The organism is Phenylobacterium sp. (assembly GCF_030646615.1).
Lineage (GTDB): Bacteria > Pseudomonadota > Alphaproteobacteria > Caulobacterales > Caulobacteraceae > Phenylobacterium.
On sequence record NZ_JAUSLG010000073.1, the window covers coordinates 113,121 to 168,726 of the forward strand.

Consider the following 55,606-nt stretch of genomic DNA (forward strand, 5'->3'; position numbering starts at 1 on the left):
TCTGACGCCGAAGGACCAGGTGCTCGACTATCTGATGGGCGCCTTCCCGGTGATGGCGATGGACGCCATCGAGGACGAGGACGGGGCGGTCACCATGGTCCCGGTGATGGTGGACGGCGTACCTGTGGTCAGCCAGGAGGCCCTGCGGCTGCGCGACGAGTTGGTCACGCACCTGGCCTGCCTGCCGGCGGTCCCGGGTGTGCTGGACGCCGTGCTCGATGCGCTCGGGACCGAACTGGTGGCGGAGATCACCGGCCGCAGCCGCCGGGTGGTCCGGCGTGACGGTCGCAGGGTGGTGGAGCGGCGTAGCGCCTCGGCCGCCAAGGCCGAGACCGACGCCTTCATGGCCGGTAAGAAGCGGGTGCTGGTGTTCTCCGACGCCGGCGGCACGGGCCGCAGCTACCACGCCGACCTGGGCGTCGCGAACCAGCAGCGCCGGGTCCACTATCTGGTCGAACCCGGATGGCGGGCCGATGCGGCGATCCAGGGCCTGGGCCGGTCGCATCGGACCAACCAAGCCGTGGCGCCGCTGTTCCGGCCGGTGACCACGGACATTCACGGCGAGAAGCGGTTCACTTCGACGATCGCGCGGCGCCTGGACAGCCTGGGCGCCCTGACCCGGGGCGAGCGGCGGACCGCCGGCAACGGCCTGTTTCGCGCCGAGGACAACCTGGAAAGCCCGTGGGCGCACCGGGCGCTGCAGGCCTTCTACATCGGCCTGCACTTCGGCAACGTCGAGGCGATGGACCGCGAGACCTTCGAGGCCAAGACCGGCCTGCGGCTGCTCGACCATGAAGGCAACCTCAAGAAGTCCGACGATATGCCGCCGATGAACACCTTCCTGAACCGGCTCCTGGCGCTGCGGATCGCCGACCAGAACAGCCTGTTCGCGGCGTTTGAGGCGATCCTGGGCTCGATCCTGGAGCGGGCTCAGGCGTCCGGCGCCCTGGACCGGGGCATGGAGGACATCGTCGCCGATGACGTGGTCATTTCGGACGAGGAGGTGATCCGCACCGACGCCGTCACCGGCGCGGAGACCCGGCTCACCCGCTTCCAGGTCCGGACGGTGCGCCAGCTGACCTCGGCCGTCGACGCCCTGGCGGGCCTCGACCGGGACGGGGTGATCTTCGCGGTCAACAGCAAGTCCGGCCGCGCCGCCCTCGTGGTCCAGGGCCTGACCACCACCAACGACGACGATCGGCTGATCCCCGCCGTGCGTCTGATCCGCCCGGAGAAGCGCTCGATCGCCTCGCTCAAAGGGTTCGAGGAATCGGCGTGGGAGGACGTCAGCGAGGCGGCCTGGCGCACGGCTTGGGACGCCGAGATCGTTCAGGCGGACCCGTGGGTCTCGCGCGATCTGGTATTGGTGTCGGGCCTCCTGCTGCCGATCTGGTCGAGCCTGCCCGACAAGGCGACCTCGGTCCGCCGGCTGAAGGCGCCGGACGGCCGGCGCTGGCTGGGCCGCGTGCTCGATCCCGGCCAGGTCCCGCAGCTGAAGGTGGCGCTGGGGTTGACCGACACGGCCAGCGCTTTCGCCGACGGCGCCGCGACCGCTCCGCTCGTCCTCGGGGAGGGCGCCGCCTTCTCCCTGGCGGGCGGCCTGTGGCTGCGGCGGGCCAAGGTGATGGACCGCTACCGGATGGAGGTGGTCGGGGCGGCCTCGCAGCGCGCGGCGTTCACAGCGCTGGGCTGCTTCGTCGAGATCATCGCATACACGCCGCGGGTGTTTGTGCCGATCGACCAGCCGCAGGTGCTGACCGCGGTCCTGGCGAAATGGCCGGTGCAGACGGTCTTGCCGGCGGCGGCGTAGGCCGGGTTTCAAACTTCCCTGCGACGAAGCGCCCCGCCCGGTTCGCCGGGCGGGGCTTTCTCGTCAGGCGGGTTCCGCCAGGGTTTGCTCGGGGCGATCCAGCGCTGTCAGGGTTTGGCCGGGTGCAGCCACGACGATCTTGGAGAAGAACCGCTCGACCCCGTCCTTGTCGGTGTAGCGATCGTGGCGGATTTCGCCCTGGACGAAGACCTTGGCCCCGGTCGGCAGGCCCTTGGAGGCCAGCCAGTTCACCGTCGCGGGGGACCAGATCTCCACCTGGTGCCAGGTGGGGTAGTCCTTCCGCTCGCCCTTGGTCTTGCTGTAGCGGCTGGTGCAGACCCGCAGCGTGGCGACCGTCTTGCCCGAGGTGGTGGTGCGGATATCCGGTTCGGCGCCCGTGAAGCCGATGAGTTGGACCTGGTTCAGCATCGTCGTTCTCCATCTTCCGCCCAGAGGGGCCTGGGCGGCCCGCGGTCCCTGCCGCGATCACGCCACCGTCCAGGCCGGGGTTCAGCGACGGGCGGAGGCCCGGCCGGTCTGGAAACCGGTCTGCAGCGCAAAGCGCGAAGACCGGAGGGTCCGGACCGGCCGCCTCGCTGGCGAGGTCGGCTTCCGCCCTGAGCGGCCCGGCCTAGGGTTGCGGAATTGATTGCGGGGGACCGTCTGCCGCCCCGGCGCCGTCTACGCGAAGACCTGATGACGCTGCCGAACTTGGCCACGTCCTCGGTGAGGGCGCTTGCCGCGAGACGCCCATAGGCGCCTGGGCGCCCGCGACGCCGCGAGCTGCTGGCCGCATCGAAGGGGAAAGGAAGGGGGGGGCGCCGGGCGAGCCGGCCGGGGAATGGGTCCCGGGCCGGCGCTGGACCTGGCCATGCTGTACCCCTTTCCGCCGACCGTCGGATCTTCCTCGCCCTGGGGACCGATCCAACACCTGACTCCCTTGGGCCCGGATGCCGTCGCCGTCTCGACCGCGTCGCACGGGGGCATCCGCATCTCGCTGACCGCGCTGGCCCGGCTTCCCGAACCGCTCCAGGCGACCGCCTACAGCGGCGCCGGCTGGTTCGAGGAGGATTGCGACTGGGCGATTCCGTACCTCGCCCTTGGCCTCGACGCCTTCGAGCCCGACGCCGCGCGGGCCTCCGAGGTGTGGGCCGCGGCCGTCCACACGGTTAAGCGCTACCATTCGCAGCACGCGGCGTTGCTCGGCGCGGATGGCGACCCGAAAGGGCGGCCCCATGGCTGAGCAGCGAGATCTGTTTGCGCCCGGCGTGGCGGAGGCCGCGCCGACCTTGGTCCTGACGGCCGGCGGAGGACGCGAGGACCTGCAGGAGCGGTTCGCGGCCTTCGGCGTCGCCAGCCTGGACGAGGGCGACACCCTGGCGCTCGTTCTCGACCGTTGCTTAGGGCCGGGCGCCGACACCGTGGCCGCCGCCGACGCGCTGATGGCGCGGTTCGGCGGGATCGGCCGCGTGCTCGGCGCCGCCGAGGGCGACCTGGCCCGGGTGATCGGCGCGGCAGCGGCCCGCCAGTTGGGTCTGCTTCACGCGCTCCTGTTGCGCGCGCTGGAATACCCCCTGCGTCAGCGCCCGGTCCTGACCTCGACCGAGGCGGTGCGGACCTATCTGCGCGCGCGGCTCGCCGCCTTGCCGCGTGAGGCCTTCCACGTGCTGTTCCTCGACAAGAATAACCAACTGATCGCCGATGAGCGGATGGCGGAGGGGACCGTCGACCACGCGCCGGTCTACCCGCGCGAGGTCGTGCGCCGGGCGCTCGAGCTGTCGGCCAGCGCCATCGTGCTCGCCCATAATCATCCGTCGGGCGACCCGGCCCCGTCGCGCGCCGACATCGACATGACCCAGCAGGTGGTGGCCGCCGCCCGCACGCTGCAGATTGTGGTCCACGACCATTTGGTGGTCGGGGGCGACCAAGTGGCGAGCCTGCGGGCCTTGGGGCTGATGTAGGCGGGCCGGGGCTTCAGGAGGGGGAGGAAGGGCCGGTCCGGGTGCGCTCGATGGGAGCGCATCTGGAGGAATTCCGATGTCTGAATCTGGCTGGTCCGAAACCCGCGTCACCACCCTGTCCCAGCTCTGGCTCGACGGCCTGTCGGCGTCACAGATCGCCCAGCAGTTGGGGGGCGTCACCCGCAACGCCGTTATCGGCAAGGTCCATCGCCTGGGGCTGAGCGGCCGGGCGGCTGCGTCCGCTCCGGCGCGTGCGCCGCGAACCGCGAGCCCTCGGCCCAAACGGCCGCACCGCGTCGCCGCGGCGGCCCCTCCTCCCGGCAAGTCGCCGGCCCGGTCGCCCGCCCAGGCCTTTGCGCTGACGCCCGAGGGCCCGGGGTTGATCGGGGACATGGCCCATTTGGGCGCTCACGCCTGTAAGTGGCCGATCGGTGACCCCAAGAGTCCTGATTTCAGCTTCTGCGGCCGGCAGGCCGATGGCCGCTACTGCGCGGCCCACGGGCAGCGGGGCGTGCGGCCTGGGACCGCCTGGCGCGCCGACCGCGATCCGGTCGTGAGGCGCGCCCTGGCCGGCTTGCTCTGAGCGTCCGTGTCCGGAGCAACGCCATGACGCCCTCCGTTCGCCTCACAGCCGATGTGGACTTTCGCTTCTACGTTGGCATCCACCATCCGCGACTGGCCTGGCCGCTGACCTTGCGGGGATTCCGCGTGTGCGTTTCGGCGAACGTGCTGCGGGACCGGCTTGGCGATGTGCCGTTTCTCGGGTGTGACGCACCCTGGTTTCTGGATTCGGGGGCTTTCACCCAGGTCGCGCTGAAGGGCAGGTTCGAGCAGTCCACGGACGACTACGCGGCGATGATCCGGCGTTTCGCGGGGACAGGCCTGATCGCGGCCTCGACGCAGGACTACATGTGCGAGCCCGTCGCCCTGCGGTCGACCGGTTTGACCCTCCGACGCCACCAGGCGCTCACCATCGCGCGGTTCGACGCCATCTGGGCGGCTGGCACGGCCGGCGTGCATCTCCTCCCCGTGCTGCAGGGACGGACGCCTGACGACTATCGACGCCACCTCGAGGGGTATGGCGTGCGGATAGGCTACGGCGCCTGGGTGGGCGTGGGTTCGCTCTGCAAGCGTCAGGGCGATCCGGGTGTGATCGCCGCCATCCTCGACGCCATACTCCTAGACCGGCCAGACCTGCGACTGCACGGGTTCGGCTGCAAGCGGACCTCGCTCTTTGAGCCGGCGGTGCGGTCCAGGTTGGCCACGGCCGACAGCATGGCCTGGTCCTATGCGGCCCGGTTCGAGGGGCGCGATCAGAACGCCTGGGACGAGGCTGGGCGTTTCGCCCTTGGGGTCGGCGGCTGCCCTGAAGCGATCGATTTCCTGGCCGCGCGCGCCGGGTGGCGGCGGGCGGCCAGGCGAGATGAGGCGACTCCCAAGCGGGGTCTCGGGACGGCCCTTTGGCTCCAGTGACCTCGCCACCATCCGTCGTCCCCCACAAGGGACGCTGCGCTCAAAGCCCTTGTGGGGGCCGCCGCCTGTCGGCGCGAGGCGGTCACGAGCCGACGGGCTCGACCCTCCAACCCCCACTCCAGGGATCACCCCATGCAGTTCTCGCCTTTCCCCCCCACCTCAGACCGGCTGACGCACTACGAAGCCCAGACTCTCCGTCTCGAAGACGCTCGAACCCATCCGCCCGAAGACGCCCTGCTCCAGCTCGGCCATGGCCTGATGAACGAAGTGCTCGATCTCGTCAGCGACTCCGCCCTGGAGGACTTCCAGACCCTGATCGGCGAGGCCCTGATCGGAGCCTTCCACTCCGCCGCCCAGCGCATCGAACGCGACGCCGACAAAGCCCGCGACACCTTGAACGGCCTGATCCGGGACTTCGATGGCTCGGAGATCCTTGACGTCGAGATCCAGGAGGCGACCCTGAAAGCCCGCACCGCGGACGTGGCGACCCTCGCCCTGGAGATCATCCGCGACGCGGCCGCCGCCAGCTACACCACCTCGACGGGTGATGTCTGGAGCCCCTGGAAGGGGTCGGGGAAGGCATCCCGCACCACAGCGGCGCAGATCGAGGCCCGCGATGCGATCCGGGCCAGTAAGGCCCGCAAGCATATGGCGGCGTTCCCGGGCGCGACGATCGTGGCGTTCCGCGCGGCCCCGCAGGCCGACACCGCCGACGACGCAGGGCGGATCTTCGACGCCCTGAACTGGGCGCTGGCTCAGTGGCCGGACATGGCTCTGGCCACCTCAGGCGCCAGGGGTGGTGAAAAGCTCGCCATCAAGTGGGCCAAGCAGAAGGGCGTGACCCTGGTGCTCGCCAAAGCCGATTTCGACCGCAATGGTCGGGCGGCGCCATTCCGGGCCAACGACGAGATGCTGGAGCTTGATCCGGTCTGCGTCCTGACCCTGGCCAACTCGATCAATCCGAGCCGTGGCGGCAGCTTGCAGCCCTTCGGACCGGCCCTGAACCTGGCGCAGAAGGCGGCGGAGAAGGGCATCCGGCACCATCCGGTGAAAGCCCGGGCCTGAGGGCCCGATGCGGCGGCCGCAAGGCCGCCGCAACTCCCGTTTTGCAATCATCGAGGGGGCCGCGAGGGGAAGCCGGCTTGGATCGACAAGGTGGGAGCCCCTCCCCTGCCCGTTCAGGCCGCGCGGGCTGACCGCGATCTTGAGGCGAACTTGGTCCGGGTCCGGCCGGGTCCAAGGCGACCTCGCACGCGAGGCGGGGTCGGCGGAGCCTCCGGTCTTCCGACGCTTCGCTCTGTGCAGACCGGTGTCCACCGCCCCCGGCCCTGGGCCCGTTCGTCTCCCCGGCCCTGCCGGTCGCACGATCGCGGGATGAGCCCGCCGGTCGAAACGAGGACAAGACGATGGCGAACATGGCGATGGCGCAGGCGGTTCTGGAGCACGCGCACCAATTCTACGATGTCGGCAGCTGGTACGTGGTGGCGGAATGCTGGGACGTCTTCTCGGTGCTCGAGGAACTCGACCAGCAGGAAGAGCGGACCAACACCCGCTTCGAGCTCGACGATGGCGCGATCTCGCATTTCGCGCAGATCATCGCGATTGATCCTACCCTCCACTGAGGCCGAAGGGCGCGGGGCCCCTACCCCGCGCCCCGGTTTTCGGCGCGAACAGGCGGCGAACGGAATCGCAGACCTAGGGGGCGTCGGCCGAGGCGCCCCTACGGCTTGGGGTTAGTGATTCGTTCCGATCCGCTGGCAGGAACGCCGGCGCTAAGTTGGCTCGGTGCTCGCTAGGGTTGGGTTTGATCGATCAAATACCCTAAATGTGGTCGATCATAATCATCCATCACGTTGCGTTATGGTCGATTATATGCAACCAGTCCGTCAAGGATGGTTCGCTATGATCGACCAAGCAGATCAAGCTGCTCTCGCGCGGAAACACCTGGACCGGCAGTTCACCGCGCTCGACCCGGCCCTGCTCGCGCCTCGGCCGCCGCGCGGCTGGGTGCGGGCGATCCGCGACGCCCTGGGGATGACCGTCCGGCAATTGGGCGCCCGCATGGGCAAGAGCCATTCCACGGTCGTCGCGCTGGAACAGGGCGAGGTCGCCGGCACGGTCACGCTGGCGGGCCTGCGCAAGGCCGCTGAGGCGTTGGACTGCACGCTGCATTACGTCCTGGTGCCCAACAAGCCCCTCGCCGCGCTGGTCCACGACCGGGCGCGTACCCTGGCCGAGGCGCAGCTGTCGCGGGTTCACCACACCATGCGCCTGGAGAACCAAGCTGTTGGCGGCGCCGATCTGGCCGCTGAACTCGATCGGTTGACCGACGACTACGCCAAGCGCGGCGGTCGGCGGCTATGGGATCAGCCATGAGCGATCCCCTTTTCGACGCAGAGGACGACGCCGCGACACCGCTGACGCCGGACGAGCGGCGCGACCTTCTGCCGACCTACATCACCACGCGCGCCCAGCTGAACGAAGTCGAGCAGATCGGCATCGCCAATGCCGATGTGTGGGCCTTCCGCCGGCGGCGCGATGTGCTCGACGAGGCATTCCTGCTCGCTCTGCACAAGCGGATGCTCGGCAAGGTCTGGCGCTGGGCCGGCGGCTTCCGGACCACGGAGCGCAATATCGGGGTCGAGGCCTACAAGATCGGCCTGGAACTGAGGATGTTGCTGGACGACGTGCGCTACTGGATCGCCAACGCCACCTATCCGGCCGATGAGATCGCCGTGCGCTTCCATCATCGGCTGGTCTGGGTCCATCCGTTTCCCAACGGCAATGGCCGCCACGCCCGCATGGCCGCAGACTTGCTCGCGGTCAGTCTTGGCCAGCCGCGCTTTACCTGGGGCAGCATCAACCTCGTGGAGCCGGCCGCCACCCGTGCGCAGTACGTGGCCGCGCTGAAGGCGGCGGACGGCCATGATCTGGCACCGCTTCTAACCTTCGCCCGGTCCTGACGACGAGCCATCCTCGAGCCGGCCGCTTCAGGGATCACCTGCTGGGGTGTTCTCGCGCCGTCCTAGATTTGCGATGTGCGACTTGGCGGGATCGACCTTTCCGTCCTCACCTGGGGCCCCGCGTCGGCTGATGAGGCCGTGTCGGCCTTTGAAATCGGTCACCAATACCCCGTGCAAACGTCCGGCGGGCTGCGGTCCCCCGCGATCAATCCCACGAACCCTAGGCCGGGCGGTCCCGAGTCAAAGCCAACCTCGCCGTCGCGAGGCGCGGGGTTTTTGCGGACCCTCCGGCCTTCCGCCGCTGCGCTCTGTGCAGGCCGGTTTCCACACCCGCGGGCTTTGGCCCGGTCCCTCTGCCCGACCCTGGAGGTCGCGTGATCGCGGCAGGGACCGCGAGCCACCGGGGCTCTTCCCGGCGGTCAATTGGAGAAACGTGATGCTCAACAAGGTCCAACTCATCGGCTTCACCGGCGCCGACGCTGAAATCCGCACGGTCTCGGGCGGCAAGAAGGTCGCTACGCTGCGGGTCGCCACCAACCGCTACACCAAGAAGGACGGCGACCGTAAGGATTACACGACCTGGCACCAGGTGGAGATCTGGAACCAAGGCACGGTCGGTTGGCTGGAAGGCCGCAGTCTTCCCAAGGGCTCCAAGGTGTTCGTCGAAGGCGAGATCCGTCACGACCGCTACACCGATCAGAGCGGCCAGGAACGCTTCTTCTCCAAGGTGGTGGTCGCTACCCCGCAGCATGAGCTGAAGTCTCTGGATCGGCCGGAAACCGACTCCGCCGAGGAGGAGTAGCCGCCCTGCCCCGCCCGGTTCGCCGGGCGGGGTTTCGGCTCGGCCGAAAATAGCGCAAGCGGCTGTAACGGCCGCTCGTGCTTGTCTGCCTTCCTCATTTTGATTTTGAAAAACGCCGCTGCGGCCAGCAGCGGGATTTCTAGATTCCTAGGATTCTAATTCAGGGCGGCATAAGCTCTGAAAAAACAGTCGGGTAGACCGATGTTCCTGACCTCCCGGGGGCGTCTTCCTGACCCGATGGGGGATCAATCCTGACCGGAGGGGGGCTCTAACCTGACCCGACGGGGTCATCCTGACCGCTTGGGGGAGGCGCCCCATTGCCGCGTTGTATCCTGACTTGCGAATTGATTCGAGGTCAGGAATGCTGACCCTGGTTTGGAGCATGGAGTTGCCGGCTGGTCGATGCGGCGCACATTGCGGGCCTTGAACAAGGCGTCGAGGAAACGCCGGGCCGCGCTATGCGCGTTGCGCACGCCCTGCAGGCGCGCGATGGCGACGAGTTCGCCAAGCCCGGCACCTTGGTCGAGGTCCGCTTCGTCAAGGGCCAGTCGCTCAGCCTGACCGCGGCGCGCCTGCTCGCGTTGATGATTCTGACCGCCGGCGGCGATGCCTGGGAGCCGGTCGCGCACCGGATGCGCAAGGCCGACATCCGGCGTGGCCACAAGGGCAACGAGCGGATCTCCGAAATGCTGGAGGAGTTGCACCGCACGCTCTTCGCCGTGGACGACCTGTCTTGGCGCGGGCGAAAGGCCACCAAGCGTTTCTCGCTGATCCAGTCGTCGCGCGAGGAAATCGACGAGCACGGCGCCGAGGCCGGTTGGATCGAGTGGGAGTTCACGCCGTATGCCCGGCGGCTGATCCGCGAGTCCGAGACCTATGCGGTGCTCAACCGCCAAGCCGTGCTAGGCTTCCGGTCGAGCTATGCACTCCGCCTCTACGAATTGGGCGCGCTTCGGCTGCATCGACGCCAATCCAATTGGCGCGCCGATATGACCGCCATCCGCGCGGCGTTCGGGATTGCGCCCGAACTCTACAAGGACTTTGCCCAGCTCCGCCGCAAGGTGCTCGAGAAGGCCAAGGCTGAGATCGACCATCTGGCGCACTTCACCGTCGATTGGCGCGAAATCCGCCGCGGCCGTGCGATCGTCGAGATCGAGTTCACGTTCCAGCCCAAGATGGCGCCAGCCCAACTGACGATGGCTGAAAGCGACGGCGAAGATGCCACCCCGGATGCGCGACGCGCTGACCAGGTGATGCCGATTGCGACGCCCCCTGCCCTCCCCGCGCCGGTCCGGGCGCCGACGAAGCGGCCGGGGTCCACTGAGACCGCTCTGCGGTTTCCTTCCGGAAGCCTACTCTACGGATCCGAGCCCTTTGGCGAGCTCGCAAAGGTCCACGGCGGGGGCTGGTCGCGCGATCTGATCGCCGACGCCTACCGCAGCGAGATGGGCGAGCGCCTGGCCAACCTCTCCGGCACCAAGCTGGTGAAGTCATGGACCGGGTTTTGCCAGGCGTTTGCGGCACGGCGTGGCCGCCCCTGAGCTGAAATTGCACCGGTGCAATTTCGCAGGCGCTGGGTTGATATCGAACTGGGTGAACTTGAGCCTCGATGAGCGCAGGGGCGGGGAGGCCCCGGAGCGGCCGGCAAGATTGTGACGACCTGGCCCCCAACCGGTCAGGATGGCTCAGGCTCTGCCGTACCGTCGGTTCCTGATGTGGCCAGCACAGGCCTCAACGGCGCGCGAATAGCCACCAGGCATAGGGAAGGGCGCCACCCAACTCGCATCGGATTAGCGGAATTGCACTGGTGCAATTCCGGCCCGCCGAGCCCCCCGGCGGGGAGAGCCACCCCCAATCGGTCAGGTTGGGTCTGGCCGAAAATCTGGAATCGGGATTTAGGTTGGTCACGTAGCGTTAATGCGCCCTTAACAAAGCGCTTATAGCGTCCAGGCGGTCCCGCTTTCGCTTTTTGGGCGGGCGGGGTCGGTTCTTCGAAACCTGCCGGAGGCTGTGAGGTCCCATGTCGAACGTCGCCGAAGAATCCGCCCCCTCGCTCGCCGGCCCGGTGTCGCAGCTGGCGCGCCGGGCCTCGGCCGTGGTCCAGAATCTGCGGGACAGCGCCAGGGCCGCGCGCGCGGGCGAGCGCCGCGAGCCGCTCTTTTCGATCAGCGAGGCGGCCGAGCTGGTCGGTCGCACGCCGGCGGCGATCCGCGATGCGGAGAAAGATGGTCGCCTGCCCGAGTCGCCACGCACGGAAACCAATCGCCGGGTCGGCTACACGCTGGCCCAGGTCAACGACATGCGCGGCGTGTTTGGTACGCGGCCATGGCGCAAGCCAGAGGATCCCTGCGCGGTCATCGCGGTGCAGAACTTCAAGGGTGGCGTCGGCAAGTCCACCCTGTCCGTTCACCTGGCGCAGTATCTGGCCATCCAGGGCTACCGGGTATGTCTGATCGACTGCGACAGTCAGGCCTCTAGCACTACCCTGTTCGGCTACGTCCCCGACCTCGACCTGACCGAAAATCAGACCCTTTACCCCTTCCTCCGCGAAGACGACATGCGGTCGCTCGACTACGCCTTGCTCGACACCCACTTCGACGGGTTAAAGCTGATCCCGGCCAACCTGAACCTATTCCAGTCCGAGTACGAGATCTCAGCGCGCATGGCCCGCGGAGGGAGCCGTTTGCTCGACCGTCTGGCTCAGGGGATCGCCTCGATCTCGGACCAATTTGACGTGATCGTCCTCGACCCGCCACCGGCGTTGGGCGCCATCTCCTTGTCTGTGCTTCGCGCCGCCAATGCGCTGATCATACCGGTCCCGCCGACGGTGATGGACTTCTCCTCGACCGCATCGTTTCTCACCATGCTTGACGAGACGCTCACCCAACTGGCGTCGCGCGACTTGGCTCCGGACCTTAATTTCGTGCGGGTCGTCGCCTCCAAGGTCGACGAGAACAAGTCGATGCAGAAGGAGCTGCTCGCGCTCATGCGGCAGGTGTTCGGGCTGGCGATGATCCGCACGCCCATGAAGGACTCCGCCGAAATCGACAACGTCACGGCGCGCCTCATGACCGTCTATGAGATGAACAGTCCGATGACGAGCAAGTCGGTGCGCGACCGCTGCCTGACCTACCTCAACGGGGTCAACGAAGAGATCCTCCTCGATGTGCGGCAGACCTGGCCGAGCCACGTCGAACGCCTCCGCAAGGAGGGCCACGCATGACCCAGAATATTGGAAATTGCACCGGTGCAATTCGTGCAGAAAGGGCGCGCTGATGAGCTCCAAGAACCGCACCTTCGCTGCCGACCTGATGGGCTCGCTTGACCAAGCGGCGCCTAAGCCGGAGGCCCCAACCCGCATGCCGGTCGGCATTCTGGCGACTCGCGAAAACCGGATGGCCGAACTGGCGTCCGGCGCAGTTGTGGGCCGGGCTGTCGAGCAGGTCGACCCGGCCCGCTGCCGGCTGTGGAGCGAGCACAATCGCGACTACGGCGCGCTGGACGAGACACGCTGCACGGACCTGATCGAGAGCTTCAAGGCTCAGGGGCGCCAGGAGGTCCCGGCGATCGTCCGGCGGGTGCGCAACGACCCCGACTTCGATTTCGAAGTCATCTGCGGCGCGCGCCGGCATTGGACCGTCACCTGGCTTCGCGCGCACAATTACGCCGACTTCCGCTTCCTCGTTGAGGTCCGTGAGCTCACCGACGAGGAGGCATTCCGGATCTCCGATCTGGAGAACCGCGCCCGTGAGGACCTCAGCGATATCGAGCGCGCGCGCGACTATCTGAAGGCCCTCGGACGTCACTATGGCGGGCGACAGAAGGCCATGGCCGAGCGCCTCAAGGTGTCGGAGGCCTGGCTCAGCCGCTACCTCGACCTCGCCCGATTGCCCGAGGATCTGGTGGCGGCGTTCGACGACCCGCACGAGCTGAAGATCAAGCACGTCACGCAGCTGAAGCCGCTGCTCAAGCCCGATGACCGCGAGCGGCGGGTGTTGGCGGAAGCCATCGCTATCGTCAAGGGACGAGGGGAGGGGGCTCCCCTCAAGCCTCAGGACGTCATCCGTCGCCTAGCGGCCGCGGCCGACCCCCCCAAGAAGTCAGGATCCCCCAAGAAGTCAGGCCAGGGGTCGGCCGAGGTCGTCTCGTCGCCGACCGGCCAGCCGCTGTTTCGGGTCGAGCCCAAGGGCAAGAAGGAGGTCAACGTCACCCTCCTCCTGCAGGCGGGTGGGAGCCGGGCGGACGCAGAACGGGCCTTCACCGAGCTTCTCGCGCGGTTCTGGCTAAAAACCTCTGGCGAGGAACCCACGTAGTTCACACTAGCGGAAGAAAGTTGCAGGTTATATATAGCTTTCTTCACGTTTGGCGAACTAGAAGCTTCCATGCCACGGCAACGCTCAGCCCCGTTCTTCAGCGACGCCCCGGTCTTTGACCGGGCCGACTACGCGCGCGCGATTGGCCGGGCGCCGAGCGACAAGGTCGTGAGCAGCATGCTGGCCCAACATCTGAAGGCCGGCAACATCCGCCGCATCGCCCGCGGCGTGTTCGCTTCCGTGCCCAAGCACGCCAACGCCGAAACTTGGTCGGTCGACCGCTTCCTCGCGGCCTCGCGGCTCCGACCCGGCGGCGTGATCGCCTACCACTCCGCGCTTGAACTCCAGGGCTACGCCTATTCGGAGAGCTTCGACCTTCAGGTGGTGGCGCCGGGACAGCCCGGCGTGCTGGCCGCCGAGGGATTCACCTGCCGGTTCATCAAGACGCCGGCGCCCTACGGCGACGCCGACCTCACGACAGTCGACCGCCTCGGCCAACAGGTTCGGGTAACCGCCCTCGAATGCACCATCGCGGACCTCTTTGACCGCCCCGATCTCGCTGGCGGGGCCGACGAACTAATCAACTCGCTCGACCTGATCGGCCGGCTCGATCCAGATCGGTTGATCGACCGCCTCGCAGCGCTAGGGAACGCCACGGCCGCCGGCGCGGCCGGCTGGTGGCTGGAGCGCCGCCAGGAGCAACTGGGGGCTCCTGCGGGCGTCCTGGATCGCCTGGAAGTCCTGGCGCCGAAGCAGAACCGCTACGCCCTGGGCGCCGCCCCTGGCGCCGGCCGCCTAGCGCCCAGGTGGCGGGTGATCCTTCCCGAGGCGGTCATCGACGCCAGGTTTGAAGGCTTGGCGTGAGCGCGCCATCAACCCAGACTCTCCAGCGCCTGGCCAACGAGACTGGCCTGCAGGCGGGGACGCTGGAGAAGGTCCTGCGGCTTCTCGACGTGCTGCAGGAGATCGCCCGCGACCCCATCCTCGCGAACCGCCTGGTCCTCAAGGGCGGCACGGCGCTGAACGTCTTCCATCTGGCGCTGGACCGGCTGTCGGTCGACATCGATCTCAACTATGTCGGCGCGCTGGACCGCGCCGCCATGGAGGCTGACCGGCCGGTGGTCGATGCCGCCTTGAACCGGCTTTTGCACGCCCAGGGCTACGCCATCCGGCGTCAGCCCGACGACCATGCCGGGGGCAAATGGATCGGTCGGTTCGCCTCGGCGATGGGCGGGGGCGGCTCGCTCGAGGTGGACATCAACTACATGTCCCGCCAGCCGCTCTTCGGGGCGGCCAAGATGGACTCCGTCGATCTAGGCGGCGTCCACGCCTCCGGCGTTGCGGTTCTGGACCTGCACGAAGTGGCGGCCGGCAAACTCGTCGCCCTGATCGACAGGAACGCCGCGCGGGATCTCTTCGACGCACGCCGGATTCTCGACATCGACGGGTTGGACTGGACGAAGATCAAAGCGGCGGTGCTCGCCTACGGCGCCGCCGGGCGGCGCGACTGGCGGCTGGCGTCCGTGGACGACATCGGCGGCGATCCGCGCGAACTGCGCCAGAAGCTCGCCATCTGCCTGCCCCAGAACCGCTTCGCCGCCGCCGGCGGTCCAGAGGCCTGGATCGCTCAAACCGTCGCCGAATGCCGGGCGCGCCTGGCGCCGCTCTTCGAGCTCAGCGCAGGGGAGGCGGCGTTTCTCGACGGTATCCTGGATCACGGCGAAATCGACCCCAGCGGGCTCGCAGTGGCGCCGGAGATCCAGGTCCGGATCGCGGCCATGCCCATGCTTGCCTGGAAGTGTCAGAATGTGCGGGCCCATCGCGGCAAGCCCGGCTAGCTCCACCCGCAGGACCTGCATGCCTGCCACGTGCCAGGGCTCTAGCAGTGACCGACTGACGCGGCTTCTCGCCGCCGCCATGCCTACAATCGCCGGGCATGAGCCACACCGTGGCCGCGAGCCTTACCGAGCCTTCGGCTCGTTTTGGCTGCGCCGGTCCGATCCATGCTCCTTTCCTCTTCTACCCAGCGTTGGACGCCGTTGGCCTGCGCGCTGGCGGCGAACGCTGCGCTCTTCGGCGGGCTGTCGTTGGCGACAGCCGGAGGGGCTCGGCCCCTGCTGCTGTGGAACCGCACGGCCAGTGAACCTGAGGGGCTCTATGTGCGCGGGGCCGGGCCAATTTCGGTCGGCGCGCTGATCGCATTTCGCGCGCCGTCAGCCGCCTATCCCTACGCCGATGGCCATATGGCCTACCTACGGCGCGTGCCGGTCCTGAAGCACGTCGCCGCCGTGTCCGGCGATCAGGTCTGCACCGCGAATGGCAGGCTGGAGATCAATGGTCGGGTGCGGGCGCCGATCCTCCGGCAGGACCGTCGAGGCGCGGCCTTGCCGCGCTGGAGAGGCTGCCGCCGGCTTCGCGACGGCGAGGTGTTCGTGTTCTCCGACCGCATCCCCAACAGCTTCGATAGCCGATACTTTGGGCCTGTCAGCCACGCCGAAATCGTCGGCGTCTTCCGGCCGTTGGCCATTCCTCATGCCAGCCCTGGAGACCGCTGATGGACCCGGCCGCCTTGGCGGGACTGTGCCTGCTGCTCGCGCGCGGACAGACCGCTCAACCCATACCCTCGGGTGTCAATTGCCCGCCGCCGGCGGCGCCTCGGGCGGCTGCGACCGTCCCGTTGGCACGCGGCGATTTTGCGCCTCTGGTCGCTCGTCAAGACGCGCGCGAGGCCATCACCCGCGTCGCCTTCGCCGAAGCCGGAAACCAGGGTGACAGCGGGCTTGCGGCGGTCGTCTACACGATCCTGAACCGCGTCCAGGATGGGCGCTGGGGCAGTAGCGTGGAGGCTGTCGTCAACGCTCGCGGCCAGTTCGAGCCGGTGATGCGCGCCGGCGGCGACTGGCGTCGTTTGCCAGCGCCCACCGTGGCGCAGCGGGCGCGGATCGAGACCATCCTCAACTTGGCCCTTGAGGGCCGGTTGCCCGACCTGACGAACGGCGCCCGCTACTTCCAGAACCCGCAGATCGTCGCCGATCGCGCCGCTCGCGGAGAGGTCTCACCAGGCCTGGTGAACTTCGGCGGGACCGGGCCGTCCGCTGTGATCGGCGCCCATAGCTTCTACGTCGATGCACGATCGACAGGGAGCGGCGGATCACGCTCGCCAGGCCCGTCCCCTTCCCCTCGTGGACCGTCGCCGGCCGCAGCCTGGTCGGCGGCCGGGGGCGCGATCTTCGTTGGCGACAACCGCGCCGAGACGGCGCCCGATCCATCGCAACCGGCTGATGGAAACGGGGCGGGGGAGGGCGCTTTGCGCGCCACCAAGGTCACGGATTCTGGCCGATCGATCTTCGTCGTCGGACCGGGTTTGGCGTCGGGGCCAGACCAATGATCAGGCCACGCGCCACTCTGGATCAAGGTCCGCGTCGTCAGGGTCGAGATCGCTCGGGACGAGGTCTTCCGTTTGGTCGGCGAGCGCCGTTTCGGCCATCAGGTCGAAGTCTGGAAGGCGTTCTCCGGCTGCGTGAAGCGCGCTCTCCACATCCTCATCCAGATCGCCGCCGGGCCGCAGAGGCAGAGGCACATTGCCTAGCAATTCGCGAACCGTCAGGCGGTCGCGGACCCGCTCGACCCTACGATCAAGGATATCGACCAGGCGGGCGAGCAACTCGTCATCCCCGGCAAAATGCGCGTCGCCAGCTTCAGCCAGCAGGGCGCCGCCGATGATGATTTTGCCGCGTGTTTCGCGTCTGCGCTTGTTGATGGACCACAGGGCTTCGAGCCGCTCGACGCGCGCCTTCAGCACGTGGAATCGCTTGGCGTCATCCTCGATATCTTCGAGCGGGGTGACGTGCCGCTGCTTGTGGATTCCGTCCTGGCCGGCCTCCCGCAGCGCCGTCTCCAACGCCTCCAGCCGGTCCAGGAGCGCGGCTTCTTCGTCGGTCCGTTTCGCTCGTTCGCGATCGCTGGAGCGCGCGGCCCAGAGCTCACGTTTGCGGGCCAGCTGGGCGGGCGAACGGGGCTTGTACTTGGAGGGACGGGCGTTCCTGCGGCGCTTGTCGACCTTGGCCATGATACGGCCTTTCGATTATGAAAAAGCACGAAACGGCGTAATGGTGCCATTAAAGTGCGGATCGGTCTATGCCGTGGTTTCTCGTATTTCGTCACAATGGCGCAGTTACGGGTTGGATGTGCTGCGCCCACCAACCCTGCGGTCAGGCCTCGCCCGACACCCTCAAGGCCCTTCCTCGCTTCGATCCGAAGGAAGCCTTGAGCCAAGGGCGCAGCCCTTAGCGATCCCGGCAGGGGCCGAGGTGACGGCGCAGCCAGGGGAGGGCGCATGGCCCAGTACCGACTAGAGGTTCAGACCATTCAGAGGTCGGCCGGACGTTCCGCCGTGGCGGCCGCCGCCTATCGCTCCGGCGACCGGCTCATCGACGAGCGCCTGGCGATGGAGTTCGACTTCGGCGCGAAGGGCGACATCGAGTTCGCGGCGATCATGGCGCCGGCCGATGCGCCGGCGGCGTTCGGTGTTCGGCAGACCCTATGGAACGCTGCTGAGGACGCCGAGAAACGCAAGGACGCCGTGCCCGCGAGGGAGCTGTTGGTGTCGCTGCCGCATGAGCTGGATTTCGCCCAGCGCCGGGCTCTGGTTAAGGCCTTTGTCGCCGAACAACTGGTGGCGCGCGGGATGATCGCCGACGTGGCGATGCACCGTCCCGGCAAGGAAGGTGATGAGCGTAATTTTCACGCCCACATCCTGGTCACGACGCGGTCGGTTGGGCCGGTCGGTTTCGGCAAAAAGCCGGCGGAGTGGTGGAGCCCAAAAGCGCTGCGGGAATGGCGCTCGGCTTGGGCGGACATCCAGAACCAACACCTACGGCGGCACCTTGGTCCGGACGCTCCCCAGGTCTCGCATCTGTCGCTGGCGGAGCAGGGTTCGGATCGCGAACCAGGGGTGCATCTGGGCCCGACGGCGAGCGCGCTGGAACGCAAGGACATCGCCTCGGAACGCGGTCAACAGAACCGCGACACGAATGCCCACAACGCCAAGCGCAAAGAGCTTCGGAGCGACTTTCAGGCGACCGCCGACCGGCTGGTGAGGGAGGCGCCGGTGATCGCGGTCCCGGTGTCGAAACTGACGACTGAGGCTGAGCAGATGCGCGCGCGGATGGTCACTGAGCGGGACCGGTGGGCCGAAGAACGCGCGGCGCTGACCCTGCCCAAGATCGACAGCGCGCGGGGTCTGGAGCGCGAACTCCTACAGCCGGCCCGCGCCGAATTGGCGGCCGCGAAACTTCGGCTTCGGCAGACCGAACAGCGGGTCACAAAGGTGCGGCAGAAGCGGCTCGCCCTGGTGCAGTGGATCCGCAATCCGGCGCGGATGATCTGGGCCAAACACGCAGAGCTGAACGCCATCGCTCGGGCGCGGAAAGCGATGAAACGAGCCGAGGTCGCGGTGCAGGTGCGGGTGGCGTGGATCGCCTCTCCGGCCGGCCAGACCTATGTCGCCAGCCGACGCGGCCCGCAGCTGGAACGGGCCGGCGACGTGGCCCGTCAGCGGCGCACGCTGGACCGAAAGATCAAGCGGATCGACAAGCGCATCGAGGGCGCCACGCGGGCCTACAATGACCTGCGCGTCGCCCAGGCGCTCGGCCAGAAGGAGCTGCAGGTTCCGTCCCGCCTGCCGGACGAAACGCGGTTCATCCGCGAGGTCGGCGGCCCGGCGCGCGCCGCCTTGATGCGCTACCCGGCGCAGGCCCGGGCGCTGGCCGTCGAGCGCGTCAACCGTTCCCTGGGCCAGACCATCGGCCGCGGCATCCTTCCGAGTCGGTGAGGTCCCCATGAGCACATCCCAACGCCTCGCCCTGGTGCTGCCGATCGCGCTGTTGGCGATCTTGCTGGGCCTCGGCTGGGCGACCCAGCAGGCGGCGCATGGCCTGCACTACGCCGCCGCCTTGGGGCCGGGCTGGGCCGATATCGGTCCAGTGCGCCTCTATCGGCCGTGGGCCTTCGCGCAGTGGTATCTGGCCCTGCAACCGCGCTATCCGCGCCTGTTCGACGGGGCGGGCCTGGTGGGGCTCGCCGTCGCCCTGGCGCCGATCCTTTTGGTGGCGCTGGCGACGCGCGGTTCGGCGCGCGCGCCCAAGGCGTTTGGCCGCGACGCGTGGGCGGATCTGGCGGACGTCGCGCGGGCCAAACTGTTCGGGCAAGGCGGCCAGGTCCGGGGCCGGGTGCTGGGGCGCTTCAAAGGCCGCTACCTGACCTATGGCGGACCTGAGCACGCGATCATCGTCGGCGCCTCGCGAAGCGGGAAGGGGGCCGGCCATGTGGTGCCAACCCTGGTGGCCTGGCCCGAGAGCGCCTTTGTCTACGACCGCAAGGGCGAGCTTTGGCACATCACCGCCGATCATCGGAAGACGTTCAGCCACGTCTTCTACTTCGCCCCGACCGACCCCAACACGGTGCGCTGGAATCCGCTGTTCGAAGTCCGCAAGGGCCCGATGGAAATCGCCGACATTCAGAACGTGGTCGGCATCCTGGTCGACCCGCTGGGCCGCAAGGCCGGCGACCTGAACTTCTGGGACCAGAGCGCTACCGACTTCTTCACGGCGGTGATCCTGCACGTCCTCTACAGCGAGCCCGACGAGCTCAAGAACCTCGCCCAGGTTCGCCGGCTGCTGATCGATATCGAGCCGACCCTGCACGCCATGCTGCACACCCATCACCGGCATCGGCCGGATTATCACGCGGCCGATGGCCTGGCGCGCGACGAGGGCGGCGCGCCGATCCCAGAGATCCATCCCGAGGTGAAGCTGGGGGCGACCGCGCTGGCCGGCATGGACGAGCGGGTGAAGTCCAATGTGCTGGCCACCTGCCGGGCGTCGCTGTCGCTGTGGGCCGATCCGCTGGTTGAGTACGCCACCAGCTGGTCCGACTTCTCGATCGGTGACCTGGTCTGCGCCGAGGCGCCGGTGACCTTCTACCTGATCACCCCGCAGGCCCATGCCGACCGCCTGGCGTTCCTGGTGCGGGTGTTCATCCGCCAGAGCGTGAACAGCCTGATGGAGCACGAGCACTATGATAGCCGGCGGCGGCGCAAACGTCATCGGCTTCTGCTGCTGCTCGACGAGTTTCCCAAGCTTGGCAGTTTGCCTTTTCTGGAAAATGCGATGGGCGAAATGGCCGGCTACGGGATCACCGCCCACCTGGTGTGCCAGAGCTTCAACGACGTGTTCTCCAGGTATGGTGACAAAACGCCGTTATTCGACAACATGCACATCACCGCGACCTTCGCGACGTCGGAGCCGACGAGCATCGAGAAGGTCACGCGCCGCGCCGGCAAGGCGCTGGAGATGCGGGAGAGCTACAGCGACCCGCGCAGCCTGTTCGGGCGGGCGCACCGGTCGACCTCGCAGTCCGAACAGCAGCGCTACATCCTGTCGGAGGAGGACGTGCGGGGCCTCGACGATCGCAAGCAGTTCCTGTTCGTCAACAACACCAAGCCGATCCTGGCCGACAAGATCCGCTACTACGAAGAGCCGTTCTTCAAGGCGCGCACCGGCGACTACTTCCATGGCGTGCCGGCGGCCTACGAGCAGCGGCCGGGCGCCGCGGACCTGCCAGGACCGGCCAGCATCGATTGGCGAGGCGTCAGGGCCGTCTGCGCGCCGCCTGAGCCCTTCGCCGGTGTTCGCGTGCCCAAACCCCGCTACAGCGGCGCTGAGGGGCCTGCAGAGGCCCCAGGCGAGCCCGAGGTGGTATCGACCGCCGATTACCTGACCATGGCCCCTATCGCGGCTCTACGGGCCGATGACGACGATGGCAGTCTTTGACCCCTCCCTTTGCGTGAGCGCCCCATGACCGAACGCCATCCCGTTGTTCTCGACCGCAAGGTCGCCGCCCTGCGCCAGGCCATGGGGCCGGTGATCGCGCAGGCTCTGGCCGACCGCCTAGTGGTCGAGGTGATGGTCAATCCCGACGGCAAGATCTGGATCGACCGGATCGGGGAGGGCCGCTCCTGGACGGGGCAACTGCTGGCGGCGGCCGACGCCGACCGGATTCTGCGGCTGCTCGCCGACCACGCGGGCGAAGTGGTCACCCGCGACCGGCCCCGGGTCAGCGCCACCCTGCCGGAGACGGGAGAACGGTTCCAGGGCGCGTTCATGCCGGTCGTGGCGCGGCCGGCCTTTGCGATCCGCAAGCGGCCCGAGGTGGTGTTCACCCTGGACGACTATGTCGAGGGCGGCATGATGAGCGCCGCCCAGGCCGAGATCATCCGGGCCGCGGCTGAGGCGCGCGAGAACCTTCTGATCGTCGGCGGCACGGGTTCGGGAAAGACCACGCTGGCAAACGCCATCTTGGCGGAGCCGGCCTTTGCCGCGGACCGGGTGGTGTTGATCGAAGATACGGCCGAGCTGCAGTGCTCGGCGGCCGACCAGATCCAGATGCTGACTAAACGCACCGAGCCCGCGGTGACCATGACCGACCTGGTGCGCGACACCCTGCGGCTTCGGCCCGACCGCATCGTCATCGGCGAGGTCCGGGACGGCTCGGCGCTCGATCTGTTGAAGGCCTGGAATACGGGCCATCCTGGGGGGCTGGCCACGTTGCACGCCAACAGCACCGCGGAGGGCCTTAGCCGGCTGGAGGATCTGATCGGCGAGGTGACCCAGCGCATCCCACACCGAGCCATTGGGCAGGCCATCGACCTGGTGATTCACATAGCGCGCACACCGGGCGGGCGTCGGGTGTCGGAGATCATGCGGGTGACGGGCTGGGGGGAGGGGGCTTACGCGCTGCAGACGGCATAGCCCACAGGCCGTGATCGAGATCAAAGCGGAACCGATACAATGGGGGTAGTCTTCTCTTAGACGAAGGACCCTTCTCCATGGCAAACCTGGCCGACACCCACGTGATCCGCGGCCGACTGCCGGTTTTCCGCTGCGCTGCCGCCGGCGCTATCGCGCTCGGCGCGCTGTATGTCCTTTGCTGGATCGCCGCTTCGCTTGGATGGGCGAACGCCAGCCATATGTACCTGTCGCTGTTCACCCTTGCCCCAGCCGGCTCGACGGCGGCCCTGGGGGCCGGCCTTTGCTGGTCGCTCGGCTTCGGCGCGCTTGGCGGCGCCTTGGTGGCCCTGGCGTTCAACGCCTTAGCCTTTCTCGAACGGTGATCCGCGCGGGGCCGCACGCGCCACAGCTTCGCACACGACGCGCCGCCGCCGGGCTGTTCGGCGCCTGCGCAGCCTATCAGCTTGGTCTCGGCGCCTATTTTGTGGTGGTGCGACCGCCCCTACTTCCCGAAGATCTGCGCTTTCTGGGCGCGACCGCGTCGCGACTGACCGAGGTTCTGCCTCGCCTCGAGGGGTGGCTGGGCCTGGTGTTCGCAGTCGTGGGCGGGCAGATGGCGGCCCTTGGCGTGCTTGTCGCCGGGGTGGCGGTGCGTCTCGCCCAGGGGAAAGCCATGGCGAGGTATGAGCTTCTGCTTCTCGGTCTGGCCGGGCTCATGTCCGTGGCGGGAATGAGCGCCGTGAACTTCGCCCTCGGGTCGGACTTCCGTTGGCTCTTGATTTTGCCGGTTCTGGCGTGGGCGCTGGGCCTGGCCTTGGCCGCCCTGGGGGGCGGCGAAGCGCCAGTCGACACGAAGGGGCGGGCATGACCGACGACCCGCCAATCTTGAGCGACCGCGACGCGGCCCTCAACAGCGGGTGCTTCTGCGTCACCTTGGACAGCGATCGCTTGGTCACCGCGATCCAGGCGGAAGCGCCCGAGCCGGATCTCGCGGTCGCTCTGCTCGCGGCTCGTCCGCATCTGTTCGCGGCCATGCCGGTCTTTTTGGCCGCCCATGACCTCAAGGCCATGCTCGCCGTCGTCGATGCGGTTGAAGCCGCAGCCGAGGATCCAGCCTACCAAGCCGCGGTGCTCGCGTGGGCGCCGGACATCGCGCGCCACGACTTCGGACCGCGTGGAGTCTTTATGGGCTACGACTTTCATCTCGGCGCCGCCGGGCCCAAGCTGATCGAGGTCAACACCAACGCGGGCGGCGCCTTCCTGAACGCCTTCCTGGCCCGTGCTCAGGGCGCGTGCTGCCGCGAAGCAGAGGACGCGATCAGAGCCGCCCCGATGGAGGCGTTTGACGCTGCGGTCTGGGCGATGTTCCTGGCCGAATGGGCGTTGCAGGGGCGGACGGACCAGCCGCGCACGATCGCCATCGTCGATGACCGGCCGCGCGAGCAGTATCTGTTTCCTGAATTCCTGCTGGCGCAGCGGTTCTTTGAGCGCCAAGGCGCCAAGGTCTGGATCGTCGACCCGGGCGAGCTTCGCTTTACCGGAGGGGTGTTGCAGCACGACGGGGAGGTGATCGACCTCGTTTACAATCGCCTTGTGGACTTCTCATTGGAAGCTGCCGGCCATGAAGCCTTGCGAGACGCCTACGTTGGCGGCGCCGTCGTCCTAACGCCGAGCCCCCGCAACCACGCGCTCTTCGCTGACAAGCGGAACCTGACGCTGCTATCCGATTCTGTCGCCGCCAAAGCTTTCGGGCTGACGCCCGATCAGCGGCAGAGCCTTTTGGCGGTTCCCCACACGGTAATGGTGACCGCCGCGAACGCCGATGAGCTCTGGTCGGCCCGGAAGCGCTACTTCTTCAAACCGGCCGGCGGCCATGGGGGTAAGGCGGTCTACCGCGGCGATAAGATGACGCGCGGCGTCTGGGAGGCCGTTCGACAGGGCGGTTACATTGCCCAGGAGCTGGCCGTTCCAAGCGAGCGTCGGATCAGGATCGACGGGGAGATCAAGGCGCTAAAGCTCGACGTTCGCCTCTACACCTACGGGGGGTCGCCGCTTCTGACCGCGGCGCGGGTCTATCAGGGCCAAACCACCAATTTCAGGACCCCCGGCGGCGGGTTTGCACCGGTTTTTGTCACCTGAGGCGCTTGTTCCCGCCCGCTGCGGATCCGGTCTAGTCGCGCCCTTAGATCGCAATCTTCGTGGCGCGGCCCCCAGCTGATTTTCCGTGGTCGGCGTAAAGGGCCTCAATGAGCGGGCAGCACGAAGCCTGCTCGGCGTCACAGGCTTGAACTGACTGGTTTAGCACCCGCTCCATCCGCCGTAGGTCGGCGATCCTGGCCCGGATATCGAGCAGGTGCGACGCAGCGAGAGTGCGAGCCTCAAGGCATGCGGCAGCTCCCCCGGCGGCCAGGTCCAGAAGGGTCCGCACCTCATCCAGGGTGAAGCCCAGTTCGCGGGCCCTTCGCACGAAGCCAAGTCGACCCACGTGGTCGGCGTCGTAGCTGCGGTAGCGGCCGCGCCGCGGCGGGGCTGGCATGAGGCCAATCCTTTCGTAGTACCGGATCGTCTCGATGTTGCAGCCCGTGCGGCGTGAGAGCTCGCCAATCTGGATCGCATGTTCGGCCATGGGGGTGTGGCTTTCAATTAGGACTTGAGTCTGTAGTCGCTACAGATGGCATCATCATCGGGCTTGCACCAGGAGTGGGCGCCATGACGGCATCTAACGGGCTTCGCGCCCAACGAGACGGACCAGGGCGCAGGCCCGCCGAGACGGCCTTGAGTTGGGCGGCGTTCGCCGCCGCAGCGGGCGCCGTCTTCGCCTGGGCCGCTTGCTGCGTCCTGCCGATGTCACTGGCCTTGGCCGGTCTAGGCCTTGGAGGCTTTAGCTGGATCGCCGGTCAGCGGACCTGGATCACGCTCGCCGCGCTGGTCGTGATCGGTGTCGGCTGGGTGCTCACTTGGCGGCGCGCACGGATGTGCAAGGTGGACAACGCCTGCGCCGCACCCTCGCACCTGGGCATTGGCTTGTTGAGCGCGGCCACCTTGCTCACCCTATTGGCTCTGGCTTGGCAGCCGTTCGTCGAGCCGTGGGCCCTGGCCCTGATCCGAAACGCCCGCGGATGAGCGATGTCGCTGCTCGGGACGATGCCGCGGCGCCGTCGCTTTGACGCAGTTAGACCGTCCCTCCTGGCCGAGTGGGGTCGCGACAATGGACCCCGGGACGTCTTGGGCCTGAGGCGTCGTGCCCGCCCGCCTCTCTGAGATGATCACGCCGCTTGGAAGCGCTAGGGCGGAGCATCCCTGCGCTTAATCGCCTGGATTTATCGTTATCTTCCGGCGCGCCCTGTCCGTCGTCCGCAAAGCTTCATCCCGCACAGCAGGAAAGCTGCGTCACATCCTTGGTGAAGGTCTGGGCCGCGAGCTTCAGGCCTTCCACCATGGTCAGGTAGGGGAACAACTGGTCGCCGAGTTCGCCCACGGTCATGCGCGCCCGGATGGCGAGCGCCGCCGTCTGGATAATCTCGCCCGCCTCCGGCGTCACCGCCTGCACACCGATCAACCGGCCGCTGCCGGCTTCCGCGACCAGCTTGATGAAGCCGCGGGTGTCGAAGTTGACGAGCGCCCGCGGGACGTTGTCCAAGGTTAGCAGCCGGCTGTCGGTCTCGATCCCGGCCTGCTGAGCCTCCGTCTCGCTCAGCCCGACCGTGGCGACCTGCGGGTCGCTGAAGACGACCGCCGGCATCGTGGCCAGATCCAGGGAGGCCTCGCCGCCGGTCATGTTGATCGCCGCTCGGGTTCCGGCCGCGGCCGCGACATAGACGAACTGCGGCTGGTCGGTGCAGTCGCCTGCGGCGTAGATGTGCGGGGCGCTGGTGCGCATGGCCTTATCGATGACCACGCCGCCGTGGGCGTCGACGGCGATACCGGCCGTCTCCAGGGCGAGGGTTTGGGTGTTGGGCGTGCGGCCCGTGGCGATGAGCAGACGGTCCACGCGCACCTCGCCCTGGCCGGTGGCGAGGACGAATTCGCCGTCGGCGAAGGCAACGTGGCTTGCCTGGGTGTGCTCCAGCACCTCGATGCCCTCGGCGCGGAAGGCGGCCGTGACCGCTTCGCCGATAGCCGGGTCCTCAGTAGAGAACAGGGTGCTGCGCGCCAGTATCGTGACCTTGCTGCCGAGCCGGGCGAAGGCTTGCGCCAGCTCGACGGCGACGACCGACGAGCCGATCACCGCAAGGCGCTCTGGGAGGGACTCGCTCTCGAGGGCCTCCGTCGAGGTCCAGTACGGCGTATCCGACAACCCGGGAACGGGCGGTATGGCCGGGCTGGCGCCGGTGGCGACCAGGCAACGGTCGAAGGTGAGATGATGCTCGGCGCCGTCGGCGTGGCGCACGAAGAGGCTGTGGGCGTCCCGGAAGCGCGCCTCGCCCCGCAACACCGTGATGGACGGGGTGTCGGCCAGGATGTTCTCGTATTTCGCGTGACGGAGTTCATCGACGCGGGCCTGCTGCTGGGCCAACAACCGGTCGCGCCGGATGGCGGGGGAGAACGCCTCGATCCCATCGTCGAACGGGCTTTTGCGGCGCAGATGGGCGATATGCGCGGCGCGGATCATGATCTTCGACGGCACGCAGCCAACGTTGACGCAGGTTCCGCCGATGACGCCGCGCTCGACGAGGGTGACTTTGGCGCCCTGGTCGACGGCCTTCAGGGCCGCCGCCATCGCCGCGCCGCCGCTGCCGATGACCGCGATGTGCAGTGGGATGCCGCCGCCGCTCCGTTGCACGTCGTTCGCCTGGACGCCCGGAGCCTTGTCGACGACCCCCGCGGGCGCGCTGACCGCGGCAGCGACCGCGGCGCTGTATCCGAGGGTCGCGACCGTCGCCGTCAGGGCCTCGGCGCTCACCCCCGCATCGGCCGCGATGTCCGCGCGGGCCTTCGAATAGGAGACGGCGGCCGAGCGCACACCAGGGACGCGCTCTAAGGCCTCCCGGACGTGCGTGGCGCACGAGTCGCAGGTCATTCCGTCGATACTCAGGCTGATTGCGGCGGTCACAGGTGCAGACTCCTCAGGGGTTGCCGGTGGATACATAGCCCGCGCCGGCGGGAGCATTTCGGGGCGGCGCCAGGAGATCCCAGATCGCGACGACCACCATCAAGGTCAGCCCGGGATAGAGGAGCCACGCTGTCGGCCAACCGCGGGTCGACATGAGCACAGCCGCCGCAAGGACCAAGATCGGCCCGACGACGCTCAACGCCATTCGCCCCCAGCGGCGATGTCGAAGCCCGCCGACGGTGTTGGCGATGAGCGCGATTATCGCGAAGAGCGGCAGGAGATAGCGGATGAAAACGCCCTCGTACTGGCTCAGAAAACCCAAACCCAGCGCGGCGGCAAGGCTGGCAAGTGCGGGGAAACAGGCCACGCACCCCATGGCGGTGACGATCGAGCCGATGACGCCGGCCTTGTCCGCCGCGCGGGTGAGCGGATTCTGGATATTCATCGGCATGGCCTCGGCAGCTTCGCTGGAACCTTCAGAGCGACGCTGCAGGCAAGACGCAGCATGGCGATGAGGCTCATGACGGTTAGATACGGTCTGTAGCGACTACAGACTCAAGCCCAAAATTAAGAGGCGCAGACTCGCATTGCGGATAAGCGGGACCGCGACGGTCAAATCGCCCAATGCCTTGGCCTTCGGCGAGCGTCGTCGGTCCGACCGCGGCGATGGTCCGCTGACCTACAGTTTGGGCGCCCACTTGGCGATTTTAGCCAGGATGTCGTCGAAGGCCGGCTGGCCGCGAAAATAGAGCGCGCTCGACGCGGCGTAGGCCTTCTGCAGCGTGGCGCGGGTCTCGGGGTCGCTCAGCACGAAGGCCTCGTTCTCGGCGATGATCGGATTATCGGCCTTTGGGAAGCGCTTGGCCTTGTGGTCGAGATAGTTTTGCGTGCCGACAAACACCTGCACGGTCGGATCCTTGAGCAAGGAATAGACGTCGTAGTAGTGGCGCATGAAGTTGGGCGGGAACGCCCCCGTCTCCTGCTGCAGGCGAAACTTGGTGGAGATCGCCTGCAGCTTTTCGACCAGCGTATGGCCCGGATGGTAGCAGGCGACGCCCAGGGCGCGGTTGTCGAGGATCTCGACCCGGCTGGCGGCGAAGTCATAGGCCCACGAGGAGATGTCGCGGGCTTCGTTGGGTGCGACATCGTCGAAGCCCACCTCCAGCAGCACGCCGTCTTTTAGGCCTTCGACAGATCCATTGATGCTGGCGTAGGTCAGGCGGATGCCGGCGCTGCGATATTGGCGAGGGTCATCAAACGCCGTGTCGCGCTCGACCGAGGTGATGCCGTCGATGACGATGGTCTGCGCAAGCCGATCGTAGAAGTCCTTGCGGCTTTGGACGTGCGCCGCCTTGTCGTGATTGCGGCCGATCATCACTGGCGGATCGGCTGGCGGCGCGATGCGGATGTCGATGTCTTCCGAGAAACGACTGATCAGTCCGTAGCCCTTGGAGAGCGATGTGCCACCCTTCAGCTCGAAGGTCAGGCCCAGCTGCTGCAGGCCGTAGAGGCTCTGCATGATCCAATAGTCCTTCTCGACCAGCGCCGGGGCGATACCCTGCGCCTCGGCGACGATGCGGATCAGATCGGCAAACTGACGATGGTTGTGCAGGAGGTCAGGCGGCATCCTGCATCCCGACCTCGGCAAGGGCGCGGGCGAAGAACTTCTTGGCCCGTTCCGAGCCATAGCTCTGGACCGCCTTCTTCACCCGCGCCGTATCGCTGGCGGCCAGGCGCGCCTTGACGCGCTCGAGCACCTCGTCGGCGCTCTCGCCTAGCTGGTCGAGGTTGTTGACCAGATCGACCAGCAGGAATTCCCGGCTGAGCTTCTTGGGGAAGGCGGGTTTCATGCGGAAGTCGTAGGTGCGGCCGCCCAGGGCGAACTTGCCGTGGCGCTTGTGGTTATAAACCACGGTCTTGTTGTGCAGCTGGGTCGTGCCGACCCCCAGCGCATTGTAGGCGTTGGGCGAGGCCAGCAGGAACGGGCCGCCCTTGAGGAAGGTCGACACCAGGGTGTTGTCCTCGGGCGGGGCCTTCCCGAACACCGTCTGTTTGGGCGCATAGTAGAGGCCGCCGGCCAGCTTGGTCAGCACGCCGGCCTGCACCGCTTCCTTGAGGTGGCGATCGACGGCCGTCGACCATTGGGCCAGGTCCGCCCGCCGGTAGGTCTGTCCGGGGCGGAGCTTAGCCTTGAACTGGTCGAACTTGCTCATGGCTCCAATCTAGGCCTCCGAAGCGATTTTGCAAGGAATGTCATTAAGAATCCATGCAAATTGAACGGTGGAGGCACCGCGTGACCCGGCCTTGGCGTGCCGGGCTGCATCGCGTCTAATGGCTCGATGATCCAGTCGACCAATCGTCTTAGCCGGGGGGGCGCGCCTGCGCCGCGGGCGGCCCTTGTGGATCTATGGCGTGATCGCCGTGGCGGGCGTCGCCTTTTGCGGTCTGCTGCTGATCTTGAAGCATTAGCGCTCTTTGGGGAAAGCGTTCCCCTGCGGCCGAGCCATGGTCTCGGCCGACCCCATCTGCGGGGACACCCCGCAACGCCCCGGAAACCGAGAGCGGCCGGCGGGCGTGCTCGGCCCCGCCATTGTCGCGGCTCCTAGCTGACCTGCAGGTCGCGGCAGACATCGACATCCCAGGCGAGCTTGACCCACATGTCGCCCGCGTTCGCGATGATCGCAGTATGTAGCGTGGCAGGCTTTTCGGAGGAGCTTGGCGATCTACGCATTGGGCGACAATAGCGGACCTTGCGCGCTTTGGCGGCGCCCCCCTCCTTTGCCAAGGCACTACAGCGATTTGAGCTCGTCCAGCATCGTCGGGATCAGTTCCGAGACCGTCGGGTGAAGGTGAACGGCCCGCTGGATCGTGGTGTAGGGCGCCCTGGCGTACATGACGTCGATGATACCGTGGATGGCCTCGTCGCCAGTCAGGCCGAGGATCGCCGCGCCGAGGATCTGTTTGCTCTCGGCGTCGACCAGAACCTTCATGAAGCCCTGGGTCTCGCCCTTTTCGACGGCGCGACCGACGCGGGTCATGGCGCGCTTGCCGACTAGCACCGGCCGACCCGTCGCCCTGGCTTCCGCCTCGTTCATCCCGACCCGGCCGAGCGGCGGATCGATGAACAGGCCGTAGCAGGTGATCCGGTCGCTGGCCTTGCGCGGGTCGTTGTCCAGCAGGTTGGCGGCGATGATCTCGAAGTCGTTGTAGGCGGTGTGGGTGAAGGCGCCTTTGCCGTTGCAGTCGCCCATTGCCCAGACGCCGTCGACATTGGTGCGCAGCTGGTCATCGACGACGATGTAGCCGCGTGGGTCGACCTGCACTCCGGCCTTGTCCAGGCCAAGGTCGTCGGTGTTCGGACGCCGGCCGATGGCCAGCAGCACGTGCGAGCCCTTCACCTGGGGCTCCTCGGGATTGTCGCAGACAACATTGGTGCAGACGCCTTCATCGCAGGGCGAGAAGCTGATGCACTCGGCCCGCAGGCGGAACTTCACGCCTTCGGCCTGGAGAATCTCCAGCACGGCTTGGGAGATATCGGGATCTTCCCGGCCGATCAGGCGGTCGCCCATCTCGATGACCGTCACCTCGGCGCCGAACCGCCGATACATCTGGGCGAACTCAAGCCCAATGTAGCTGCCGCCGACGATGATCAGGTGCTTGGGGAGGGTGGAGACCTCCATCATCTCGACGTTGGTCAGGTACGGCACGCCGGCGAGGCCGGGCATGTCGGGGACGTTGGCGCGTCCGCCGACGTTCAGGAAGATCTTGGGCGCGGTGAGCAGGGCCTGGCCGACGCGGACCGAGTGGGCGCCCTCGAAGCGGGCGTGGCCACGGAACAAGGTGCAGCCCTCCATGTCGGCGAGCCAGCTTTCGAGGTTGCCGCGCGAGTTGAGGGTCACGGTCTTGGAGCGCTGCTGAACGCGCTTCATGTCTACCCCAACGTCGCCAACCGTGACGCCGTAGTCAGCCGCGCGCCGCGCCATGTGCGCGGCATAGGCGCTGGCCACCATGGCCTTGGTCGGCATGCAGCCGGTGTTGACGCAGGTCCCGCCGAGATGTTCACGCTCGATCAGCGCGACCGTCTGGCCGGCTGCAGTGAGCCGCCCCGCCAGAGAAGGGCCAGCTTGGCCGGCTCCGATGATGATGGCGTCAAAGGTCTGGTTCAAAATCGGCACTCTCTCCACTAGGCGCTATGCCCGCGCAGGGACGTAGTTGTCTTAGGCACTGTCCATAGCGACGCGCGCGTGCACGACGTCGCCTACATGATGCACAGGCGCTACGATCAGTATGGGCCGGCGAGCCGAATGTCTTTCAGACGCGCACGGCGCGCGAGAACAGATACATCTTTGGAGATCATCCTGACGAAATCGGTAAATCCCGCTGCCATTGGTGACGCGGTCTTGCTGGAAGCGGCCGAGCAAGCCACGGCTCGCGCGGCTCGTGGATGGCTTCTGCGCATGTTGCGATGGGGAGGAGGCGCGAGTAACGCCGATCTGGTCGTTGAACTGCTCGACAGAATTGGCATGCGTCATAGCCGCCGATTTGTGGTGGAGCAGGGAGATTGGTTGGCGTCCCGCGGTTATCTCATCACCAGGCAATTCGAGATGGTCATCGTCTACGAACTGACGCGGATAGGCGACGAGGTGGCCCGGGCGGTAGTTGTCGACGAGGGCGTCGGACCGATTCAGCTAGCTGACGTTTCCGCCGATGAGGTGGTGATCAAGTCTTCTAGATCCCACTAATCCTTCGCCGAAGCAGCATTCCAACGAGACCCGCCATGGCCGCCGCCGCCCAGAAGAGCCTCGACGCCCTGACGAACGACCTGCTGTGGATCCTGATCGGGACATACGTCTATCACCGCCGAACTCAGCTAGAAGGTCTCGCGACCTGGTCGGCGGAACATCTGGCCGAAGAGTTCTTTCTGATCGAGGCCGTTCAGCGGGACCTGATCTTGCGCCTGACAGCGCTCGACGATCGCGGCCGCGGCCAGCGGTCTTTCCCCGCGGTGGCGAAGTGCTTGAAGGACGCCGGCGCTTTCTCGGCGAAGGCTCAGGCGGAGGCGGACGCCGCCATCAAAAACTACCGCGACTTGATCAACGAGATGAAGGTCAAGCATCGAAACGCCTATATCGGCCATGTCCTGGATGAGGAATCTTCCACCCCTCGATTGCCCCAGGCGCCTGCGGCGCTGGGCAAGGCCACCGCTGCCGCGGTCGCGTTGGGCGACCACTTGACTGGCCAACGTCAGAGTTACTCATTCCGCCTTACCGGCGGCCGATGCATCGACCTGCGAAAAGCGCTCGGTATGTGACTAGCTCACGTCGCTGGGGGAGTATGGGGCGCGGTTACGATCGGGAGGACTGGGCGCCAACTCTATTTTAATGTAAGACTTCTACGACATTAAAACCCGATAACGTCATCACAAGATAACATTATGCCCGCCGCACACCGCCCTTCCGTCGCTACTCGCCGTGCGCTTCGTAAGCTGGGCGAGGATATCGGCAATGCGCGCCGCCGTCGCCAGCTGACCATGGAGATCCTGGCCGAGCGAGCGTTTACGACGCGCCAGACCCTGCAGAAGGTCGAGGCGGGCGACCCCATGGTGGCCATGGGGATCTATGCGGCCGTGCTGCAGGCGCTGGGCCTGCTTGAGGGCCTTGGCGATCTCGCCGCGCCGGGCCAGGACGAGGTTGGATTGTCCCTGGCTGACGAGGCGCTGCCCAAGCGGGTGCGTCTGCGGGTTCGGAGCGCGCGCCATGCCTGACATCGAGGTCCACATCGACCGGCCTGGCGGCGTTCAGCGCGTCGGAACCCTGCACCGGCAGGCCCGGCGCGGCGGCGAGGCCGTGGCCTTTGAATACCATCCCGACTGGCTGACCGACCCTGACCGGTTCTCGCTGGAGCCGGCCCTGACCCTGAACCGCGGCGCCTTTGCGCCGGCGGCGGGCCTGGCCATGTTCGGATCCTTAGGTGACTCGGCGCCCGACACCTGGGGCCGGCGGCTGATGCAGCGCGCCGAGCGGCGCCTGGCCGAGCGGGAGGGCAGGGCGGTGCGCACCCTGGCCGAGGCCGACTATCTGATCGGGGTCGCCGATGTGTCGCGCCTGGGAGCGCTGCGCTTCCGCTATGCCGGCGGCGAGGTGTTCGAGACGCCGACGGCCCAGGGTGTTCCCGGCCTGGTCGAGCTTGGCCGGCTGATGGCGGTGACCGACCGGATCCTGCGCGATGAGGAGACCGACGCGGATCTGCAGATGATCTTCGCGCCGGGGTCCTCGCTCGGCGGCGCCCGGCCCAAGGCCTCGGTGATCGACCAGCACGGCCGGCTATCGATCGCCAAGTTCCCCAAGCCCGATGACGACTACAGCGTCGAGCGCTGGGAATCGGTGGCCCTGACCCTGGCCGGGATGGCCGGCGTCCGCGTGGCCGCCCATGAACTGATCGAGGTGGCCGGCCAGGCGATCCTGCTATCGCGTCGGTTCGACCGCGAGGGAGAGGGACGCATCCCGTTCCTGTCGGCGCTGTCGATGATGGGCCTGAAGGATGGGGAACGGGGGAGCTATCCCGAGCTGGTCGACGTGCTGGTGCAGACCGGGGCCCAGGCGCAGCGCGACGCCGCCGAACTCTATCGCCGGATGGTGCTGAACGTCCTGATCTCCAATGTCGACGATCACCTGCGCAACCACGGCTTCCTGTGGCTGGGGCAGGGCGGTTGGACCTTGTCGCCGGCCTACGATCTCAACCCGACGCCGGTGGACGTGAAGGCGCGGATCCTGACCACGACCATCGATCTTGATGATGGCACCTGTGACCTGGACCTGGTGCTGTCGGTGGCCGGGTTGTTCTCGCTCAGCGATGCGGAGGCCCGTGACCTCGTCGGAGGGGTGGCTCAGGTGACCCGTGGGTGGCGAGACGTGGCCGCCGCGGCCGGCGCGCGGCCGGCGGAGATCCGGCGCATGGAGAGCGCGTTTGAGCATGACGATCTGGCGCGGGCGTTGGCGCTGTAGCGTAGGGATGGTGAGGCAGAACGACATCTGGCCTCAGGCGCCGAGGCTGCTCCGGCGCCGCCACAAGGACAATTAAGCGATGCGGAAAGACGGCTCGAGGCGGAGGACCTCCCTCAAGACGGTCACTTCGCCATCTGTTCGATGAAAGCTTTCTCCTGGCCGACCTTCTGCTGCTGCTCGGCCTCCTTCGTGAGGATGCCCTGATGCTTCTCAGCGACTTCCGCGAGTTCCATTCGCCGAAGGCTGATAGAGTCCCGGTCGCCGCCGATGCCGCCCACAGTGATCTCCATTGGGATGCCCAGCTTCACGTAGGTCCGGTACGACCTCCATTCAGAGAATTTCCAGCCGTCGTCGATCAGCTTGCGCTCAACAGCTGGGATGCCCCGCTCGGGGTTCTCGACGCAGGCCGTCGGATCGCCGGGGGTGTCCGCCTCGCACGGGTACTTGTGGCGCGTCTCCTCGAAGTAGAATGACACGTCATCATACCGAAGGTCGTCGGGCGTGGGCTTCGGGGGATCCAGGTTCTGTGCCGTGACCTGGAAGCGTTCGGGCGGCTTCAGCCAGGCCGCCGCCTTCAGAGCAGGCACGCCGAGTAAGGCCGCCTGGGAAGTTTTCTCACAGGTGAACCCGCTCATGCTGCCGTCGCAGTGTATCAGGCCGGAAGCCTTGGCGTCGGCTGGGCCGCCGGGGAAGGTGACGCCGTCGAACGTCACCTTCTCGGGCGGCGCTGGTTTCGGGGGAGCGGCGGGTTCGGGAGACCCGCAGCCGGCCAGGCACAACACTAACAGGACCGTCCGCTTCATCACCTCAGCGACCGCCTCTCGCGCGGTTGCAATGCCGATGCGTCAATCTGGCGTTTTCTGGGATCGTCGCGCCGCCACGCCAATAGTGTTTGATGTGATCGACTTCCGCGTCCTGCGGGGCATGGACGTGTTGGCTGCAGATCGCGCACGTCGGATCGGCGGCGTGCAGATCTTCCTTGAGCTTGCGGCTGAAAGCCCGGACTTCCCCTGCTGGAACCACCACTGCGGCTTCAAGGCGCTGCCGCCAAGTGTCGGCCCGGTAGCGAACCCTGTCGGGCTTGTCGGTTGTCCGCCCGATGTAATCGACAAAGGTGTCGTCGTTGGACATCAGATCCAAGAATTCCTCCCGGATCGCGTCGGCGACGGGGACGATCTGACGTTTCTCAAAGAAAGCGAAGGTGTAGAGGATGGTGTCCCAGAGGGCGACGTTGAGCTTGCTCTCCCAGTGGCCTTCCGGGCCGCGGTCATCACCGGCGGACCAACGCCGGAAGGCATTGGGTCCGAACACCGCCCAGGCGCATTCGATCGCGCTCTCGAACATGGCCTTCAGCGCCGAAATCTCGGTTGGCGAGGCATGGCGATGGGCGATCATCTCCCGGTTCATGAACTGCTTCATCCCACCCTTGAAGTTGAGGTGGGAGTTTCGCTTCATCGCGAAGAACCGCAGGATGAGTTGGCGATCCTCCATCCGCTTGTGCGTGGCCTCGGCATGGCGGATTTTGAGCAGGAATGGATTTTCCGCGAGCTCATTGAGCATGTCGTTGTAGGCGCCGCGGTACATGCAGTTGCGGAGTTCTGCGTCCTTCAGCTGAACCGACCCGCAATTTAGCCGCTCAAACACCTCAAACTTCAGGTCCGGATGGGACTCGTTTTGCAGGATGACCGCTCGTAGCGTGTAGTTGAGGATGGCGTTCTGATCCGCCTTGGGGAGGTCTTTGAACGCCTTGCCCTTCAGGTCGCTGCGGACGTTCATCTGGCCAAGCCGGAAGGCCGTTCCATCGGGAAACCGCCCAACGACATAGCTGTGGAGCGATGTCAGGCGCTGCTGGCCGTCAACGACCTCCCAGTCTCCCTCCATAGTTTCCGCGAGGTAGACGACGGGCAGTGGGATCCGCATCAGGACAGATTCGACCAAGGCGCTGGCCTTGCCGGCGGACCAGACATAATTGTAGCGGCGCGCAATAGTGAACGGCTCGACGCGAGATACAAGGCGTGTTTCGACGCATATTAGCTGAGACGTCTGTGCCTACTCGGCGCACATTGTGTGAGACTGAAACCACAATGGTTGAGACCGACGCGCGCTATTTGAGACCGACGCACGGTCGATGAGACGCTTCAGAGCGGCAGGCCCGCGGCGCGCATCTCCTCCATCAACTCCGTCGAGCGGGCGGGATCGAGCCCGCCGCGGAACAACTGCCGGATCTCTGCCGGCTTGGCGTCGAACAATTCCGCGAGAGACTTGAGATCGTAGCCGTGCCGCGTCAACTGCGGCTCTAGATCGTCGGCGCGGCGCGACAAGACGGTCTCGACGATCGCCTTGTCGATCGGCTTCACGCCAGCCTCGAAACCGGCCTCGAACACCCGCACCAGCGAACTGCTGAGCTGCAACGGCGTCTTCAGACGCACCGCAAGCAAAGTGGCGGCTTCCTCTGTGATGACGTCTTCAGGTTGGGCGTCGGAGTGGAGGGAACTCTTGAGGGTCCAGTCGAGAAAGTCACGCTGCCGTTCGCGCAACCCTCCGAACTCGAAAACAGTCGTCCGGTCGCCGACCTCTTCCATGCTGGGCCGCCGCAGGTCATTTTTGAGCTTGGGGTGGCCGACCAGAACGACGGAGAGTTGTCCGCCGCCTTCCACGACGAGTTCGATGAGACGTTTGAGCGCGGTCAGCGTCTTGGGGTGCAAGGCGTGGGCGTCGTCGATGAATAGGGCCACTGGCTTCTTGGCCTTGCGAAACAGTTCCTGAAGGTCGCGCTCACGTCGTTCACTCTGGCGGGAAATGACGACGGCCTTGTCCGACGACAGATCGTAGAACAGTGCGGAGATCAGCAGGGGAACCGTGATCTTCACCTTGTCCACCGTCAGGGACCTGGAGACGATGACCCGCCCTTCACGCTCAAGTTCGGTCCGAAGCTGACGCGATAGCACCGTCTTGCCGGACCCGATGACGGCGGTGAGCGCGATCAGCCGACCGCTCATGATCGCTGTGCGCAGGTCGCGCGAGATCTGAGCGTGGTGATCAGTCTCGAAGAATTCGACATCGACCGGCGATCGTTCGAGGCCGTAATATTCCATCACTTCGGTCAGCATCCGTAGAGCCCTCCTCGGCGCCCTTGGGGAAATCGCTCGCGTATCGCCGCCAAAATCTCCGGCCTAGCCAGCGTCCGGCGAAGCAGGTCATCGACAAAGCGGCGGTCGTCATCGGACAGCTTGGCCAGCGGGAAGCGCACTTCGTCAGCGATGGCCCGCCGGGCCGCCAGAACGCTCGGAAAGGCCAACTCGTGGAAGGGGTCGGGGTCGCGGAACGGTCTGGATGGAAGCGCGGCCGAATCCTGTTGAACGCCGATCATCACCACATCGTCTTCGCCGCTCAGCGCCGAACGCGGGAGCTTGAGCTGCGCCGCCAGCTCTCCGACCTTGTCGGCGCGAACCTCGCGACGACCCTTGCGATGTTTTCGATAGCGATGAAGGGGGATCGGGCCACCGACCGGGGTGTAGGGTCCGAAGCGCTCCTCGCCCTGTTCGACGAATAGCTCCTGATCGAAGAGGCCCCACCAGACGACAACGGTCTCGCCCGCCAGCTCAGGATCGACCTCATAGGTGACGCCGGCCACCGTGATCCGGCAGTCGATGCCGACCGCGCGTCGTTCGGGTTCACGGGCGAAGGTGCAAAACCGCTCCCAAGCGCACATCTGGCGCACGCCATCGGGCGGCAGATTGCCGAGCCAGTCATGAAGGCGGCTGTGCGGCTCGGATCGATGATCGCCGCTGTTGTAGGTGGCGATATAGCGGGCGAGCCAGCGGTTGGCCTCTTCCTCGGTTTCGGGCTGATGGAAGTGATAAAGCGTTTCGTGGGCGTCCTTCACGGTCCTGAACGGCCGCTCGACCTTGCCCTTGGCCCGGGCTGTGGTCCGCCGGCCATCGCTACCGGCTGGCATGTGGATTATCGCCTCGATGTTGAGGCTCTCCATCACGCGCTGAAACACCCCGGATTTCGCGACCGGGCCATTGTCGAGATAGAGCGTCGTGGGGACGCCCTGGAATGGATTGGCCTCGTCCGGCTTGGCCGACATGGCGTTGAACAAGAAACGCAGCGCCGATTCAGCGTCCTCGCCATAGACACAACGATATTCCTGATAGGCGACGCCGGAGCGGTCATCGACCACGCTGAACAACATCAGCGTCGGCGCGCCGTTCCGATCAGGATCGATCCAGGGCGGGACGGCGAGTTGCTTCAGCTCCGAAGGGCTCATGTCGAAATGCCACAACGCGTTCGACTGCTCGGCTTGAAACCGCACTGCTGGCGGCGGCCGGGTCATCCGCTCGTTGTCGTAGCCGAGGCGACGCATGTGACGGTTGATGGTCGAAGCGGTCAGCTTGCCAGGTGGAAGCTTCTGCAGGCCGTCCGGGGTCTCGACCCCATGCTTCTCTAGTAATTCGAGAATGCGGACCGTTGAGAGATGTCGCCCTTTTCGGTTGGTGGTTCGCACCTTCATCGCCGCGATGATCTCGCACCAACCTTCGACTTCGGCGCCCGACAAGACCCGCGGCCGGCCACGGTCGGCGCGATGTGCATGGCGGGGATGGCCGCCCCCACGGAGCAGACGATACAGCGTAGCCCGGCTGACGCCGTAGAGCGTGCCGGTGGAGAGCAAGAGTTGCTGACGATCAGGGTGTTTGGCCGGCAAGGCGGCCAGACGCCGACGGAGCATCACCAGCGCCTCAACGGGGACGCTGGTGCTCGGCGCCATCAGCCAGCCACTTGAAGCTGGCGCGGCCGAACTGCCGCTGGCGCATCGAGTAGGGCCTGGCCCGCCGCCTTGGGCGTTCCATCGCCGTTGACGTAAACATAGAGGGTCGTGGTGGTCAGACCCAGGCGGCGGGCCACCTCCGTGGCTTTGGCCTCGCGGTCAGCCATCGCCGCCATGGCCATCATCAACGTCGCCCGGTCCATCTTGCGAGGTCGGCCGCCCATACGTCCCCTGGCCCGCGCTGCGGCCAGGCCTGCGTTGGTCCGTTCTGAGATCAGCTCGCGCTCAAACTCGGCGAAGGCCGCAAAGATGCCGAACGCCAAGCGGCCGTTGGCCGTCGTCGTATCGATCTGCGCGCCAGCTCCGGCGATGACCTTCAGGCCCACCCCGCGCGTCCGCAACTCATCGACAGTGTTGACCAGGTGGCGGAGATCTCGGCCGAGCCGGTCGAGTTTCCAGAGCACCAAGGTATTGCCAGGCTGGAGCGCCTTGAGGCAGGCCGCCAGTCCCGGCCGATCATCACGCCGGCCGGAGGCCAAATCCTCATAGATGCGGTCAGGTTCGACGCCGGCTGCGGCCATGGCGTCACGCTGCGGCGCCAACGTCTGGCTCCCGTCGGCTTTGGACACGCGAACGTAACCCACCAGCACCCGGCCGCTCCGTCAGAAAAGACAGATCGGAGGGTGCAAGCTTGCGATCATTTCCGCAACGGGTTTTCTGGTGGCGCAGGATCACTCCTGGGCCAATTGCGGCGACCGTCAGGAAACCGGCCGTTTTCCTGGGGGGTGACGCGGGCGAGCCCATTGGCGTGATTAGCGTCTCAATGACGTCTCTGGTTTCGCGCGGCGCTGAAAGGCCAGGGCAATTGTTGCTGCGATTTCGTTGAGCTGCGCGAGGAACTGTTCGCCTGGAACTCCATGGTCCTGCACGAGGTGCATTTCGAAGGCTCGGCGAACGTGGCGCGCCGGTCGCACCGCTCGCGAGCGCCATCGAACGTGACTTCGGAAGCCACGATAGCTGGGCGGCGGAGTTCGCCGGCATGGGCAAGGCGCTCGGCGGCGGTTCCGGCTGGGTTCTGCTGGCCTGGAGCGAGCGCGACCAGCGGCTTGTCCATCAGTGGGCCTCCGACCACACCCAAATCGCCGATGGCCGGCCGCTGCTTGCTTTGGACATGTACGAGCACGCCTATCACATGGACTACGGGGAGCTCACGTCGACGCCTACATGAAGGCGTTCTCCTGGGGAGGCGACAACGCGCGCTTCGCCCGCGCCGTCGCCTGATACGCATCGATGTCGAATCGTGAGCGGCTGTGGCCCTGACGGGCTGCGCGGCGCCAATTGGACGAGCAGGCCCTTCCAATCGCGCTTGCAAGGCGGTAGCTATCGCCCACCGGGCCATCGCGGATCGCCCGGTTAGACGGCCCGGTCGTCCAAGATCCGCTCCTTGGAGCGTGCGCGTAAGGCGCGCGCAGGGGAGCGTGTGCCTTGGATTTCGGTTTGTGCGTCGAGCCCGCGTGGGCTTCTTTTTTCCTAGCAAGCGAACGTCACCGCGAAAGCCGGGTCGGTCCGCCTTGCTTGGGCGATTTCGCGAGCCATCCTTCAGCGCGGCCACGCAATCGCGCGTGCGATCTGAGCCACAGCGGAGTGATGGCATGACCGCGTCTGCCGAACTCGATATGGCTGCCGAGCCGCAGCCGCCGGCGCTGAGCTATCCGCAGCTGTTCTTACGCTTCCTGCGATTCGGGCTGATGGCCTGGGGCGGGCCGGTGGCCCAGATCGCGATGCTACGGAAGGAACTGGTCGAGGAGGAACGCTGGATTTCCAGCGCGCGCTTCAATCGCCTGCTCGCTGTCATGCAGGTTCTCCCTGGGCCAGAGGCCCATGAGCTCTGTGTTCACCTTGGCATGCGCGCCAAGGGCCGGCTCGGAGGCATGCTCGCGGGGCTGGCGTTCATGCTTCCCGGCTTCCTGCTGATGTTCGCCTTGTCCTGGCTCTACTTCGCGATGGACATCCAGTCGTCTGCGCTCGGCGCCGCCTTCCTCGGCGTGCAGGTGGGCGTCGTCGCCATGATCGTGCGAGCGGTGCACCGGATCGGCGAACATGTGCTGAACGACCGGTGGCTCTGGGGCCTGGCCCTCGGCGTCGGGTTGGCATCGCTCCTAGGCGCGAGCTTTTGGGTCGTGCTGCCCATCGCCGGGGTGGTCTATGCGCTTGCTGCATCGGGTCGGCAATCTCTGGCGCTCGTGTGCGCGTTCATCGGGGTCGCCCTAGCGACCGCCGTCATCTGGTGGTCGCCGGGCGTTCAACCGGGCGATGTGCAAGCCGTCGGCGCATCGGCTGGTCCGGTGGCTCTCTTCCTCTCCGGTCTCAAAGCCGGGTTGCTGACGTTCGGCGGAGCGTACACGGCCATCCCGTTTCTCCGGAACGACGCGGTGGGGCGGGGTTGGATGACCGACGGTCAGTTCCTCGACGGTCTGGCGCTCTCGGGCATCCTGCCGGCGCCGTTGATCATCTTCTCCACCTTCGTGGGCTACGTCGGCGGCGGCCCGATTGGCGCCCTAGCCATGACCGCCGGGATTTTCCTGCCCGCCTTTGCGTTCTCGCTGATCCTCTACGATCGTCTGGAAGCCGTCCTGGAGGTCAAGCAGCTGCACGCGCTCCTGGAGGGCGTCGCTGCCGGCGTGGTGGGCCTGATCGCCGCAACGACGCTGCAGCTCGGGCAGGCGACGGCGGAACGGGTCCCGGTGCTCTGGCCAGCCCTGGTCATCTTTGCTGGCGCGCTTGCCATCCTTTATCTTTGGAAGAGCAAGCTCAACATCGTGGCCGTGATCTTCGCCGCCGGGGCGGCGGGCTGGTTCGCCTATGGGTGAGCAAAGCCCCCCCGCGGGGTCAGACGCCAGTCTGGACGCCCACGTCCCCATAGCCGGCCCAACAAGTTGTTGACTGTCGAAACCGTGTTGATGAGCCGCAGCGCACGGGCGCTGCGGCGAACGAGGAGAATATCTATGAAGCGAATTACGCTGACGCTGACGCTCGTCGCCGGCGCCTTTTTTGGCCAAGCCGCGAGCGCGGCCCCTGACTGGGCCGCCGTGGGCCGCGCACTGGGCAAAGAGGGCGCTGTGCAGCCCGGCGGAGTCTATCGAGTCGGGATGCCGCGGACCGATCTCAAGGTGACCCTGGACGGGGTGCCGATCAGGCCTGCGCTGGCGCTCGGATCCTGGCTTGCGTTCCAGGACATGGGCGACCACGCCATGGTCATGGGCGACCTGGTTCTCACGCACGAGGAGGTGAACCCGGTCATGAAGGTTCTCGTCGAAAACGGCCTCGAAGTGACCGCGCTCCACAACCACCTTCTGCGGTCCTCGCCGGCCACGATGTACATGCACGTAGGTGGTCACGGAGATCCGGTGAAGCTTGCCGCGGCGCTGCAGAAGGCGATCACGCAAAGCAAGACCCCGATGGGGGCGGCATCCACGGTCGCGCCCGCTACGCCCGCTCCCGCGATCGACACGGCCGGCCTTGACCGCACGCTGGGCTACAAGGGCAAGGCCACGGGCGGCATCTACCAGTTCAGTGTTCCGCGCGCGGAGCCGGTTCGGGAAGCCGGCGCTGTGGTGCCCGAAGCCATGGGCTCGGCCACGGTCATCAACTTCCAGCCCACCGGCGGCGGCAAGGCCGCCATCACCGGTGACTTCGTCCTGACGTCCGACGAAGTGAACCCGGTGATCCGGGCGCTTCGGGCGAACGGCATAGAGGTCACCGCGCTCCACAACCACATGCTGGACGACGAGCCGCGACTGTTCTTCATGCATTTCTGGGCGAACGACGACGCGCTGATGCTCGGGCGCGGGCTTCGGTCGGCGCTGGATCACGTCAAGGCCGCCAAGCCATGAGGACCTGGGCCGGCATGGCGGCGACGGCGGTCTTGGCCGCCGCGCTCTCCAGCGGAGTGACTTGGGCCGTGGCGGGCAAGGATCGTGAGCCGACAGCGTTGCAGGGGGTAGGCCCGAACGGGCCACCGCTCACCATGACTGTGGCGGGGCTCCAGGCCGTTTGCGAGGTCAATGGCTCAGACCCTCGGAGCTGGTGCGCCGGCTACCTCATGGCCGCCGCCGACACGCTGCAGGCTTTCGGCGCAGGAGGGCACAAGGCCGGGACCTGTGCTGTCTCCTACCGGGTGGAGGATCTGGCGCCCCTCTACACGGGATGGGCGCGCCGATCCCCGCAGGCTGCGGATCTGCCGATGCTCGCCGGGGTCAGTCTGGCATTCCGCGAAGCCTGGCCCTGCCCCTAAGGCTTCACGGGGACACTCGGACAAGGCGCTAGGTCTCTTGCAAAGGCGCTCGCCCCGGCGTTTACGTGCGTTTCGAGGTGATACTCGTTCCGACCGATCCAGTTCAGATATCCGGCGCGCAGCGGTCGTCGGATTGCGGAGGATCGTCGCACACGCCATGGCGATCACCCGCAATGCCTCCCGCTCTGAGACGCGTCTCACCGACCGTGGGTCGGTCTCAAATAGTGCGCGTCGGTCTCAATCATTGTGATCTCAGTCTCACACAATGTGCGCCCCGGAGCGGCGAACGTCTCAGCTAATGTGCGTCGAAAGGCGTCATGAATCTCGCGTCGAGCCGTTCACTATTGCGCGTCCCTACACATAATCGCGTTGAAACTCGGGTTGCAGGATAAGGCCGTTGCGGCTGATACGGGCGACAAGTGCCTCGATCGAGAGGTCCAGCGACTGCGTCGCCAGGCGCCGTTCGCTGCTTTCGAGTTCAAGCGGCGCCTCTTCCGCACCGCTCATGTCCTCAAGTTCAGCATCCGCTTCAGTCAAATCGCTCAATTCAGCCTCTCCCCCAACGAGATCCGTCAGCAAGTTCAATAACAAAGTAAATTCGTGGTCCGCGGACGCATAGGTGAACCAGGTTGGTCCGGCCTTAATCGGCGCCGAGCAGTTTGAATTCTTCGGTGGTGTACCTGGTTCTAGCTCAAGCGTTGCAGCCAGGTTGATCCGAGCGGTCGCCGCGATGCCGCCACCGGCAATCCAAACGGTCGCTGTTCTCCGCCCCTCTCGATGGACGTTGACACAGAGGCCCTGGCGCTCCCAACGCCACATCTTCTTGGTGGAAGCGGGATTGGCTGGGCCGAGAGCGGCCGAAACCGCCGAGACAGCCTTCCGAACCACAGCGCTATCGCCGGGCGCGGTCTCTGCGGCGCCATCAGACATTTCAATCGCAACCACCCGACTTCCCTAACTCACCCAGCTACAGCTTCACCAGCGCCCAAGCGTCGGGGTCTCTCCACTCCGTGACTGCCGGGAGGGAATTTCAGGGTCCAGTCGCGCCCAGCTGGCGCCACGGCTGTGCGCTCCGCGTCGGCGGCGTAACCACGTCGCCGCTTGGCTGCCGTAATTTTCTCGAACGCCGCGAGGGCGGCCTGTCTGGTTGCAAACCAATAGGACCGTTCTTGGCCGCGAGAGCCGATACGACCCCAGGCACGCACCAGGAGCACTTCTTCAAACAAGCTGGGCTGGAGGCGAGCTGACCAGAACCGCGACATGTTGCGGCTGGGATCAACGCGGCGAAGCATCATCACCGGCCAATCGTTAGCCAGTGCGTGTTGGGCGGCAGTCGTGCTCATCCTTGATCCTCCGGATTTGGAGCAGATTCCGTGCGCCCGACGATGCTCAGGCGGCTTTCCGGCCTATCGAGGCCCCAACGGCGCATGGCGTAGAATTCTAGGGCCCGCCGGACCGTGACCGACAGGACGCCGTCAATGCCGTAGTCCCAGCACACCGCGCGCTTTTGGTTTTCCTCAAGGTGTGCGGCCGGCGCCAGCTTGAGGGTAACCCAGGAGCACCAATCGGAATCGAGCGGCAGGTCGGCGGCTGAGGACCCGGCCTCCACCTGATTGGGCGCCATCGCGATCCTGGAGAGGACAAAATCTCTGAAGTCATGCCGGAGGTGGCAGTAGGCCCGAACGTGCCAGCGCTGCCCGTCCGAGACGAACGCCGTGGGCGTGATCGAACGATCCTCAGCCGAAGCGCGGCGCATGGTCTGATAGGCGACGTGAACCGTTTTGCGATCCCGGATCGCCCGGTAAAGACGCGCCATCAGCCCGACATCGAGCGGCCGGTCCAAGGTCGGCAGCACCTCGACCGCCAGACCCGCTTGCCTGGAGCGTTCGAGCCAGGAGTCGACGCTGGGCGCCCCGAACAGCGGCTCGAAGGTCGGCGATGCCTCATAACGTCGCTGGCGGGTGTCGTAGGTGATCTGTCCCGGGGGCAGGGCGGAGAGGTAGGCCTTGAGGTCCAGCGCCGCCTGCGGCTGCGACACACGGAAGGTGTCGATGAGGTCACGGCGGTTGACCCGACCTTCCCAGAAGAGAAGCCCGTCGAGAAACCGCTGCCTGGCTTCATGCGCGTATCGCGGCGAGGGGGACGACATGGGGAGAGTCTAGTTGACGGCCAAGCTCTGGTCCATATAGAAACTATATAGACGGGAGGTTGGGCTTAGATGCGGATCTTGCACACATCGGATTGGCATCTTGGCCGCACCTTGGCGCAGGAGAGCCTCCTCGACGACCAGGCCGAACTCCTCGACCAGATCTTTGCGGTGATCGTCGAACACAACGTCGACGTGCTGATTATCGCCGGCGACCTCTTCGACAGAGCGGTGCCGCGCAAGGAAGCGGTGCAGCTCTTCAACGATTTCCTCGCCCGCGTTTACGCCGACACCGGCGCGGCGATCGTGGCGATCGCAGGCAATCACGACGCTCCTGATCGTGTCAGCTTCAACTCGGCGCTGCAGGATCCGCGGCGCGTGTTGATCCGGGGGCCTCTGAGAGACCGCCCGCACGCCTTGGTCCTTAGCGACGAGCACGGCCAAGTGGCGTTCTCAGCCTTGCCTTACTGCGAGATCTTTGCGGCGAGGGAGGCGTTCGACGAAGTCGGCATCGCCAGCCCCGCCCACGCTCTCGCCGCGCAACTGGCGCAAGCCCGCCAGCATGTTCCGCCTGGCGCGCGATGGGTTGTGACGGCCCACGCCTTTGTCGAGGGCGGGCGGATCACGGAGACGGAGCGGCCCTTGGCTCAGGTGGGCGGTATCGAGACGGTGCCGTCAGCGATGTTTGACGGCGCGGCCTACGTCGCCCTGGGTCACCTGCATCGCGCGCAGGAGGCCGGTGCGTCCCACATCCGATACTGCGGCTCATGGATGGGCTTCGGCTTCGACGAGGCTGACGAGGTGAAGACCCTGAGTCTGGTGGAGCTGGACGCTGGCGGCGTCGCCCAGGTGACGGAAATTCCGTTGGCCAGCCCCCGCCCGCTGCGGGTCGTGACGGGGAAGTTGGCGGACTTGGTCGCGGCGGGTCGAGCGCCCGACGCGATAGGCGCCAGCGCTCTGATCAAGGCGGTGTTGACCGACGAGGGCGCTCTTATCGATGCAATCGGCCAGTTGCGCGCTGTCTACCCTCATGTGCTGCAGTTGGAACGTCTGAACAGGCTCGCCGCTGTCGGCCCTGGCGCGGCGGCCGCGGCAGTTGATCGGCAAGACCCGGTCAAGCTGGTGGCCAGCTTTCTCGATGCGGTGCGCGGGAAGGGGCCTGACGATGACGAGACGGGCATGATCGATGAGGCGCTGACCGACCTCCAGAGCGAGGAGGGCTGACATGCGACCCATCAAGATGACCCTGACGGCCTTCGGGCCGTTTGCCGACACTCAAACCGTCGATTTCCGGCCGGCGTTGGGCAGCCGGCTCTTCGGCATCTACGGGTCGACGGGAGCGGGGAAGACTTCGATTCTCGATGGCATTTGCTTCTCCCTATTCGGAGAATCGTCAGGCCAGGAGCGGCAGGGCGATGACCTCCGCTCGCACCATGCCACGCCCGATGTCGAGACTGAGGTGAGGTTGATCTTCGAGGTCGGGGCCAAGCGATATCACGTCGTGCGGCGTCCACGTCAGACGGTCCGAGGCAAACGTGGCGACGCCCTTGTCGAGCGCCAGCACTGGGCCGCGCTGTACGACGCGACGGACATCGAGGTCGATGACATCGACGCCGACAACCCTGGCGTCGTGATGGAAGAGCGCAAGGTCGAGGTCGTGGCTGATCGGATGCGCTCGATCTTAAATTATAGCGCCGCCCAGTTTCGTCAGGTGGTCCTGCTCCCCCAAGGACAATTCCGTCAGCTGCTGACGGCTTCGAGCGACCAGCGCTCCGCTGTGCTCCGCGGGCTGTTCGACGTCTCGCTTTACGAGCGCTTCGTCGAGCGGCTGAAGTCAGAGGCCTCTGACCTACGGGATGAAGTTGAGACGGGCAGGTCGGTGATCAATGGCCACCTGCAGGCCCACGCAGTGTCTGACGCCGATGCGCTGACGACGCTGATCGAAGCCCTTAAGACCGACGTTGGCGTCCAGACGGCTGGCCGCGACGCCGCGCGCGGCGTCCGGGATGCGGCTCGTGTGACGCTGCAAGCGGCCCAGCAAATCCAGGATCGATTTTCGGAACACGACGCGGCGCTGGAGGGGCTCAACGTGGTGCTTTCGCGCACCGCCGACATTGAGGCCCTGAAATTGCGGAAACAGGCTGCCGAACGCGCCGTGGGATGTGTCGCAGCCGATGGCCGGGCCACTGAGGCTGAAAATGACCTTGCTGGGGGCCTCACGGCCCGCGCCCACGCGGCAGTGCAGGAGGCAGAGGCAGCCCGCCTTTGCTCAGAGGCGACCGCCACTCTGCAGAGATCTGTTGCCCACCAGCTCGAACGTGAGGCCGCGGCTGTCGCGGTAACGCAGCTCGAGGGCATCCAAAAGCGCGTTGCCGGCGCCGAGCCCCTGCGCGAGGCAGCGCGTCAATCGTCACTGGCCGTCGTGGATGCGAAGGCCGCCTTCGATGAGGCTTTGCGGGCCTACGATACGGCAGAGCAGACGCATGCGACCGCTGTGGAGGCGCACGCCGCCGTCCAGCACACGATCCTGCGCATTTCGCAGGTCGAGAGCGTTCTACAGACCTTGAATCAGGCGCGAGAACACGCCTCCCAATTCGCGGGGGCTACAGAAGCCGTCGAGAAGTTCACCGGCGCGAGGTCGGCGGCATTGGCGAACCACGAATCGCTGCGCCAAGCCCTTGCGGACTTTCGCGACGTGGAAGCCGCGGCAGAAGAAGCGCTGGCCTCGGCCCAGGCCGCGCATCTGGCCGCCAAGTTAGAGAATGGCGTGCCGTGCCCGGTTTGTGGATCCACTGAGCACCCACGGCCATCCGGCGGCGCTGAAGAAGGTCAAGGCTTGGACGCCGCCTGGCGGCAAGCCCGCACCGCGCGGGAAGCCGCCGACGCAGACGAACGTCAGGGTGCGCAGGCGGCCGCTAGGGCTGACGGCGAATGGACGCAAGCTGTCGCCCGATTAGCGGAGCTTCGAGCGCCCGAGCGGGACATTTCCGCGATCACCGCAGACATCTCTGCTGTGAAGGACGAGCTAGCCACCCTGCGGGCCGGCCCAGATATAGGCACGACCCAGGCGGCCGTTGACGCCGCCAAGTTACAGCTGGCCGTGACAACGGCAGCGCTCGCTGTGGCGCGCGACCATCATGCGGCGGCGGACAAGTCGGCGATGTCGGCCACAGCGGCGCTCGAGGCCTCCCTGGCCGACGTGCCAGCAGATCTGCGCGACGGCGCCGCGGCGGCCCTTCGCGTCGAGGCGGCGATTAGACACCGTGACCAGATGAACACCGCTCACCAATCCGCTGTCGAGAACGAGCGGCGTGCCAGCGAGGCGGTTCAGGCCACCCGTTCCACGCTCACGCATGCCGAGGGTCGTGTGACGGAACTGGCCGCGGCGCGTGACGCGCACCGCGCTGCGTTTGTCGCCGCCAAGACGAACGCGAGGCTCAGCGATGGCACTTATGATGCGGCCAAGAGCGACATCCCCAACATCGACGCCCTGACAGGGACAATCGCGGAACATGTCGCCGGGTTGGCCGCCGCGCAGGATCGGCGGGACCGCGCTGTGGCGGCGATCGACGGCCTGGATCGCCCCGACCTGGAGGCCGGCTCGGCCGCTTTGGTAGATGCCGACGCCTGTCTGACCAAGGCGGAGGAGACCCTTACGACCACCACGATGAAGCTGGGGCAGCTGGAAGCCACTCAGGCCCTGGTCACTCGTCTGGCTGGTGAGCTCGCGGCCGCCACGGAGCGGTATCGCGTCCTCGGCGAGCTGGCCCAGCTGACCGACGGTCGAAATGCTCACCGCCTGCGCCTGCGCGACTTCGCGATCGCCGCCACGTTCGACTTGGTCCTCGAAGCAGCCAATCAGCGCTTTGCGCGCATGTCGCGCGGACGGTTCGCGCTGCTCCGGAAGTACGAAGGCGGCGATGGCCGGGCCAGGGCGGGCTTGGATATCGATGTCTACGACGCCCACACCGATCAAAAGCGCGACGCCCACACGCTCTCAGGCGGGGAGGGGTTCCTGGCTTCGCTCTCGTTGGCGCTCGGGCTTTCAGATGTGGTCCAGGCTGAGGCCGGCGGCGTCAAACTGGATGCGATCTTCATCGACGAGGGGTTTGGTCACCTCGATGACGAGACCCTCGATGTCGCCCTCGACACTCTGCGCGACCTGGTGGGTCAGGATCGCGCGGTGGGCGTCATCAGCCACGTCGAGGCCGTGAAGGAGCAGATTCCGATGGGCTTCGACGTTGTGCGCCAGCCGCAGGGTAGCGTCATCAGTGAAAGGCTGGGGGTTTAGGGAGCAGCTATGACAGCGAATTTGGCTATCGATCTGGCGACCGCGATCCGCGGGTCTGCGGAGACGGCACAGGCCTGTGTCGTCGATGGTTTCCCTGACCAAGGGGGCCGAACGGCGGTCCCACTGGTGCAGCTTGAGCAGGAGGACGCCATCCGGTTGATATCGGCAGCCCGCCCCAAGGTGGTCTATCTGGTCGAGGTCGCGTTCGATCCGGACGAAGAGATCGCTGACGCCACTGAAGCCTTGGCGGAGCTCGGCATCGAAAAGGCGCCTGCGGCACTGACGGCGGCGCACCGGCGCATCGCCGGCCATGCGGGTGAAATCAGGACGACGTTGGCGGGATTTATGGTCGACGGGGTGCTGCATACGTCATCCGCGTCAGCGGACTGGCATGACGCTTTTGATGAAGTTCTCGACGAGGTTCTGGGCACGGCTAGGGAGGCAGCCCAAATGCACGGACAAGTGGAAGCCAAGGCTGCCAGCGCCGAAATTGCGGCCAAGGCGGTCATCCTCGCCGCCCATCCCTCGTTCAATTTTAGCCGCGTCTCGTTCGAGAAACGGCTCACGCTCGCCGAGGCGCTCTTCAAAGAGTGCGACGAACCGGATTTGCGCGAAATAACGCGATGCGCGGAGAATCTATTTTGGCTGGAGCAGTCCGGCTTCCGGCCGAACGGCTGACCGCGGTGGCTCGCTAGACCAACGCGGCCTTAACTGGCGCGTGTAAGGCCTTACGGGCCACATCTGCCACGTTGCGGCGCTTTTTGTATTCAACTTGAAACTTGTCGAGCGTCTCCACGTCACCCAGCATTTCGGTCGGCGTCGGCACCGGAATATCGCGACCTGCCGGCATGTCATGACCCGATCGCTCGGACACGTGCTTCATCGCGAAGTAGATCGCCTTATAGTCCTCATCACTCACGATCACGCCGCCAAGCCGCATGGTCATGACATCGGGGACTAGCCGTTGAACGGTGTTGTTGAGGACGATCTCCTCGACGCAACGCTCCCAGGTCTCCCGCAGATCGGAATAGAAGTCCTTTGCGGAGCGGCGATAGTTGTCCCCCGTGAAATCGGTCTCGGCTGCCAGCACCTTGGCGCGTGCTCGGAGATCGTTGATCCGGGCGTTGACACCTTTCGCCAACCACGGCTCGGTGTCCTCCTCAACAACGCCGAAACCGTCGGCTTCAGTCTTTCGGACGAAAATTTTGATCAAGGGCGCGCTGTCGCCAACGCGCGCCGCCTCGGACACCATTTCATTGAAAAACACCAGATTGTGGGTGAACACTACAACCTGTCGGCCCTTCGCAGCCTCCTGCACCAGGCGTTGAGCCACCAGACGAATCCGGCGCTGGTCCAGCGAGGAGACGGGGTCGTCGACGACTAAGCCGTAGGTGGCGCCTTCATCCGCGATCTCCGCGAGGAAGCAAGCGAGGGCCAGCGCGCGTTGTTCGCCCTCGCTGAGAATCTGGTTGTTGGCGATCTTGTCGACGCCCTGCAGCCCAACGGCAAATTTGCTTTGGCCTTGCTCACTCGAGTCGCTGACCCGGAACGGGATGTGGTCGAGGTCGAACCGCGTGATCTCAGCTTGAATGCGCGACTGCAGGTTTTCCGTGACGAGCTTACGCCGGAGTGAGCTGATCTGGAGCGATATGGCTCGGGTTTGGACCTGTGTCTGGCAGGCCTTAATCGCTGCCAGCTCGCGCAGTTCTTCAGCCCTCTGCAGGACCGTCGCAAGGTCGTCGTGAAGCTTACTGCGGTCCTTCAGCTCGGTGATGCGGTTGCGGTCCGCGTCCAATGCGGCGGCATGGGTCGCCGTGGCTTCCAACTGCGTCGCTTCAGCATCGAGTTTCTCGATGTCGGCCGCTACGATGGAGCGTAGGGACGCGGGTAGAGACGGTACTTCGAGCGCCGCGTCAGTGATCCGATCGATCATCGCCTTTCGCCGGGCGGCGTAGGTCGTCAGCGCGGCTTCGATCTGGATGACCGCCGTGGCCCGCGTTGCATCTATCCCGGCGTATCCGGTCAAGCTGTTGACGACGACCTCGGTGGGCGGGACGACCAAGTCCTCCAAGGCCGCCTTCGCGGCATCGAGGGCCTCTCGTGCGGCGTCTGCCTTTTTGGCCGTTTCGCTTTGCACAAACGCATTGAACCGCGCCATGCGGGCGGCCGCAGTCTCGCCGAGAGGCTCTTGGCAAAGAGGGCAGGGGTCGCCGACTTGGTCGGCGATCCTGTCCGCCGGTCCTCCCGACGACGCCGCGAAATCGCGAGCAGCCTGATAAAGAATCCGCCAGGCCTCGCCGCCCGCTCCAGGCATGGGTTCATTGGCGAACTGCGCCGTCGCCGCCAAGCCGGCCGCGCCGGCAGTCGCGCGAGCCTCGTCGACCAACTTTCCAAGCGCCGCCAGCGCGGGGTCGGAGTAGCCGTTCTCAAAGGATGTGAGGACATCAACGAGCCGCGCCAGGACTTGGGACGCCCGTCGCCGTGTGGCGGCCTGTGCAACCGGATCTTGGAGCAGCTTGCGCTCCAGACCCTTCAGTTCTTCGATCTCGCCAGCGCTCAAGCCTGCGAGGCTTTCGATCTCCATCTTTGTTGGGGCCGACTGCGACTTCGGGTCCAACCGGGCGAGGAATGCCTGCATCTTTCCGCCGGGAGTGTAGCCAGTGGGCAGGGGCGTCTTTAGTCGTTTCTCAATGACGCTTTGTTGGGTCGAAAAATCGGTCCCGAAGGTGCCGCACAGCTGCCCATGGTGCTCTAAGACAGCAATCTCGATGGGCAGATATGCAATACGATTTTGCTGGTCGACATAAAGGCGAGCGTTCTTGCTGTCGAACACAGAGATCTGTTTCAGCGCCGGCGGCGGCGGGGTGGTCGGAACCCAGTCGAGCTCGGTGATCGGGTCGTCGCCGATCTGGTAACGCAGCTTCACCTGAAGTGGCCCGTCGGGCTTGGTCTTGAAGACGTCGCCCTTCAACTCGTCGACTGAAAGGCTGCGGCAAAGCCGTTTCGCGATGCGCGCGTAGCCGCTTTTTCCGCTGCCGTTCTCCCCGAAAACTAGCGTGACCCCTGTGGGCGCGAAGCGCAGGCGCTGGTCCTTCGCCAAACGATCGATGTTCTGAAGGGGCCCTATCGACGCCAACACGGCGCGAGGTCCTGTTTCGGAGCATTGGGAAAGGTGCTCGGCCGTCAAGGCATCGCATGCAGGCTCATCGCCAAGGCTGTTTGCGGCATAATTGATCCGATCCAGGATCGCCTTGCGGTCCTCCTCACTGACTGTGAACCCAGCGGTCGTGGATATCCGGCGCAGTGAATCTTGAACCCAAGCAGCTTGCTGTCCGGCCCATTCAACGAGACTTAAGTCTGCCACGCGTCCCCCCTCGCCACCTGACGCAGCCATTATGTTGGCAGAGGCTAGCTCCTGGAGGGCCGCTCGTCACCCGAGTAATGGTGAAGCTTCGGGACGTGTAGCCGCCGAGGCGAGACTATCGTTGTTGGCTGCGCCGCGGGCGGTCAGGGCGGTGCGGAATAAGGCTCGGTGGCAGTGTTCTTGGCGTCGTTGAGCGCCTGTAGCTCGCTGACCACCTGCGCGCTAGGGAAGGCGCCCGCTAGGGCGATGACGCCGATGATCGCCAGGCCAAAGTCGAGGCAGGCGCAGAGCCCGCGGATCGTCTCGATGTGCCGAGCGCTGTAGAGGCTCGTGTGAGTCACCGCCGCGAAGTCGTCCGATCGGTCTTCATCGAGCGACACGTGGCCGAACACTCCCTTGATGTTGGGATGAGCGCCGAAGTCGATGGCGCCGTCATGGGTGAGGACCGCCAGGTCATGAATGTCCGGCGCCCGATCCTTCAGGGGCGCTATGGCCTTGGCGAAGGTGAAGGCGTTGCGGCAGGCGTTCTTGGCCGCGTCGTCACGGTGGCGGTTGGTCCAGACTGTGGTCAGCTCCGGCTTCGCGGCGATCAATCCGCCATAGGCCGCGGATTCCAACGCCGTGCGCAACAAGGGGAAGACCGCCACGGAATGGCCGCTGAGCGCCGTGCGCACGCCGGCCAGGAACAACTGGTAGGCGTTCATGAACAAGATGAGCGCCATGGTGTCCGGCGCCCCTTCGCTCCATAGCCGGGTGCGGAAATGGAGGTCGTATTCGCGAAGGGTCGCGACCCAGCGATCATCCGACGCCAGCAGCTCGGCAGCCGTCTCGTCAGCGACGGCCAGATAGGCCTCCAGGCCATTGCCCAGGTCCACGTGCACATTGCCCGCGGCCATCTCAGGCAAGCCCTTGAACCGACCGCACGAACTGATCGCGCGGCACCCTGCAAAGCGCAAACTCGCCCTTCCGCAGTGGGGTGCCTCCATTGATCCGTCGCGCCAGCTCATCGCCCGCGAGGAAGAAGATATGGCCCTGGAAATCGAAGAAGACGTGCGCCGTCGCCCGCTTCCACTTCTCGATAAACTGCTTGCTGCGGCCCATCCAGCGCATGATGAAGAAGGTGTGGCTGTCGACCTGGCGGGGGTGACTGCCGAAGTCGAGCGAGAACCCGAAGCTGTGGCCGGTGAAGGCCGTCTCGCTGCTGTAGACGTGAACTAGCCAGAACATGCGATGTCCGCGGGTATAGTAGGCCTCCCGCGCCCCGCGTTCCTCCTCGGAGATCGAGGAGTGCTGCAGCTCTAGGACCGTCGAGGTTGGCGTCCCTAAACCGCACAGCACGTCGGCCCGATGGCGTTCGCCGGTCGCGTTGTCGACCAAGCCGACCTCACGGCAAGCCAGATCGAACTGTTCTTTCCAGCCGAGGTGCCAGGGGCCTTCCGGCTCACTCCAGGGGTCGCAGTCGCCGGCTTTGTGGCGCCAATGGTTGACGTTCTCGACGGGCATGACCGACGTGAGAAGCCCGCCGCAGTCGGGGCACGCCGTGCGCTCGCCCTTCACCAGCGGAGGGCGTTTCACGCCGTCGATCCACGCATACAGCATTCAGGTAGGTTTCCCCGGTCTTCGACCTTGCATCGACTTCACGATATCAGAGATAGGCGCCGCCCAAGAGAGCGGCCGGAAGGATAAGGATGGCATGAGCGAGGCTTCGGAGCGCACGAAGTACAAAGCGCAGGTCTACGAGCTCGTGCTCAACGCCTTCTTCAAGCTCAGAGAATTTGACTCGGCGGACCTGAACCAACCTCGCGCCGAGATCGGCTGGGATATTGCGGAAGCCTTCGTTGCTGCGGCCGTGAGCGGGGTCACCTACAAAAGCTCCAGCCAGGATCGTCGGTTCGAGGCGGCCAGCCTTCTTCGAGCCTTCGCGGACCAAGTCGAGCAAGACGGCCTAGCCAGCTTGGAGTGGGGCTATCAAGGCAAGCTCGACGCCCGACACGCCTGGCGGCCCGACATCCGTTCGGCCAATGGCCTCTCGGAGCTCGATCAGCGTACCGACGCGGTGATTGAGGGGCTGATGCGGCCGCTTCGAGCGCTGACCGTGCCTGAGCGACGCGCGATCGTATGTATGTCATTCGTTCGGATGGCGCTTGCCCACGTCGGCGACCTGGTCGACCAGGAGCCCGCTAACGCCAAGCAGATCCGCGACTACGCAATCGAACTGTTGGTGCCGCAACTGGCGATTCTCATGGGCGCGGAGGGGGTGCCGGTAGAGTGAAGCTTCCGTCGATAAGTTTCGCGCCTAATGTACTATGCTTGCAGAAAATGTAATAATAACAGACACATACGCGTTGCGCATAATAAGCATTATCGGAAATGTGAGTTGGGATCAGGCGCGCGCGCGGTCAGATTCCCCTCAGTGCCTTCTGGAGCTTGTCAGCGATCGCGGAGGCCTTTTCCTTCAGCGCGGCGTTGTCGATGGCCTGCATGGAGGCGACAGGGTCTATGGCGGCGACCTCCACCGCGCCGTCAGCGCGTTGCTGCACCACCACATTGCACGGCAACATGGCGCCCACCT

55 protein-coding genes (2 of these 55 only partly in view) are annotated in these 55,606 nt (G+C 66.1%); 35 read left to right on the forward strand and 20 right to left on the reverse strand.

What is annotated here, in order from left to right:
- Positions 1 to 1,810: the end of a bifunctional class I SAM-dependent methyltransferase/DEAD/DEAH box helicase gene (locus tag Q7S93_RS13045; protein WP_304714326.1), read on the forward strand. Its footprint begins 2,444 nt before the window's first position; 1,810 of the gene's 4,254 nt are visible here — the last part of the coding sequence; the start codon falls outside the window, past its left edge; the stop codon is at positions 1,808 to 1,810.
- A 63-nt stretch (positions 1,811 to 1,873) separates the two neighbouring features.
- On the opposite strand, the gene Q7S93_RS13050 is transcribed toward Q7S93_RS13045, so the two are convergent.
- A complete protein-coding gene (locus Q7S93_RS13050) occupies positions 1,874 to 2,239 on the reverse strand; it encodes a single-stranded DNA-binding protein (RefSeq protein WP_304714327.1) in 366 nt (121 codons plus the stop codon).
- A 442-nt stretch (positions 2,240 to 2,681) separates the two neighbouring features.
- Here Q7S93_RS13050 and Q7S93_RS13055 point away from each other — a divergent pair, with 442 nt between their 5' ends.
- The 16 genes from Q7S93_RS13055 (at position 2,682) to Q7S93_RS13130 (ending at position 16,710) form a co-directional block, all read left to right on the forward strand.
- A complete protein-coding gene (locus Q7S93_RS13055; protein WP_304714328.1) occupies positions 2,682 to 3,053 on the forward strand; it encodes a DUF7007 domain-containing protein in 372 nt (123 codons plus the stop codon).
- On the forward strand, positions 3,046 to 3,771 hold the full coding sequence (gene radC, locus Q7S93_RS13060; protein WP_304714329.1) for a RadC family protein: 726 nt from the start codon (positions 3,046 to 3,048) through the stop codon (positions 3,769 to 3,771). The genes Q7S93_RS13055 and radC overlap by 8 nt, the downstream gene beginning before the upstream one ends.
- A 76-nt stretch (positions 3,772 to 3,847) precedes the next feature.
- Entirely contained in the window at positions 3,848 to 4,354 is a 507-nt protein-coding gene (locus tag Q7S93_RS13065) for a GcrA family cell cycle regulator (RefSeq protein ID WP_304714330.1), read from the forward strand.
- A 23-nt stretch (positions 4,355 to 4,377) separates the two neighbouring features.
- The gene (locus Q7S93_RS13070) at positions 4,378 to 5,244 is read left to right on the forward strand and encodes a deazapurine DNA modification protein DpdA family protein (RefSeq protein WP_304714331.1); all 867 of its coding nucleotides are present in this window, start codon (positions 4,378 to 4,380) and stop codon (positions 5,242 to 5,244) included.
- 132 nt (positions 5,245 to 5,376) lie between these two features.
- Positions 5,377 to 6,309, forward strand: a complete 933-nt coding sequence (locus Q7S93_RS13075) for a DUF2493 domain-containing protein (protein WP_304714332.1) — start codon at positions 5,377 to 5,379, stop codon at positions 6,307 to 6,309.
- Positions 6,310 to 6,650: 341 nt separating this feature from the next.
- A complete protein-coding gene (locus Q7S93_RS13080; RefSeq protein ID WP_211941049.1) occupies positions 6,651 to 6,866 on the forward strand; it encodes a hypothetical protein in 216 nt (71 codons plus the stop codon).
- A gap of 280 nt (positions 6,867 to 7,146) precedes the next feature.
- Positions 7,147 to 7,620 carry a mobile mystery protein A gene (locus tag Q7S93_RS13085; protein ID WP_304714333.1) on the forward strand — a complete coding sequence of 158 codons (474 nt, stop codon included), beginning with the start codon at positions 7,147 to 7,149 and terminating at the stop codon, positions 7,618 to 7,620.
- The gene (locus tag Q7S93_RS13090) at positions 7,617 to 8,207 is read left to right on the forward strand and encodes a mobile mystery protein B (RefSeq protein WP_304714334.1); all 591 of its coding nucleotides are present in this window, start codon (positions 7,617 to 7,619) and stop codon (positions 8,205 to 8,207) included. The genes Q7S93_RS13085 and Q7S93_RS13090 overlap by 4 nt, the downstream gene beginning before the upstream one ends.
- A 436-nt stretch (positions 8,208 to 8,643) precedes the next feature.
- Positions 8,644 to 9,009, forward strand: coding sequence for a single-stranded DNA-binding protein (locus tag Q7S93_RS13095; protein ID WP_304714336.1), 366 nt, complete (start codon positions 8,644 to 8,646; stop codon positions 9,007 to 9,009).
- A 458-nt stretch (positions 9,010 to 9,467) separates the two neighbouring features.
- Entirely contained in the window at positions 9,468 to 10,550 is a 1,083-nt protein-coding gene (locus tag Q7S93_RS13100; RefSeq protein ID WP_304714338.1) for a replication initiation protein, read from the forward strand.
- Positions 10,551 to 11,029: 479 nt separating this feature from the next.
- Complete coding sequence (locus tag Q7S93_RS13105) at positions 11,030 to 12,232, forward strand: AAA family ATPase (RefSeq protein WP_304714339.1); 1,203 nt, start codon at positions 11,030 to 11,032, stop codon at positions 12,230 to 12,232.
- 52 nt (positions 12,233 to 12,284) lie between these two features.
- Positions 12,285 to 13,322, forward strand: a complete 1,038-nt coding sequence (locus Q7S93_RS13110; protein WP_304714340.1) for a ParB/RepB/Spo0J family partition protein — start codon at positions 12,285 to 12,287, stop codon at positions 13,320 to 13,322.
- 69 nt (positions 13,323 to 13,391) lie between these two features.
- Positions 13,392 to 14,186, forward strand: a complete 795-nt coding sequence (locus Q7S93_RS13115; RefSeq protein ID WP_304714341.1) for a type IV toxin-antitoxin system AbiEi family antitoxin domain-containing protein — start codon at positions 13,392 to 13,394, stop codon at positions 14,184 to 14,186.
- A complete protein-coding gene (locus Q7S93_RS13120) occupies positions 14,183 to 15,160 on the forward strand; it encodes a nucleotidyl transferase AbiEii/AbiGii toxin family protein (RefSeq protein WP_304714342.1) in 978 nt (325 codons plus the stop codon). Before Q7S93_RS13115 ends, Q7S93_RS13120 begins: the two co-directional genes overlap by 4 nt.
- Positions 15,161 to 15,361: 201 nt before the next feature.
- On the forward strand, positions 15,362 to 15,877 hold the full coding sequence (locus Q7S93_RS13125; RefSeq protein ID WP_304714343.1) for a S26 family signal peptidase: 516 nt from the start codon (positions 15,362 to 15,364) through the stop codon (positions 15,875 to 15,877).
- Entirely contained in the window at positions 15,877 to 16,710 is an 834-nt protein-coding gene (locus Q7S93_RS13130) for a cell wall hydrolase (protein ID WP_304714344.1), read from the forward strand. Before Q7S93_RS13125 ends, Q7S93_RS13130 begins: the two co-directional genes overlap by 1 nt.
- Here the strand turns inward: Q7S93_RS13130 and Q7S93_RS13135 are convergent, their stop codons facing one another.
- Complete coding sequence (locus Q7S93_RS13135; protein ID WP_304714345.1) at positions 16,711 to 17,391, reverse strand: hypothetical protein; 681 nt, start codon at positions 17,389 to 17,391, stop codon at positions 16,711 to 16,713.
- A gap of 267 nt (positions 17,392 to 17,658) precedes the next feature.
- Here Q7S93_RS13135 and mobQ point away from each other — a divergent pair, with 267 nt between their 5' ends.
- From mobQ to Q7S93_RS13165, 6 genes are all read left to right on the forward strand, one after another.
- On the forward strand, positions 17,659 to 19,155 hold the full coding sequence (mobQ, locus tag Q7S93_RS13140) for a MobQ family relaxase (protein WP_304714346.1): 1,497 nt from the start codon (positions 17,659 to 17,661) through the stop codon (positions 19,153 to 19,155).
- A 7-nt stretch (positions 19,156 to 19,162) separates the two neighbouring features.
- Complete coding sequence (locus Q7S93_RS13145; protein ID WP_304714347.1) at positions 19,163 to 21,154, forward strand: type IV secretory system conjugative DNA transfer family protein; 1,992 nt, start codon at positions 19,163 to 19,165, stop codon at positions 21,152 to 21,154.
- 24 nt (positions 21,155 to 21,178) lie between these two features.
- Positions 21,179 to 22,132, forward strand: a complete 954-nt coding sequence (gene trbB / locus Q7S93_RS13150) for a P-type conjugative transfer ATPase TrbB (RefSeq protein WP_304714348.1) — start codon at positions 21,179 to 21,181, stop codon at positions 22,130 to 22,132.
- A gap of 77 nt (positions 22,133 to 22,209) precedes the next feature.
- Positions 22,210 to 22,494 carry a hypothetical protein gene (locus tag Q7S93_RS13155; RefSeq protein WP_304714349.1) on the forward strand — a complete coding sequence of 95 codons (285 nt, stop codon included), beginning with the start codon at positions 22,210 to 22,212 and terminating at the stop codon, positions 22,492 to 22,494.
- The gene (locus Q7S93_RS13160; RefSeq protein WP_304714350.1) at positions 22,491 to 22,979 is read left to right on the forward strand and encodes a hypothetical protein; all 489 of its coding nucleotides are present in this window, start codon (positions 22,491 to 22,493) and stop codon (positions 22,977 to 22,979) included. Before Q7S93_RS13155 ends, Q7S93_RS13160 begins: the two co-directional genes overlap by 4 nt.
- Positions 22,976 to 24,250, forward strand: coding sequence for a hypothetical protein (locus tag Q7S93_RS13165; protein WP_304714351.1), 1,275 nt, complete (start codon positions 22,976 to 22,978; stop codon positions 24,248 to 24,250). Before Q7S93_RS13160 ends, Q7S93_RS13165 begins: the two co-directional genes overlap by 4 nt.
- A 43-nt stretch (positions 24,251 to 24,293) precedes the next feature.
- On the opposite strand, the gene Q7S93_RS13170 is transcribed toward Q7S93_RS13165, so the two are convergent.
- Complete coding sequence (locus Q7S93_RS13170) at positions 24,294 to 24,737, reverse strand: MerR family transcriptional regulator (RefSeq protein WP_304714352.1); 444 nt, start codon at positions 24,735 to 24,737, stop codon at positions 24,294 to 24,296.
- Positions 24,738 to 24,886: 149 nt separating this feature from the next.
- Between Q7S93_RS13170 and Q7S93_RS13175 the strand changes: the two genes are divergently transcribed.
- On the forward strand, positions 24,887 to 25,234 hold the full coding sequence (locus Q7S93_RS13175; protein ID WP_304714353.1) for an MFS transporter permease: 348 nt from the start codon (positions 24,887 to 24,889) through the stop codon (positions 25,232 to 25,234).
- Between the two features lie 241 nt (positions 25,235 to 25,475).
- Here the strand turns inward: Q7S93_RS13175 and merA are convergent, their stop codons facing one another.
- The 5 genes from merA to Q7S93_RS13200 form a co-directional block, all read right to left on the reverse strand.
- The gene (merA, locus tag Q7S93_RS13180) at positions 25,476 to 27,164 is read right to left on the reverse strand and encodes a mercury(II) reductase (protein WP_304714354.1); all 1,689 of its coding nucleotides are present in this window, start codon (positions 27,162 to 27,164) and stop codon (positions 25,476 to 25,478) included.
- A gap of 13 nt (positions 27,165 to 27,177) precedes the next feature.
- Positions 27,178 to 27,615, reverse strand: coding sequence for an organomercurial transporter MerC (gene merC / locus Q7S93_RS13185; RefSeq protein WP_441339429.1), 438 nt, complete (start codon positions 27,613 to 27,615; stop codon positions 27,178 to 27,180).
- A 228-nt stretch (positions 27,616 to 27,843) separates the two neighbouring features.
- Positions 27,844 to 28,791, reverse strand: a complete 948-nt coding sequence (locus tag Q7S93_RS13190) for a nucleotidyl transferase AbiEii/AbiGii toxin family protein (RefSeq protein ID WP_304714355.1) — start codon at positions 28,789 to 28,791, stop codon at positions 27,844 to 27,846.
- Entirely contained in the window at positions 28,781 to 29,377 is a 597-nt protein-coding gene (locus Q7S93_RS13195; RefSeq protein WP_304714356.1) for a hypothetical protein, read from the reverse strand. The genes Q7S93_RS13190 and Q7S93_RS13195 overlap by 11 nt, the downstream gene beginning before the upstream one ends.
- Before the next feature lie 576 nt (positions 29,378 to 29,953).
- A complete protein-coding gene (locus Q7S93_RS13200; protein WP_304714357.1) occupies positions 29,954 to 31,339 on the reverse strand; it encodes an FAD-containing oxidoreductase in 1,386 nt (461 codons plus the stop codon).
- Positions 31,340 to 31,510: 171 nt separating this feature from the next.
- Between Q7S93_RS13200 and Q7S93_RS13205 the strand changes: the two genes are divergently transcribed.
- From Q7S93_RS13205 to Q7S93_RS13220, 4 genes are all read left to right on the forward strand, one after another.
- A complete protein-coding gene (locus Q7S93_RS13205) occupies positions 31,511 to 31,906 on the forward strand; it encodes a hypothetical protein (protein ID WP_304714358.1) in 396 nt (131 codons plus the stop codon).
- A 35-nt stretch (positions 31,907 to 31,941) separates the two neighbouring features.
- Positions 31,942 to 32,475, forward strand: coding sequence for a hypothetical protein (locus Q7S93_RS13210; RefSeq protein WP_304714359.1), 534 nt, complete (start codon positions 31,942 to 31,944; stop codon positions 32,473 to 32,475).
- Positions 32,476 to 32,598: 123 nt separating this feature from the next.
- Positions 32,599 to 32,928 (forward strand): XRE family transcriptional regulator, encoded by a 330-nt coding sequence (locus Q7S93_RS13215; protein ID WP_304714360.1) that lies wholly within the window; start codon positions 32,599 to 32,601, stop codon positions 32,926 to 32,928.
- On the forward strand, positions 32,921 to 34,168 hold the full coding sequence (locus Q7S93_RS13220) for a type II toxin-antitoxin system HipA family toxin (RefSeq protein WP_304714361.1): 1,248 nt from the start codon (positions 32,921 to 32,923) through the stop codon (positions 34,166 to 34,168). The genes Q7S93_RS13215 and Q7S93_RS13220 overlap by 8 nt, the downstream gene beginning before the upstream one ends.
- Positions 34,169 to 34,290: 122 nt before the next feature.
- Here the strand turns inward: Q7S93_RS13220 and Q7S93_RS13225 are convergent, their stop codons facing one another.
- The 5 genes from Q7S93_RS13225 to Q7S93_RS13245 all read right to left on the reverse strand — a co-directional run bounded on the left by Q7S93_RS13225 (position 34,291) and on the right by Q7S93_RS13245 (position 39,589).
- Entirely contained in the window at positions 34,291 to 34,971 is a 681-nt protein-coding gene (locus Q7S93_RS13225) for a hypothetical protein (RefSeq protein ID WP_304714362.1), read from the reverse strand.
- 4 nt (positions 34,972 to 34,975) lie between these two features.
- Complete coding sequence (locus tag Q7S93_RS13230; protein WP_370652161.1) at positions 34,976 to 36,199, reverse strand: GmrSD restriction endonuclease domain-containing protein; 1,224 nt, start codon at positions 36,197 to 36,199, stop codon at positions 34,976 to 34,978.
- Between the two features lie 107 nt (positions 36,200 to 36,306).
- Positions 36,307 to 37,278, reverse strand: a complete 972-nt coding sequence (locus Q7S93_RS13235) for an ExeA family protein (RefSeq protein WP_101711777.1) — start codon at positions 37,276 to 37,278, stop codon at positions 36,307 to 36,309.
- On the reverse strand, positions 37,272 to 38,939 hold the full coding sequence (locus Q7S93_RS13240) for an IS481 family transposase (RefSeq protein WP_304714363.1): 1,668 nt from the start codon (positions 38,937 to 38,939) through the stop codon (positions 37,272 to 37,274). The genes Q7S93_RS13235 and Q7S93_RS13240 overlap by 7 nt, the downstream gene beginning before the upstream one ends.
- Entirely contained in the window at positions 38,939 to 39,589 is a 651-nt protein-coding gene (locus Q7S93_RS13245; RefSeq protein ID WP_101711775.1) for a recombinase family protein, read from the reverse strand. Before Q7S93_RS13245 ends, Q7S93_RS13240 begins: the two co-directional genes overlap by 1 nt.
- A 338-nt stretch (positions 39,590 to 39,927) precedes the next feature.
- On the opposite strand from Q7S93_RS13245, the gene Q7S93_RS13250 reads away from it, so the two are divergent.
- The 3 genes from Q7S93_RS13250 (at position 39,928) to Q7S93_RS13260 (ending at position 42,832) form a co-directional block, all read left to right on the forward strand.
- Positions 39,928 to 40,167 (forward strand): Fe-Mn family superoxide dismutase, encoded by a 240-nt coding sequence (locus Q7S93_RS13250; protein ID WP_240633938.1) that lies wholly within the window; start codon positions 39,928 to 39,930, stop codon positions 40,165 to 40,167.
- A 424-nt stretch (positions 40,168 to 40,591) separates the two neighbouring features.
- Positions 40,592 to 41,809 carry a chromate efflux transporter gene (chrA, locus tag Q7S93_RS13255; RefSeq protein ID WP_171012804.1) on the forward strand — a complete coding sequence of 406 codons (1,218 nt, stop codon included), beginning with the start codon at positions 40,592 to 40,594 and terminating at the stop codon, positions 41,807 to 41,809.
- A 135-nt stretch (positions 41,810 to 41,944) separates the two neighbouring features.
- Positions 41,945 to 42,832, forward strand: a complete 888-nt coding sequence (locus Q7S93_RS13260; protein WP_101711774.1) for a DUF1259 domain-containing protein — start codon at positions 41,945 to 41,947, stop codon at positions 42,830 to 42,832.
- A gap of 755 nt (positions 42,833 to 43,587) precedes the next feature.
- Here Q7S93_RS13260 and Q7S93_RS13265 read toward each other — a convergent pair.
- From Q7S93_RS13265 to Q7S93_RS13270, 3 genes are read right to left on the reverse strand one after another with little or no spacing between them, the layout of a single operon-like run.
- On the reverse strand, positions 43,588 to 44,178 hold the full coding sequence (locus Q7S93_RS13265; protein ID WP_304714364.1) for a hypothetical protein: 591 nt from the start codon (positions 44,176 to 44,178) through the stop codon (positions 43,588 to 43,590).
- 14 nt (positions 44,179 to 44,192) lie between these two features.
- Positions 44,193 to 44,576 carry a WGR domain-containing protein gene (locus Q7S93_RS19075; RefSeq protein ID WP_370652158.1) on the reverse strand — a complete coding sequence of 128 codons (384 nt, stop codon included), beginning with the start codon at positions 44,574 to 44,576 and terminating at the stop codon, positions 44,193 to 44,195.
- Complete coding sequence (locus Q7S93_RS13270; protein WP_304714365.1) at positions 44,573 to 45,382, reverse strand: helix-turn-helix transcriptional regulator; 810 nt, start codon at positions 45,380 to 45,382, stop codon at positions 44,573 to 44,575. The genes Q7S93_RS19075 and Q7S93_RS13270 overlap by 4 nt, the downstream gene beginning before the upstream one ends.
- 69 nt (positions 45,383 to 45,451) lie before the next feature.
- Between Q7S93_RS13270 and Q7S93_RS13275 the strand changes: the two genes are divergently transcribed.
- The 3 genes from Q7S93_RS13275 to Q7S93_RS13285 are packed head-to-tail and all read left to right on the forward strand — an operon-like array spanning position 45,452 to position 50,348.
- Positions 45,452 to 46,603: an exonuclease SbcCD subunit D gene (locus Q7S93_RS13275; protein WP_304714366.1), complete on the forward strand. Its 1,152-nt coding sequence runs from the start codon at positions 45,452 to 45,454 to the stop codon at positions 46,601 to 46,603.
- 1 nt (position 46,604) lies between these two features.
- Positions 46,605 to 49,670 carry an AAA family ATPase gene (locus Q7S93_RS13280; RefSeq protein WP_304714367.1) on the forward strand — a complete coding sequence of 1,022 codons (3,066 nt, stop codon included), beginning with the start codon at positions 46,605 to 46,607 and terminating at the stop codon, positions 49,668 to 49,670.
- 9 nt (positions 49,671 to 49,679) lie between these two features.
- Positions 49,680 to 50,348, forward strand: coding sequence for a hypothetical protein (locus Q7S93_RS13285; RefSeq protein WP_304714368.1), 669 nt, complete (start codon positions 49,680 to 49,682; stop codon positions 50,346 to 50,348).
- Positions 50,349 to 50,361: 13 nt separating this feature from the next.
- On the opposite strand, the gene Q7S93_RS13290 is transcribed toward Q7S93_RS13285, so the two are convergent.
- The 3 genes from Q7S93_RS13290 to Q7S93_RS13300 form a co-directional block, all read right to left on the reverse strand.
- Positions 50,362 to 53,034, reverse strand: a complete 2,673-nt coding sequence (locus Q7S93_RS13290; RefSeq protein ID WP_304714369.1) for an AAA family ATPase — start codon at positions 53,032 to 53,034, stop codon at positions 50,362 to 50,364.
- Between the two features lie 143 nt (positions 53,035 to 53,177).
- A complete protein-coding gene (locus Q7S93_RS13295) occupies positions 53,178 to 53,939 on the reverse strand; it encodes a hypothetical protein (protein ID WP_304714370.1) in 762 nt (253 codons plus the stop codon).
- Positions 53,932 to 54,633, reverse strand: coding sequence for a hypothetical protein (locus Q7S93_RS13300; RefSeq protein ID WP_304714371.1), 702 nt, complete (start codon positions 54,631 to 54,633; stop codon positions 53,932 to 53,934). Before Q7S93_RS13300 ends, Q7S93_RS13295 begins: the two co-directional genes overlap by 8 nt.
- A 94-nt stretch (positions 54,634 to 54,727) precedes the next feature.
- Between Q7S93_RS13300 and Q7S93_RS13305 the strand changes: the two genes are divergently transcribed.
- Positions 54,728 to 55,306, forward strand: a complete 579-nt coding sequence (locus Q7S93_RS13305; protein ID WP_304714372.1) for a hypothetical protein — start codon at positions 54,728 to 54,730, stop codon at positions 55,304 to 55,306.
- A gap of 127 nt (positions 55,307 to 55,433) precedes the next feature.
- Here Q7S93_RS13305 and Q7S93_RS13310 read toward each other — a convergent pair whose 3' ends face one another.
- Positions 55,434 to 55,606, reverse strand: partial view of a DUF302 domain-containing protein gene (locus Q7S93_RS13310; protein WP_304714373.1) — the final stretch only. It continues 214 nt past the right edge of the window; 173 of the gene's 387 nt are visible here — the last part of the coding sequence; the start codon falls outside the window, past its right edge; the stop codon is at positions 55,434 to 55,436.

Excerpts from the sequence above, each read along its gene's own strand:
- Q7S93_RS13050 (WP_304714327.1), bottom strand. The coding sequence starts at position 2,239 with ATGCTGAACCAGGTCCAACTCATCGGCTTCACGGGCGCCGAACCGGAT.
- Q7S93_RS13055 (WP_304714328.1), top strand. The coding sequence starts at position 2,682 with ATGCTGTACCCCTTTCCGCCGACCGTCGGATCTTCCTCGCCCTGGGGA.
- radC (WP_304714329.1), top strand. The coding sequence starts at position 3,046 with ATGGCTGAGCAGCGAGATCTGTTTGCGCCCGGCGTGGCGGAGGCCGCG.
- Q7S93_RS13065 (WP_304714330.1), top strand. The coding sequence starts at position 3,848 with ATGTCTGAATCTGGCTGGTCCGAAACCCGCGTCACCACCCTGTCCCAG.
- Q7S93_RS13070 (WP_304714331.1), top strand. The coding sequence starts at position 4,378 with ATGACGCCCTCCGTTCGCCTCACAGCCGATGTGGACTTTCGCTTCTAC.
- Q7S93_RS13075 (WP_304714332.1), top strand. The coding sequence starts at position 5,377 with ATGCAGTTCTCGCCTTTCCCCCCCACCTCAGACCGGCTGACGCACTAC.
- Q7S93_RS13080 (WP_211941049.1), top strand. The coding sequence starts at position 6,651 with ATGGCGAACATGGCGATGGCGCAGGCGGTTCTGGAGCACGCGCACCAA.
- Q7S93_RS13085 (WP_304714333.1), top strand. The coding sequence starts at position 7,147 with ATGATCGACCAAGCAGATCAAGCTGCTCTCGCGCGGAAACACCTGGAC.
- Q7S93_RS13090 (WP_304714334.1), top strand. The coding sequence starts at position 7,617 with ATGAGCGATCCCCTTTTCGACGCAGAGGACGACGCCGCGACACCGCTG.
- Q7S93_RS13095 (WP_304714336.1), top strand. The coding sequence starts at position 8,644 with ATGCTCAACAAGGTCCAACTCATCGGCTTCACCGGCGCCGACGCTGAA.
- Q7S93_RS13100 (WP_304714338.1), top strand. The coding sequence starts at position 9,468 with ATGCGCGTTGCGCACGCCCTGCAGGCGCGCGATGGCGACGAGTTCGCC.
- Q7S93_RS13105 (WP_304714339.1), top strand. The coding sequence starts at position 11,030 with ATGTCGAACGTCGCCGAAGAATCCGCCCCCTCGCTCGCCGGCCCGGTG.
- Q7S93_RS13110 (WP_304714340.1), top strand. The coding sequence starts at position 12,285 with ATGAGCTCCAAGAACCGCACCTTCGCTGCCGACCTGATGGGCTCGCTT.
- Q7S93_RS13115 (WP_304714341.1), top strand. The coding sequence starts at position 13,392 with ATGCCACGGCAACGCTCAGCCCCGTTCTTCAGCGACGCCCCGGTCTTT.
- Q7S93_RS13130 (WP_304714344.1), top strand. The coding sequence starts at position 15,877 with ATGGACCCGGCCGCCTTGGCGGGACTGTGCCTGCTGCTCGCGCGCGGA.
- Q7S93_RS13135 (WP_304714345.1), bottom strand. The coding sequence starts at position 17,391 with ATGGCCAAGGTCGACAAGCGCCGCAGGAACGCCCGTCCCTCCAAGTAC.
- mobQ (WP_304714346.1), top strand. The coding sequence starts at position 17,659 with ATGGCCCAGTACCGACTAGAGGTTCAGACCATTCAGAGGTCGGCCGGA.
- Q7S93_RS13145 (WP_304714347.1), top strand. The coding sequence starts at position 19,163 with ATGAGCACATCCCAACGCCTCGCCCTGGTGCTGCCGATCGCGCTGTTG.
- trbB (WP_304714348.1), top strand. The coding sequence starts at position 21,179 with ATGACCGAACGCCATCCCGTTGTTCTCGACCGCAAGGTCGCCGCCCTG.
- Q7S93_RS13155 (WP_304714349.1), top strand. The coding sequence starts at position 22,210 with ATGGCAAACCTGGCCGACACCCACGTGATCCGCGGCCGACTGCCGGTT.
- Q7S93_RS13165 (WP_304714351.1), top strand. The coding sequence starts at position 22,976 with ATGACCGACGACCCGCCAATCTTGAGCGACCGCGACGCGGCCCTCAAC.
- Q7S93_RS13170 (WP_304714352.1), bottom strand. The coding sequence starts at position 24,737 with ATGGCCGAACATGCGATCCAGATTGGCGAGCTCTCACGCCGCACGGGC.
- merC (WP_441339429.1), bottom strand. The coding sequence starts at position 27,615 with ATGCCGATGAATATCCAGAATCCGCTCACCCGCGCGGCGGACAAGGCC.
- Q7S93_RS13190 (WP_304714355.1), bottom strand. The coding sequence starts at position 28,791 with ATGCCGCCTGACCTCCTGCACAACCATCGTCAGTTTGCCGATCTGATC.
- Q7S93_RS13195 (WP_304714356.1), bottom strand. The coding sequence starts at position 29,377 with ATGAGCAAGTTCGACCAGTTCAAGGCTAAGCTCCGCCCCGGACAGACC.
- Q7S93_RS13210 (WP_304714359.1), top strand. The coding sequence starts at position 31,942 with ATGGCCGCCGCCGCCCAGAAGAGCCTCGACGCCCTGACGAACGACCTG.
- Q7S93_RS13215 (WP_304714360.1), top strand. The coding sequence starts at position 32,599 with ATGCCCGCCGCACACCGCCCTTCCGTCGCTACTCGCCGTGCGCTTCGT.
- Q7S93_RS13220 (WP_304714361.1), top strand. The coding sequence starts at position 32,921 with ATGCCTGACATCGAGGTCCACATCGACCGGCCTGGCGGCGTTCAGCGC.
- Q7S93_RS13225 (WP_304714362.1), bottom strand. The coding sequence starts at position 34,971 with ATGAAGCGGACGGTCCTGTTAGTGTTGTGCCTGGCCGGCTGCGGGTCT.
- Q7S93_RS13235 (WP_101711777.1), bottom strand. The coding sequence starts at position 37,278 with ATGCTGACCGAAGTGATGGAATATTACGGCCTCGAACGATCGCCGGTC.
- Q7S93_RS13240 (WP_304714363.1), bottom strand. The coding sequence starts at position 38,939 with ATGGCGCCGAGCACCAGCGTCCCCGTTGAGGCGCTGGTGATGCTCCGT.
- chrA (WP_171012804.1), top strand. The coding sequence starts at position 40,592 with ATGACCGCGTCTGCCGAACTCGATATGGCTGCCGAGCCGCAGCCGCCG.
- Q7S93_RS13260 (WP_101711774.1), top strand. The coding sequence starts at position 41,945 with ATGAAGCGAATTACGCTGACGCTGACGCTCGTCGCCGGCGCCTTTTTT.
- Q7S93_RS19075 (WP_370652158.1), bottom strand. The coding sequence starts at position 44,576 with ATGAGCACGACTGCCGCCCAACACGCACTGGCTAACGATTGGCCGGTG.
- Q7S93_RS13270 (WP_304714365.1), bottom strand. The coding sequence starts at position 45,382 with ATGTCGTCCCCCTCGCCGCGATACGCGCATGAAGCCAGGCAGCGGTTT.
- Q7S93_RS13275 (WP_304714366.1), top strand. The coding sequence starts at position 45,452 with ATGCGGATCTTGCACACATCGGATTGGCATCTTGGCCGCACCTTGGCG.
- Q7S93_RS13280 (WP_304714367.1), top strand. The coding sequence starts at position 46,605 with ATGCGACCCATCAAGATGACCCTGACGGCCTTCGGGCCGTTTGCCGAC.
- Q7S93_RS13285 (WP_304714368.1), top strand. The coding sequence starts at position 49,680 with ATGACAGCGAATTTGGCTATCGATCTGGCGACCGCGATCCGCGGGTCT.
- Q7S93_RS13300 (WP_304714371.1), bottom strand. The coding sequence starts at position 54,633 with ATGCTGTATGCGTGGATCGACGGCGTGAAACGCCCTCCGCTGGTGAAG.
- Q7S93_RS13305 (WP_304714372.1), top strand. The coding sequence starts at position 54,728 with ATGAGCGAGGCTTCGGAGCGCACGAAGTACAAAGCGCAGGTCTACGAG.